Below are 51,426 nucleotides of genomic sequence, written 5' to 3' on the forward strand. Positions count from 1 at the left end.
TCTTACCAATTTTCTTCTCTTGGCGTTCTTCGATACGTTGCGTAATTGGGTGAATAGAGGCAGAAACATCGTTGATGTAGCTGATAGAACCATTTGGCGCTACAGCAAGGCGGTTTTGGTGGTAAAGTCCATCTGCTTTAACTTTATCACGAAGTTCAGCCCAGTCAGCAGCAGTAGGAATAAAGATATCTTTGAAGAGCTCTTTAACACGGTCTGATTTCGGAAGGAATTCGCCAGTTAAATACTTATCAAAGTAGCTTCCGTTAGCATAGTCTGATTTTTCAAAGTTGTGGAAGGTTACACCACGTTCACGTGCGATATTGTTTGACTCAACCAAGGTCCAGTAGTTCATAAGCATAAAGTAGATGCTTGTAAATTCAACAGACTCAGGTGATCCGTATTCGATCAATTGTTGAGCAAGATAGCTGTGAAGTCCCATAGCTCCAAGTCCAAATGTATGAGCTTGGCTGTTTCCGTGGTCGATAGTAGGAACAGCGACGATGTGTGAACTATCTGTAACAAAAGTAAGGGCACGAACCATAGCACGGATGGAGCGACCAAAGTCAGGTGAAGTCATCATGTTGACCACGTTTGTTGAACCAAGGTTACATGAGACATCAGTACCCATTTTTAGGAACTCCTGAGCATCATTGATAAGACTTGGTTCTTGGACTTGAAGAATCTCTGAACACAAGTTACTCATGATAATCTTACCATCGACAGGATTTGCACGGTTAGCAGTATCGATGTTTACTACATAAGGATAGCCAGATTCTTGTTGCAATTTAGAAATTTCAGTTTCCAAATCACGCGCTTTGATTTTTGTCTTACGGATGTTTGGATTTGCAACTAGCTCATCGTATTTTTCTGTGATATCGATGTAGTTAAATGGCACGCCGTATTCAAGCTCTACAGAGTAAGGACTGAAGAGGTACATTTCTTCATTTTTACGAGCCAATTCGTAGAATTTATCTGGAACCACAACACCAAGTGAAAGAGTCTTGACACGCACTTTTTCATCGGCGTTTTCCTTCTTAGTTGAAAGGAAGGCGATGATATCTGGGTGAAAGACATTGAGGTAAACAACCCCAGCACCTTGACGTTGACCGAGTTGGTTAGAGTAAGAGAAGCTGTCTTCGAAAAGCTTCATAACTGGTACGACACCAGAAGCAGCACCCTCATAGCCTTTAATAGGAGCTCCAGCTTCACGAAGGTTGCTGAGGGAAATTCCCACACCACCACCAATACGTGAAAGTTGAAGAGCAGAGTTGATAGAACGTCCGATAGAGTTCATATCATCTGTTACCTGAATCAAGAAGCAAGATACCAATTCACCACGACGTGCACGACCTGCATTCAAGAAAGAAGGAGTAGCAGGTTGATAACGTTGGTGGATGATTTCATTAGCGATATCAATAGCAATCGCTTCATCACCATCCGCGAAGTAAAGGGCATTAAAGAAGACACGGTCTTCCATGCTTTCAAGATAGTACTCTCCGTCATTAGTTTTCAGAGCATACTGATTATAGAATTTATAGGCAGCCATGAAAGACTTAAATTGGAAGTTCTGATCCTTGATAAATTGATGCAGTTCTTCCAAAAATTCTGGACGGTATTTCTTGATAAATGCTGTCTCAATGTAGTTATGCTCAATGAGGAAGTTGATTTTATCCGTTATTGAGTCAAAAACCATTGTGTTAGGTACAACATTTTCTTTAAAGAAGGCTTCTAAAGCTTCCTTGTCTTTGTGAAGCATAATTTGTCCATTAACAGGACGGTTAATTTCATTATTAAGACGGAAGTAAGTCACATCTTCAAGTTGTTTTAATCCCATAAAAAATCCTTTATCTAATTACAAAAGAAAGGCTTCTAAGGTAGACATAGAAGCTTTTGTCCTGGTTCTTAAGCAAGTTGTTTGAGTTTACCTGGTTGGAAACCAGAGAAAACTTCTGTTGGTGTCTGAATAATAGGAGCAGCACTAAAGCCGAGCTCTTTTACTTGATCAATGTATTCAGGTTGTTCATCAAGATTGATTTCTTTATATTCAACATTATTACTGTCTAAAAAACGTTTCGTCATTTTACATTGGACACAGTTGTTTTTAGAATATACGGTTACCATTTCTGTAACTCCTCTTTAAAAAATTATTACTTTCTTAGTATATCAGAAAAAAAAACTTTGTCAACTTTCTAAAACTAAATCTTGTGTACTTATTTTACTGATTTTACTAACAAACACAATATATAGTGTAGCATTAAAAAATAATTACAGAAAAAGCAATGATTTCATTATAGGTGTCTCGACAAAAACTACATACTGTGTTTTGCTAAATTTAATAGAAGATTTTCAGCAAGTTATCTGAAAGGAAATTGAAGAAAGTCCATAAAATACTTGAAAAATATCAATGAAGGTGATATAATACTAAATTGTAAGGGTTATCAGATATGTAACTCAACAAGAAAACTATTAAAGGAGAGTCAAACTATGGCTTCTAAAGATTTCCACGTAGTGGCAGAAACAGGTATTCACGCACGTCCAGCAACATTGTTGGTACAAACAGCTAGCAAATTTGCTTCAGATATCACTCTTGAGTACAAAGGTAAATCAGTTAACCTTAAATCTATCATGGGTGTAATGAGCCTTGGTGTTGGTCAAGGTGCTGACGTTACAATCACTGCTGAAGGTGCAGACGCTGATGACGCTATCGCTGCAATCTCAGAAACAATGGAAAAAGAAGGATTGGCATAAGGAAATGACAGAAATGCTTAAAGGAATCGCAGCATCTGACGGTGTTGCAGTTGCAAAAGCATATCTACTCGTTCAACCGGATTTATCATTCGAGACTGTTACAGTCGAAGATACAAATGCAGAAGAGGCTCGTTTGGATGTTGCTCTTGAAGCTTCTCAAAACGAGCTTTCTCTTATCCGCGAGAAGGCTGTAGGTACGCTTGGTGAAGAAGCGGCACAAGTATTTGACGCTCACTTGATGGTTCTTGCTGACCCTGAATTGATCGGTCAAATCAAAGAAACTATCCGTGCTAAGAAAGTGAATGCAGAAGCAGGTCTGAAAGAAGTTACAGACATGTTTATCACAATCTTTGAAGGCATGGAAGACAACCCATACATGCAAGAACGTGCAGCGGATATCCGCGACGTAACAAAACGTGTATTGGCTAACCTCCTTGGTAAAAAATTGCCAAACCCAGCTTCTATCAATGAAGAAGTAATCGTGATTGCTCACGACTTGACTCCATCTGATACAGCTCAATTGGACAAAAACTTTGTTAAAGCTTTTGTAACAAACATTGGTGGTCGTACAAGTCACTCAGCTATCATGGCTCGTACACTTGAAATCGCTGCAGTTTTGGGTACAAACAATATCACTGAAATCGTTAAAGATGGTGACCTACTTGCTGTTAATGGTATTACAGGTGAAGTGATTATCAACCCTACTGAAGAACAAGCAGCTGAATTTAAAGCAGCTGGTGAAGCTTACGCTCAACAAAAAGCTGAGTGGGCACTCTTGAAGGATGCTCAAACAGTTACTGCTGACGGTAAACACTTCGAATTGGCTGCAAACATTGGTACTCCAAAAGACGTTGAAGGTGTTAACGAAAACGGTGCAGAAGCTGTAGGTCTTTACCGTACAGAGTTCTTGTACATGGATTCTCAAGACTTCCCAACTGAAGACGAACAGTACGAAGCGTACAAGGCTGTTCTTGAAGGAATGAACGGTAAACCAGTTGTTGTCCGTACAATGGATATCGGTGGTGACAAGGAACTTCCTTACTTCGATATGCCACATGAAATGAACCCATTCCTTGGATTCCGTGCTCTTCGTATCTCTATCTCTGAAACAGGAGATGCAATGTTCCGCACTCAAATCCGTGCTCTTCTTCGTGCTTCTGTACACGGTCAATTGCGTATCATGTTCCCGATGGTTGCGCTTTTGAAAGAATTCCGTGCAGCTAAAGCAGTCTTCGATGAAGAAAAAGCTAACCTTCTTGCTGAAGGTGTTGCAGTTGCGGATGACATCCAAGTTGGTATCATGATCGAAATTCCTGCAGCAGCTATGCTTGCAGACCAATTTGCAAAAGAAGTTGATTTCTTCTCAATTGGTACAAACGACTTGATCCAATACACAATGGCGGCAGACCGTATGAACGAACAAGTTTCATACCTTTACCAACCATACAACCCATCAATCCTTCGTTTGATCAATAACGTTATCAAAGCAGCTCACGCTGAAGGTAAATGGGCTGGTATGTGTGGTGAAATGGCTGGTGACCAAACAGCTGTTCCACTTCTTGTCGGAATGGGCTTGGATGAGTTCTCTATGTCAGCAACATCTGTACTTCGTACACGTAGCTTGATGAAGAAACTCGACACTGCTAAAATGCAAGAATACGCTAACCGTGCTCTTACTGAATGTTCAACAATGGAAGAAGTTCTTGAACTTTCTAAAGAATACGTTAACTTCGATTAATCAATTACAAATCCTTGTAGCTTATAGCTATGAGGATTTTTTCTTCTATTTTGTAGAAAACTCCATCTGTAAAATTTATCAAAAATATGGTAAAATAGACAGGGGAAAAAACAAGGAGGCTACAATGCAAAATAGACCAATCATTATCGGAGTAACAGGTGGATCTGGAGGAGGAAAGACAAGCGTATCTAAAGCAATCTTGTCGCATTTTCCAAATGAAAAAATCTCTATGATTGAGCATGATTCCTACTATAAAGATCAATCTCATCTAACCTTTGAAGAGCGTATTAAGACCAACTATGACCATCCTTTTGCTTTTGATACTGATTTGATGATTGAGCAAATCAAAGAGTTGTTGGCAGGTCGTCCAGTTGATATTCCTACCTATGATTATGCTGCCCATACCAGAAGTTCTAAAACTTATCGTCAAGAACCTCAGGATGTCTTTATCGTAGAAGGAATCTTGGTTTTGGAGGACAAACGACTTCGTGATTTGATGGATATCAAGATTTTCGTAGATACAGATGATGATGTCCGTATCATTCGCCGTATTAAACGTGATATGGAAGAGCGTGGTCGTAGCCTGGATAGCGTTATTGACCAATACCTTGGTGTGGTGAAACCCATGTATCATCAATTTATCGAGCCAACAAAGCGTTATGCAGATATCGTTATTCCAGAAGGAGTGACCAATACAGTAGCTATTGATTTGCTGACAACAAAGATTGAAAAGATTTTAGAAGAAGCACGTCTTGCCCAATAATAAGCAGATAAAAGGCTGTGGGAAAGTAAAGATTTTATCAAGATTGAACCTTTTTCTCATATCCGTGAATCTTTACAATCATGCTTTTAGATAGTCTCGTCAAAGGGACTTTTAGAAGTCTGTAATCTTAATTAAATACAAAGTCAGTTACTTAGGGCAAATAAAAATCGAGGCCGGGATTTTCCCGACCTCTTATTTTTTGATTTTTTCAAGTCTCGGAACAATAACTAGGGTAAGTATTGCTGAGATTATGAGTTCTGCGATAGAATTTGTTGAGATAACAGTAGCTAATAGTTTTTGGATATTTCCATCAAAAACATTTCCAAAGAGGAAGAAGATTCCGCCTAGTACAAATACAGTATTTGTGAGGGAACCAAGTGCTCCCGCGAAGATAAGCCCTGCCTTGTTTTTGAGGAGTTTGTAGACAAAGTATGGAGTTAAACCAATAAGGATGCGTGGTACAATCGCAATAACTAGGGAGTAGATGTTACCGTTTGGTACAAATGGAGAGAAGAGGTAGCTAGTTGGGAGAATAGTGATCGTATTGACAGTCAAGCTAATCATTCCCATCAAGAAACCTAAGATAGCCCCAATCCGTGGTCCGTAGATGATACTAGCAATGATGACTGGGATATGGACAATGGTTGGTTTAATTGGAAATGGCAAGACATTAAAGACAATAGAGCTCAGCAAATGAATGACAATCATGCTGGCAAAAAAGATAGCAATAGGAGCAATATTAGAGCGTTTGTTCATGAAGTTTTTCCTTTATCTGTTGTAAAATAGTATCAAGATCAGCAAGAGCACCACGTCCTACATCGCCACAGGCCAGTAGGGACTCTTTTGGAGCAATAATTGTATAACCATAAGTTTCTAAAGTTTTTAAGTTTGTTTGAGTTGCTGGATGGTCATACATTTTGGTATTCATAGCAGGCGCCACTAGTTTTGGAACATAGTGGGGCAAGGCAAGAGCAGTAGAGGTTACCATATTATCTGCGAAACCGTGTGCTAGTTTTGCAATCGTATTAGCAGTAGCAGGGGCAAGGATAAACAAATCTGTTTCTTTGCCAAGTTCGATATGATTGACTTTGTCAGGATAAGGTTCCTGCATAACATCTAGATGTACCGTATTTTGAGATAGGACTTGAAGGGTTAAAGGTTGGATAAAGGCAGTCGCAGCCTGGGTCATAAGTACAGTTACAGAATGCCCCTGTTTCTTCAAGTTACTAACCAAATCAGCAGCCTTGTAAGAAGCAATAGAGCCTGTAACAGCGAGTGTAATACGAGCCATAATTTTCCTTTCTAACAGTCAAATCCTTGAATTTTTTCCACTAACAAGTCAGCAATTTCTTGCTTGCTAGTAGCAAGCTGATAATCTTTTTCTTCTACTAGATAAGCCAGGTGCTGATTTGCATTAATCTGAGTGAGATCATTAGCGATAATCAAGTCAGCTTGATTCTTTTCAAGACTTTCTCTAGCGATTTGAATCAGATGCTCCTTGGTAACATCGACAAGCAGTTTAAAGCCGATGAGATGAATACTTGGGTTCCATTCTTTGACAAGAGAAATAATTTTAGGATTTTTCTTGAGAAATAGGACTTGCACCTCATCCTTAGAGGAGATCTTTGTTTCCATATTTTTCTTATGCAAAAACTCACTTAAATCTTGGCTTGCTTGGACTTGGTCAAGACCAGTCATGTAAACAGGACTATAGTCAGAGACTGCCATGGAATGAATCAAAACTTGATAATCAGGAAGAATCCGTTTCATCTCTCGAAGTAAATCGGAAGTGTTTTTGATTTCAATGATGGATAAATTTGAGCGTGGTGCTGGTTTCAATGCTTGTTGTGTAGTAATCAGACAAACCTGATGCCCAGCCTTCAGTAAAGTCTCAGTTATAACTTTACCAAGTCTACCAGTAGAGTGGTTGGTAATGGAGCGAACTCTATCAATGGCTTCGCTTGTACCACCAGATGTAACTAAAATTTTCATAGAACTATTGTACAAAAAAATGAGCAGTAAGTAAAATGAAAGCGATAAAATATTATGTGAAATCCTAACTTTAAACTATAGTTAAAACCTATAAAGGCATATAAAAATTTAAATAGTAGACGATAAACCCTTTTGGGGCGCTATATTTACGAACGTTATCAAGCTTTATGTCTGTTAAAAATCTTGTTTTGTGTTATAATGAATTAACACATTTGAGGTAGAGGAGTTTGTTATGAAAACAGATATTGAAATTGCACAGAGTATTGAGTTAAAACCGATTGTTGATGTTGTTGAGAAACTTGGGATTTCTTACGATGATTTGGAGTTGTATGGAAAGTACAAGGCTAAACTAAGCTTTGATAAGATTCGTGAGGTTGAGGCAAATCCAGTTGGTAAATTGATTCTAGTTACTGCCATCAATCCAACCCCAGCTGGTGAAGGGAAGTCAACTATTACCATTGGTCTTGCTGATGCTTTGAATAAGATTGGTAAGAAAACTATGATTGCCATCCGCGAACCTTCTCTTGGTCCTGTCATGGGGATTAAAGGTGGGGCAGCAGGTGGTGGTTATGCTCAAGTATTACCAATGGAAGACATCAACCTTCACTTTACTGGAGATATGCATGCTATTACAACAGCAAACAATGCTCTCTCTGCCTTGATTGACAATCATTTGCACCAAGGAAATGAGCTAGGAATCGATCAACGTCGTATTCTCTGGAAACGTGTTGTAGACTTGAACGACCGTGCTCTTCGTCACGTAACTGTTGGACTCGGTGGACCTCTTAATGGTATTCCTCGCGAAGACGGATTTGATATCACTGTTGCTTCAGAGATCATGGCCATTCTTTGCTTGGCAACTGATATTGAAGATTTGAAACGCCGTTTGGCTAATATCGTCATCGGATACCGTTATGACCGTACTCCAGTTTCAGTTGGTGATTTACAGGTTGAAGGCGCCTTGGCACTGATTTTGAAAGATGCTATCAAACCAAACTTGGTTCAAACAATTTATGGTACACCTGCCTTTGTACATGGTGGTCCATTTGCTAATATCGCTCACGGATGTAACTCTGTATTGGCAACGAAAACAGCTCTTCGTTTAGCTGATTATACAGTAACTGAAGCTGGTTTTGGTGCAGACCTTGGTGCTGAGAAGTTCCTGGATATCAAGACACCTAACTTACCGACAGCTCCAAGTGCAGTAGTCATTGTCGCAACACTTCGTGCTCTTAAGATGAATGGTGGAGTGGCTAAGGATGCTCTGACAGAGGAAAATGTAGAAGCAGTACGAGCAGGATTTGCTAACTTGAAGCGTCACGTTGAGAATATCCGTAAGTTTGGTATTCCAGCAGTTGTTGCAATTAACGAATTTGTATCTGATACAGAAGCAGAAATCGCAGCCTTGAAAGAACTTTGTGCTTCAATCGATGTTCCAGTTGAATTGGCTAGCGTATGGGCTGATGGAGCAGAAGGTGGAGTAGCTCTAGCTGAAACTCTCGTCAAAACAATTGACGAAACCCCAGCTAACTATAAACGTCTCTATGACAATAACCTTTCAGTTCAAGAAAAGATTGAAAAAATTGTCACTGAAATCTATCGTGGAAGCAAAGTAAACTTCGAGAAGAAAGCTCAAACTCAAATCGCTCAAATCGTTCAAAATGGTTGGGACAAATTGCCAATCTGTATGGCTAAAACTCAATACAGTTTCTCAGATAATCCAAATGCACTTGGAGCACCTGAAAACTTTGAAATTACTATTCGTGAATTGGTACCAAAATTGGGTGCAGGCTTCATCGTTGCTCTTACTGGTGACGTAATGACCATGCCTGGACTTCCAAAACGACCAGCTGCTCTCAACATGGATGTTGAAAGTGATGGTACAGTTCTTGGATTATTCTAATTAAATAACAAAAGAGAGTGGGACAGAAATCGGTAATTCGTTAGAATTCGATTTGGTCGTCCCACCTCCGCACAGTTGAGTAGGGCTGTAAAAGCTGATGAAAGCAGCATAGTAGAGTCCACTCAACCACTGCGTCTTGCTCGACAATCCAAAGACAATTGAGAGGCTAGGACTTTTGTTGAACTGCACCCCAAAAGTTAGACAGAAAAAATCGGCTCTTTGTCAACTGTAGTGGGTTGAAGAAAAGCTAAGATCTGGAGAGGATGATTGATGTCCTCTCCATTTTTATATTCAGAGCGATAAAAATCCGTTTTTTGAAGTTTTCAAAGTTCCGAAAACCAAAGGCATTTCGTTTGATAAGTTTGATGAGATTATTGGTCGCTTCCAATTTGGCGTTAGAATAGGGTAATTGAAGAGCGTTGACAATCTTGTCTTTATCCTTTAGAAAGGTTTTAAAGACAGTCTGAAAAAGAGGATGAACCTGCTTGAGATTGTCCTCAATGAGTCCGAAGAATTTCTTCGACTCCTTATTCTGGAAGTGAAAAAGTAAGAGTTGATAAAGATTATAGTGGAGTTTCAAGTCTTCTGAATAGCTCAAAAGCTTGTCTAGAATCTCTTTATTGGTTAGGTGCATACGAAAAGTAGGGCGATAAAAACGTTTATCGCTGAGTTTACGACTATCCTGTTGTATGAGCTTCCAGTAACGTTTAATAGCCTTGTATTCATGAGATTTTCAATCAAATTGATTCATGATTTGAACACGCATACGACTCATAGCCCGGCTTAAGTGTTGGACAATATGGAAACGATCTTAGCATTCGGGAGTGAAACAGTCTGGGAGACTGTTTCAGCCTGAGCCTAGAAATCCGAAAGCGAAGCTGTTTAGCTAAGTCATAGTAAGGGCTAAACATATCCATAGTAATGATTTTCATGTGAGGAAGTTTAAGTATTTTAAAGAGTTTGACAATAAATATGGTAAAATAAAGGTATAAATTTTTAATAAGAAGCGAGGCTAGCCTCCATTGTTATATTCATAACAATGGAATCCTAAAAGTCTCTCTTTATGAGGATAAATATGGATAATAACAGACAAAAAGAACTTCTCGAACTATTAGCTCAGGCACAGGAAGAAGTCATGAACGGCAATGAGGTCTCTACGGAGTTTGCACGTGTACTCTTTCCCCCCGCACGAAAAGAATATGAATTAACCTACTACGGCAAAGAAGGTGAACAATCTATTATCAGTCAATCTTTTGCCGTGCCTTTGCAAGAAAATCGAAGATTTGGTGAATCTACTGAAAGTGATTGGTTAAATAAAATTATTTTCGGCGATAATTTACAAGTCTTAAAAACTCTTGTAGAGATGAAGCATAGAGGTGAACTGAAAAATGCGGATGGTACTGACGGCGTGCGCTTGGTTTATATTGATCCACCGTTTGCGACAAAACAAGATTTTTCGAATAAAGATTCTAAAGCTTATTCTGATAAATTAGCTGGTGCAGAATTTTTAGAATGGCTTAGAAAACGTCTTATCCTGCTACGAGAAGTGTTAGCTGATGACGGATCTATTTACGTACACTTGGATTGGCACAAGGCACATTACGTTAAAGTCTTGATGGATGAGATTTTTGGAGAGGGAAATTTTTGTAATGAGATAGTTTGGTATTATAGACGATGGAATATTGCAGGAAAATATTTTGCTCGAAATCATGATACTATATTTTGGTATACAAAAAATAAAGGAAATCATGTTTTTAACCAGATGTATATTCCTAAATCAGAAAAATCTTCTGCTCAGGGGAAGGCTTGGAAAAGCGTTATTGGAGAAGACGGCAAACGACGGTCAATTCAAACAGATGAAAAGACCAAGGGTGTTCCTATGCCTGATACTTGGGAAATTTCAATGATTAACCCAGTTGCCAAAGAGAGAATTGGATACCCTACTCAAAAACCAGAGAAATTGCTTGAACGAATTATTAAATCATCATCAAATAATGGAGATTTAATTCTCGATTGTTTTGGAGGTTCGGGAACTACTGCGGCAGTGGCAGAGAAGTTGGGTAGACGATGGATTACTGTAGATGCAGGGAAGTTATCTATTTATACTATTCAAAAAAGAATATTAGGAAATGAATCACATAAACCTTTTGCAGTTTATGATGCAGGTCTGTATGATAATGAAAAACTAAATGATTTTGATAGTACACAGTGGAAACAGTTTGCCATGGCTTTATACAATGTTCAACCTTCTTATCAGTCAATCAAAGGACTTTCTTTTGATGGGATGAAAGATGGTTCTCTAGTTAAAGTTTATTCCCTTAATGAATTAAATGGAATGGGAGCAAAAATATCAGAAGATACTTTGGAACAGATTTATTCTCGCTTAGGTTCAGCTGCCCCTAATGAGATATTCATTATTGCTCCTCAAGGGAAATTTACTTTTGCAGTAGATGAGTATGATAATGACGGTGAGTGGAATACAATATTTAATATTCTTCGTGTTCCATATTCAATGTACCAAAAATTTACTGAGAATTTCAAAGGTACTTTACAGGCAGACGATACTGACTCGGTAAATGCGGTTGTTGATGCTTACGGATTTGATTTTATGCGAAAACCCAAAGTTGATTTTGAAATTATTGGAGAAATACTAAGGGTTAATTCTTTTGAATCATTTTCTAGATTGAAAGGCAAAGAAAATATAAGTGGTTTTGAGGCGTTCTCAATGCTTTTAGTTGATTTAACGTATGATAATAGAGCCTTCAATGTGGATAAAGTATATTACCATAAAGATTTCGATGAAAATCAATCTATAACATTTGATGAAAGTCAAATTGATGGTCAAGCGATGTTTATATTTGTAGATAAATTTGGAAATGAGTTTGTAACAACGAGGGGAGAAATGGCATAATGGAATATAAAGATAGTGATTTAGTCCTAGAAGTTAGTAAAAACGTAAACCCTGTAGTTTGGGACGAAGGATTTTTTCAAAATTTCTTTGATATGCTATTTGGAAAAAGAAACTATCAGAAAGAAGCAGCTGAAACTGCTTTACGTTTTCTCAACTCTGGTGAATATAAAGATATAACAGCATTAGCAAAAGAAAATTTTGAAAAGAATCAAGTCATAAGAGCAAGATGGAACAATGATTTTAATTTGATGCAAGATGATTTAGATTTATCTGACAAGCTGTCAGCAACCTTAGATTTAGCTACAGGAACAGGGAAGTCATATGTTATGTTTGCGATAGCGCTTGTTATGCTTGCCACAAAAAAAGTTTCTCGAGTTCTGGTATTAGTTCCTAGCGTAACCATTGAAAATGAGCTGACTCAAAAATTTAAAAACCTTCTAGGAAATTTACAACTTCTTAAAACTCTAGGAGATAATTTTGTACCACCTCAAATTTTAAATGGCGATAGTACACTTGTGGAAAATTCCATTGCTGTTGAAAATCGAAATGCTATTTATAAAGCTCAAGCAACTAGAAATTCTATAGTTGATAGTTTAAAGGGAAATGGCGAAAATACACTTATATTGAATGATGAAGTTCACCATGTTTATTATTCTGAATCGAATGAGTGGAGAAGCTTTATTGAAGATGAAAGTAGTAATAATATCAATTTCAAATATGTTATTGGCGTAACAGGAACAGCCTATAAAGGAAAGAATAAAAGTGGGAATGACTACTTTTCAAATGTTATCTATCGTTTCTCTCTTCGTGATGCAATAGAACAGGGGTTTGTTAAGGATATAGAATACATTTCAAAAGAAGATATTCCAAAAGATAAGGACGAGAGATGGCAAGTAATTTTGAATTCTCATAACCAAATTGCATCGCAAGTTCCTGAAGAACTTGGTATTAAGCCCATTACAATTATTGTGACGTCCAAACAGAATCTTGCTGATAGTAAAGCGAAAGCTTTTAAAAAATTTTTACAAACACAAAGAAAGCTGACTGATGTAGAAGTTAATGACATAGTTCTTTCAGTTCATAGTGGACAGAAAGCAGCTATTGATAGAATGAAACTGTCTAAAGTTAATGAAAAAGGTAATCCAGTGGAATTTATCTTTAGTGTTTCAATGCTTACTGAAGGTTGGGATGTTAAGCGTGTATTTCAGATTGTTCCAGATGACGAAAGAGCATTTAACTCAAAACTTTTGATTGCTCAAGTTCTTGGAAGAGGTTTGCGTGTTCCAGAGGGGTGGGATACTAGCAAGTGGGGTGCCCCGACAGTGACAGTTTTTAACCATGAAAAATGGTCTGCCAATGTAGAGGCACTTGTAAATGAGGTTCTGGAGATTAGACAGCGAATCACTTTGTCTGTTAATAAAGAATCAAATTATAATTTCAGTTTGACGAATGTAAAATATTCTTCAAAAACTGACACTAAAGATTATCCTAAAATGGGTACATATAATTTATGGGAAAATGGTGTTAATTTACCAACAGATGATAAATTTGGGAAGAGTACTATTACCCTGACAGATATTAAGACAAAATCAGATAGAAACTTCCAAACAACTTACGAGCATGAGCAGATTACAGTAAAAGAAATGGCGAATATTTTGTATAGCCGATTCGAGGATTTGGAAGACAGTGAGTATGCACAAGAATATCAGAACTTATGGTCAGTTTCAAAAATAAAAGCCATGATTGAAGAATCGTTGAAAAAAAGTGGAAATACTCATATTACAAAAAGTCTTAAGAATAAATTTTTGTCGTCTATGAATGTTATTTTTAGGGATGGTTCAAAAGTAGTTAGTTACGACATTGAGCCGCAAGAATATTTTACCGTTTTAACTGTTAACTTACCTAAAAATACTTCTGAAATAAGTGGATTTAGAATGAATAAAGTTCTTTTTTACGGCTCAGATTTGGAATCTAGTCTTTCATCTGATAAAGCTAGTTTAGATACTTTCCGAGAACTAACAGACACAACAAATGGATATAAAGCGAAGAAAATTGAGAATAAATACAATTTTAAAACTCCTCAATTTGGGATTGTAACAACAGGTAATCCTGAGAAAGAATTTTTAACTAAGCTCACTACTGATGAAGAAGTTATCAAAAGTATTGATTCGTTCATAAAATCCGATGACATGAGTTTTTACAGTATTGACTATTCTTGGCAAAAAGGTACCCACCATAAGAATGGACAATTTAATCCAGACTGGTTTATTAAACAAGGTGATAATATTATTGCTGTAGAAATTAAAGATAATTCACAAATTTCTGAACCAGATTCAGAGAATATTGGGAAAAACAAAGCAGCGATTAAACATTTTAATTTTATAAATGAAAAGCATGAATCAGAAGGTAATTTGACTAGATATAAATTTACATTTTTGACACCTAAAGATTTTGATATATTCTTTAAGAAACTCTCTGAGAAAGATATAATGAATTTCAAGAGTCAATTAGATGTTAAATTAGTTGACTCTAAATAATTTTTTACTAAAAATCTATCTTTTTCGGAAACACATAAATGACAGTAGAAAATCTGCTGTCATTTTTTGCTGCCCAGAAACTAAAAAACTTCCCTTAGAATAGTCCAAGAGAAGCTGTAAGTCATTACAAGTTTTTACAACTATTTGTATAAGATGTGGTAAATTTTTGGTAAGTTTTGCCATTCACACTCATAAAACCTTGATATAACAACGTTTTTGAGCTGTCTTACTTCATTGTTGGGAAAAGAAGTACGTCACGGATAGTTGTTGTATCAGTGAGGAGCATGCAGAGACGGTCGATACCGATTCCCAAACCACCTGTTGGTGGCATACCATATTCAAGGGCCTCAATGTAGTCATAATCGATGCCTGTAGCTTCATCGTCACCAAGTTCTTTAGCTTTGGCTTGAGCTTCAAAACGGCTAAGCTGGTCGATTGGATCGTTCAACTCAGTAAAGGCATTTCCGTATTCTTTGGTCATGATGAAGAGCTCGAAACGATCAGTGAAGCGCTCGTCTTCAGGGTTCTTCTTAGCAAGTGGAGATACTGCCACTGGATGTCCATAGACAAAGGTTGGTTGGATCAAGGTTTCTTCAACATACTCTTCAAAGAAAGCATTGATAATGTGACCAACTTCAGTGTAATGTTTTTCAACTGGAACTTTCTTCTCAGCAGCGATAGCTTTAGCTTCTTCGAAGGTCATATCTTGCCAGAAATCGACACCTGTAATTTCTTTGATTGCATCCACCATGTGAATACGTTTGAATGGTTCGTTAATCTTGATTTCAGTTCCTTGGTAGTTGACTGGACCATCCCCTTTAACTGATTTAGCAGCGTGTTGGATAATGCCTTCAGTTAAGTTCATAATGTCTTGGAAGTCTGCATAAGCTTGGTAAACTTCGATAGAAGTGAACTCAGGGTTGTGGGTAGCATCCATTCCTTCGTTACGGAAGATACGGCCAATCTCATAAACACGTTCCATACCACCGACGATAAGGCGTTTCAAGTGAAGTTCAGTCGCGATACGAAGCACCATGTCAATGTTTTGAGCATTGTGGTGAGTGATGAATGGACGAGCAGCAGCACCTCCTGCTTCGTTGTGAAGAACAGGTGTTTCAACTTCAAGGAAACCTTTTTGATCAAGGTAACGACGGATTTCAGAGATGATTTTTGAGCGAGTAACAAAGCGTTCAAAGCTTTCACGGTTTGAAATCAAATCAAGGTAACGTTTACGGTAAATAGTTTCAACGTCTGTTAAACCGTGGAATTTCTCTGGAAGCGGACGAAGGGCTTTGGACAAGTGAGTGATATGTGTAGCCTTGATAGAGAGTTCTCCCATATCTGTACGCATAATTTCACCTTCGACCCCAAGGAAGTCTCCTAAGTCAGCCTTTTTAAAGATTTCGTAGTTTTCTTCACCGACAGCATCTTTACGAACGTAGATTTGGATTTGACCTTCGCGGTCTTGAAGGTGGGCAAATCCAACCTTACCTTTACCACGTTTTGTTACCAAACGTCCAGCGATAGTAGCAGTCTCGTTTAAATCGTGTAGTTGTTCTTTGTCAAGGTCAGCATATTTATCTTTTAATTCTTGTGAGTTAGCAGTGCGTTCAAAGCGTTTACCGAATGGATCGATTCCTTGTTCGCGGAGCGCAGCCATTTTTTCACGGCGAACGATCTGCTGGTCATTTAGTTCTTCCATATGTTCTGTTGACATGGTTTCCTCCTAGTTTTTACTCAATTCTTGATACGATGAGTCTTTTTTGCGATACTCCCATTTTATCATAAAAATCAAATAAATTCACGGATATTCTACAAAATCTAAAAAGAACTTAACAGCGATTGTTAAGTTCTTTTTAGATTTTGATAAGAAGTGTCGTTCCAGACTAAGAGGTTGAAGTTTTTAAAGTCTTCTGTTTCGACAATAGTAACACTAGCATTTGCTAGACCTCCTTCTTTTCTAAGTAGTGGAGTATCATAGCCTAAAAGAGTTCGAATACTGGCTGTGAGATTGGCTCCGTGACCGACAATCATGACATGTTCAAAAGGTTTGGACTCTAATGATTTGATAAACTGAATGGTCCGCTGAGTTGTTTGATAGACAGACTCTGCTCCAAACATAGTTGAATCAAACTTTGCTAGATTGGTACGAAAAGCTTTTAATTGCTCGGGATAGATGGCTTCCAAGGTTGCAAATTTTGCACCTTCAAGTTTTCCAAGTTGCCATTCTCTTAGTGAGGGTATCTCTTCTAATGGACAGCTGTTTTTCAGTTGACTTTGGATAATTTGAGCGGAAGTTTTAGCACGAGGAAGATCACTAGAATAAATCACATCAAATGAAGTTTCCTGAAGATATTGGCCTAATTTTTTTAAGGTTTCAATGGATTCCTCAAGAAGTGGAGAGTCCCCGCTTGCTCCTTGAAAACGTCCCTCAAGATTCCAAAGTGTTTTACCGTGACGAATAAAATAGAATTTCATGTGCTACTTGCCTCCAAGATATCAGCAAATTCAGCTTTAACAAAGGCTGCTAGATCTTGAGGGTTGATAATGATACTATGACCAACCTCCCCTGCGGAAACAATCATTTCATTCAGTTGAAGAGCACTTTGATCGATAAAGATAGGGTAGTTATGTTTTTGACGAATTCCAACTGGATTATTGGCGCCATGGATATAGCCTGTTGTTTTTTCTAGGTCTTTTTGTGGAATCATGCTGACTTTCTTATTACCAGAAATCTTAGCTAGTTTCTTTTCAGAAAGATGTTCAGTGATAGGAAGGATGCCGATAATGGGTCCAGTCTTATCTCCCAGAAGTGCTAGAGTCTTAAAAATCTGACTCTTTTCATAACCTTGAGGCATCTCACCTTCCAGGGCATTAATTTGAATACCTGTATGGTTTATTCCTGCCTTGGTTAAAATTTGTTGGACCAAGGTTTTTTTGACTTTTACTTTTTTAGCCATTATTTGTATTTATCCTCCAATTGACTCATCCAAATACCTAACCAAATACCTAGAGCGAAGAAAAAGGCAATGATGACATAAGACACAAGAGATAATCCACTATAGCTGATGCTTTCAGCATTACCAGCATTTGGAATGAGGATTAAGATTGTACTTGAAAGAACAATTCCGATGATAAAGTGGTAAACACGAGATTGATAGACACGGAGAGCGTAGTCCATAAATTTTGAAAAAATGACAAGAGTAGCAAGTGCTCCAATTCCTATTGGAAGAAAGGTTCCGAATAAATCAAAAGTCTTAAATCCTGTTAGCATTGGACTATAAAGACCAAGGATTAAAAGTAGATTAGAAGGGCTGAGTCCTGGCACTAAAATTCCAAGTGCCAGTAAGCATCCAGCAAGAGTAAAGTTAAGGAAACTAGCTGACAACGATCCGACGACAAAATTTAAGGCGTAGAGGGCAATACCTGAAAGGATAAAAGTTGCCCAAAACCAAATGAGATCAATCTTATCTCTCTCGGAATCACGGGTAGATTCTTTGACAAGACTTGGAATGGTACCGATGATGGCACCAGCAAAACTCCACAATACATACACTTGATAATTCTCTAAAAGATACTCGATTGGATAGGAGAAAAGTCCAATGCCCAGTAACATCCCAATACCAACAGGTAGGAAAAAGAGCACATCTTCTTTTAAATTCTTAAAAGGATGAGCAAGAAAACGAATCATTCTCTCATAAATTCCCAAGATAGCGGCAAGAACGCCACCAGAAATCCCTGGTAGAATGAAACCTAGGGCAATTACAATTCCCTTAATAATTTTTGATAACCATGATAACATAGAGGTCCTCCGAGATTCATATTCTATAAAGATAAAACAGTAATTTAATACTGAAAAATAAAGAAAAGCAAGCAGAAAGCAATGTCTGACTTGCTTATGGTGATAGTGATTAAGGATTTAAAAATAATTTTCTAAAGGTTTCTTCCTTGTTCTTTGATGAAGAAATAAGGTTCAAATCCAGATGATTTTCAAAGCCTCCAAGGCTTCCATGAGAGGTGTATTGGTGAAGTTCATAGTTAAGATCTGTTTTTGGAGCACTCTCGTAGTAACCCGAGTTGGTTCCATAGGACGGTATCCAGATTGCTGAGAAATTTTCCGTACTGATACTATGCTCCTCCATAAAGTAAACACCAACATAGATGCCAATATTTTTAGCTCCCAATGAAGCTAATTTAGCACGGAAGGCCTCAACACCCTGGTTCATGTCAGACATAGTCTTGTCTTCAACATCCAACCAATAGTAGCTAGGATTATAGGGAGAAGCAGCATTATAAAAAACTTCGGCAGCTTTTTCCATTTCTTCGACATTTTTACCAGCTACATAGGCATAAACAGCGACTGGAATATTCCGTTTTTGAAATTCTGTGATGTGTTCTTTATAAGCCTTATCAACCCCATTTTTAAATGAAGCATCGTTTTCAACAGAAGCTTGAGCTCCACTATGAACCCGAACGATTGCACCTGAAATATTTTGAGCTAAGGTGTCATAATTGATCTCTGATGGTCTTTGCCAGCCAGAAACATCAATAATCGGCTTGTTGATATTATGTAAAGCTTGAGTTTCTACTTGAACTGGATTTTGCTTTGTTTTGACTGGATGGTCTTCAAACTTGGGTCTATTGATGATTAAAATACCCACAAGAGTAGCTAATACAGTAAAAATAAAAACAGGATTTATTTTCTTTCTCATACTTTTATAGTGTATCGTAAATGGTGAAAAAAATCAAAAAAAATACTCGAAATCATCTAGAGAATGCGATGTTTTAAAGCATTTGCCCTCTTTTGTGTTTGAAAGAGCAAAAATATGATATAATTAAAAGGAATTTCTATAGAAAAGAGAAAAATATGGCAAATTATGCAGTTATTTTAGCAGCGGGTAAAGGTACTCGTATGAAGTCAGAACTACCAAAAGTCATGCACAAGGTTGCAGGAATTTCAATGCTTGAGCATGTTTTTCGTAGTGTAGGGGCCATCAATCCTGAAAAAACAGTAACGGTTGTGGGTCATAAGGCAGAACTTGTGGAGCAAGTTTTAGCTGGTCAAACTGATTTTGTAAGACAGTCTGAGCAATTAGGAACTGGTCATGCGGTTATGATGGCTGAGCCAATTCTTGAAGGACTTTCTGGACAAACATTGGTTATTGCTGGTGATACACCACTCATTACTGGTGAAAGTCTAAAGAACTTGATTGATTTCCACGTAAATCACAAAAATGTAGCGACAATCCTAACTGCAGAAGCTGATGATCCGTTTGGTTATGGGCGTATTGTTCGTAACGAGAATGCTGAAGTGCTTCGTATCGTGGAGCAGAAGGATGCGACTGATTTTGAAAAACAAATCAAGGAAATCAATACAGGAACCTATGTCTTTGATAATGCTCGTCTTTTTGAAGCTTTGAAGAATATCAACACTAACAATGCCCAAGGCGAATACTACATTACTGATGTCATCGGCATTTTCCGTGAAGCTGGAGAAAAAGTCGGAGCCTATACTCTGAAAGACTTTGATGAAAGTCTCGGAGTTAATGACCGTGTTGCCCTTGCGACAGCTGAAGGCATCATGCGTCGCCGTATTAACCAAGCGCATATGGTCAATGGAGTTAGCTTTGTGAATCCTGAAGCTACTTACATTGACATCGATGTTGAAATTGCTCCAGAAGTTCAAATAGAAGCAAATGTAACCCTCAAAGGTTCTAGTAAGATTGGTGCTGAAACTATCCTGACAAACGGAACTTATATCGTTGATAGTAGCATCGGAGCAGGAGCAGTAATCACCAATTCAATGATTGAGGAAAGCTCAGTTGCTGATGGTGTTACAGTTGGACCTTATGCTCATATCCGTCCAGGATCAAGTCTTGCAAAAGATGTACATATCGGGAACTTTGTTGAAGTCAAAGGTTCTAGCATTGGGGAGAATACTAAGGCAGGTCATTTGACTTATATTGGTAACTGTGAAGTTGGTAGTGATGTCAACTTCGGTGCAGGAACCATTACTGTAAATTACGATGGTCAACACAAGTTTAAGACAACTATTGGTAACAATGTTTTTGTTGGATCAAATTCAACCATCATTGCTCCAGTAGATCTTGGAGATAACTCTCTTGTTGGTGCAGGTTCAACCATTACTAAGGATGTTCCAGCTGATGCCATCGCTATTGGACGAGGTCGCCAAATTAATAAGGACGAATATGCAACTCGCCTCCCTCACCATCCTAACAATAAATAGGAGCTAACGATGGAATTTGAAGAAAAGACGCTTAGTCGTAAAGAAATTTATAAAGGACCTATTTTTCAGCTAGTTCAAGATCAGGTTGAACTACCTTCTGGGAAAGGTACTGCACAACGTGATTTGATTTTCCACAATGGGGCAGTTTGCGTTCTTGCAGTCACTCCAGAAAATAAGATTGTTCTTGTTAAACAATATCGCAAGGCGATTGAAAAAGTCTCTTATGAAATTCCTGCAGGTAAGCTGGAAATTGGGGAGAATGCAGATCCAGAAGCTGCAGCCCTTCGTGAATTAGAAGAAGAAGCAGCCTATACTGGTAAATTAAGCCTTCTCTATGATTTTTACTCTGCGATTGGATTTTGTAACGAGCGCTTAAAACTTTACTTGGCAAGTGATTTGACAAAAGTTGAAAATCCTCGTCCTCATGATGAAGATGAGACTTTGGAGTTACTTGAAGTCAGTCTTGACCAAGCTAAAGCACTGATCCAGTCAGGAGATATTTGTGATGCCAAGACTATCATGGCTATTCAGTACTGGGAATTACAAAAAAATAGTGGAGGAACCCATGGGTAAACCTTTATTAACAGATGAAATGATCGAACGTGCCAATCGAGGAGAGGACATCTCAGGTCCTCCCTTGCTAGATGATGAGGAAACTAAGATTTTACCGACTTCTTCTCAAAATTTTGGCTATTCGCGAACCAAAGATCATGGTTTTAGCCAGGATACACTGACCATCGAAGTTGAACCTTCTATTCACAAAAGTCGTCGGATTGAAAATACCAAGAGAAATGTCTTTAATTCTAAATTAAACAAGATTCTTTTTGCAGTTATTTTTCTCTTGATTTTGTTAATTCTAGCAATGAGATTTATTTAAGGGGTCTATCATGAAAATTGGAATTATAGCAGCTATGCCAGAAGAGCTAGTTTACTTGATTCAACACTTGGACAATGCCAGTGAAGAAAAGGTTCTGGGAAATAGCTATCATACTGGTAAGATTGGTTCTATTGAGCTTGTACTTGTAGAGAGTGGTATTGGTAAAGTCATGTCTGCGATGAGTGTCGCTATCTTAGCGGATCACTTTCAAGTCGATGCAGTGATTAATACTGGTTCTGCTGGTGCAGTGGCAAGTGGAATCGCAGTAGGGGATGTAGTGATTGCAGACAAGCTTGCCTACCACGATGTTGATGTGACTGCCTTTGGCTATGATTACGGTCAAATGGCTCAACAGCCTCTCTATTTTGAATCAGACAAAAAGTTTATCAGCTTGATTCAAGAGAGTTTGTCTAAACTGGACCAAACTTGGCATTTAGGTTTGATTGCGACAGGAGACAGTTTTGTTGCTGGAGAAGATAAAATCAAAGCGATAAAAGAACATTTCCCTCAAGTTCTTGCTGTAGAGATGGAAGGGGCAGCTATTGCTCAAGCAGCTCACGCTTTGAACCTACCTTTCTTAGTCATTCGTGCCATGAGTGACAATGCCAACCATGAAGCATCCCTCTCTTTCGATGAATTTATCGTAGAAGCAGGACGTCGTTCTGCCCAAGCCTTAATGACACTTTTGCAGTCTATAAAGGATTAATAGAAAAATTATTAAGAACACTCATCCAGTGTTCTTTTCTTGTCTAATCACCTAAAGTAATCAGAAGGCTCCTAAGAAAAGTTATTTTCAAACTTTTTTGATATAATAGAAATATTGACTTGAAGAATAAGGAAGAGAAAATGAACGAATTATTAAAGGGAATGAATGACCGTCAAGCCGAGGCCGTTCAAACCACAGAAGGACCCTTGCTGATCATGGCGGGGGCGGGATCTGGTAAGACTCGTGTTTTAACCCACCGTATTGCCTACTTAATTGATGAAAAGATGGTCAACCCATGGAATATCTTGGCCATTACCTTTACCAATAAAGCGGCGCGTGAAATGAAGGAGCGTGCTTATGGACTCAATCCAGCTACTCAGGATTGTTTGATTGCGACCTTTCACTCTATGTGCGTGCGTATCCTACGTCGCGATGCGGACCACATTGGCTATAATCGCAATTTCACGATTGTGGATCCTGGAGAGCAGCGAACGCTCATGAAACGCATTCTCAAGCAGTTGAACTTGGATCCTAAAAAATGGAATGAACGCACTATTTTGGGAACCATTTCCAATGCTAAGAATGATCTGATTGACGATGTAGCTTATGCTGCCCAGGCAGGAGATATGTACACGCAAATTGTAGCTAAGTGTTATACAGCCTATCAGAAAGAACTTCGTCAGTCAGAGTCAGTGGACTTTGACGACTTGATCATGTTGACTTTGAGGCTCTTTGACCAAAATCCCGATGTTTTGACTTATTACCAACAGAAGTTCCAGTACATCCATGTTGATGAGTATCAAGATACCAACCATGCTCAGTATCAACTCGTTAAACTCTTGGCTTCTCGTTTCCAAAATATCTGCGTAGTAGGGGATGCTGACCAGTCTATCTACGGTTGGCGTGGTGCTGATATGCAGAATATCTTGGATTTTGAGAAGGATTATCCTCAAACCAAGGTTGTTTTATTGGAGGAAAATTACCGTTCGACCAAGACCATCCTCCAAGCTGCTAATGACGTTATCAAAAACAATAAAAATCGTCGTCCTAAGAATCTCTGGACTCAAAATGCGGATGGGGAACAAATTGTCTACTATCGTGCTAATGATGAACAAGACGAGGCTGTCTTTGTCGCCAAAACCATTGATGAACTTGGTCGAAGTCAAAACTTCCTTCACAAGGACTTTGCAGTTCTTTACCGTACCAATGCCCAGTCTCGTACAATTGAAGAAGCTCTGCTCAAGTCTAATATTCCTTATACTATGGTCGGTGGAACTAAGTTCTATAGCCGTAAGGAAATCCGTGACGTTATTGCATATCTGAATCTCATCGCCAATTTGAGTGATAATATTAGTTTTGAGCGGATCATCAATGAACCTAAACGTGGCATTGGCCCTGGAACAGTAGAGAAAATTCGTGATTTTGCTAATATGCAAAACATGTCTATGCTAGATGCTTCAGCTAACATCATGTTATCAGGGATAAAAGGTAAGGCAGCTCAGTCGATCTGGGATTTTGCCAATATGATTCTTGATTTGCGGGAGCAACTGGATCAATTAAGCATTACTGAGTTAGTGGAAGCAGTCTTGGAAAAAACAGGCTACGTGGATATTCTCAATGCTCAAGCAACCTTAGAAAGTAAGGCTCGTGTTGAAAATATCGAAGAGTTCCTTTCTGTTACCAAGAACTTCGATGATAATCCAGATAATCAGGAAGAGGAAACTGGCTTGGATAAGCTCAGTCGCTTCTTGAACGATTTGGCCTTGATTGCAGATACAGACTCTGGCAGTCAGGAAACATCAGAAGTAACCTTGATGACGCTCCATGCGGCCAAGGGACTCGAGTTTCCAGTTGTATTCTTGATTGGGATGGAAGAAAATGTCTTTCCACTTAGTCGTGCAGCAGAAGATGTGGACGAACTAGAAGAAGAACGCCGTCTAGCCTATGTCGGTATCACGCGTGCAGAGAAAATTCTCTATCTGACTAATGCTAACTCACGCTTGCTGTTTGGTCGAACTAACTATAATCGTCCAACACGCTTTATCAATGAGATTAGTTCAGATTTGTTAACTTATCAAGGTTTGGCGCGTCCTGCTAATAGTAGCTTCAAAGCATCCTATAGTAGTGGAGGTGTCGCCTTTGGTCAAGGCATGAGCCTAGCACAAGCACTACAAGATCGTAAACGCAACGCAGCTCCAAGATCAATTGAATCAAAAGGACTACCTTTTGGACAATTTGCTGCTGGATCAAAATCGGCTTCTAGTGAGACAAGTTGGTCTATTGGTGATATTGCCCTTCATAAGAAATGGGGCGAAGGAACGGTTCTAGAAGTTTCAGGAAGTGGATCTACTCAGGAATTGAAAATCAATTTCCCAGAAGTCGGCCTCAAAAAACTCCTAGCCAGTGTAGCACCGATTGAGAAGAAGTAGTCAATAGTTTAAGTTTTTGAAGATAAATATGTTTTTCAATGACAACAGATTCATTTGATTCCACAGAGTTTAGTGGTATATAACTATGACAAAGAAGACGAATTTAACACCTTTACAGGTTATTGAAATTGGTAAAAACTTTCATTCTAATAATAAACTTGAGGGTGAATGTGTTTTAGATCCTAACCTTTTAAGATTAGAGCACTCTTATCCATATGAGTTTGAAAAGATGGATTACAAAGGTTCAACATTATGGTTTATGTTAGTTAAGTATCCGCCAAATAATTTTTTATTCGAAGACTATACATTAGTAATTTCAGATAAGGAGGCGAAGGTAGTTTTTTATTTGGATGTAAATGGTCATCCGAGATTTTTTAAATAATAATAGTATGATAAAACTGTTAGCCACCATACCTTTTCTAAAGATAAGAACAAAAAGTTATCTCTGATCACAATCTTGTGATAATTTACATTCTCTTAACAAAAAAGTTTTTTGCTTACACGATTAAAACAAATAGTGTATAATTGAAACTGTTTTTGAAAGACAAACTATAAGAAAAGTCAATAGTTTTATCTAAAATAATTCATGTTTCAATTTGATGATTTTAGAGCACGGCAAAAAGCCCTTGAAAAAGTCCATTTTTTCAAGGGTTATCTTGTATCAAATTCAGAAGTTAGATTACTTTTTGTTCGTCAAAGGGCAGCTTGTTTTTTAGGAGATAAAACAGCGTTCTGATAAGTTTTTTTGCAAGGTGAATGATAGCCACATTGTAATGTTTTCCTTGGTCTAACTTAGTCCTAAGATAGGCTTTAAAAGCAGGTGAAAAGCGAGCACACGCTTTGGCAGCTTGTATGAGTGCCCAACGCAGATGGGGTGAACCCCGTTTGACCATTTTCCCTGCTAAATCGATCTTCCCTGACTGGTAAATAGAAGGATCCAGTCCAGCGAAAGCTTGTAATTGAGCAGGATTATCAAAGGCATGAATATTTCGAATCTCGGCTAAGATGACGGCACCTAAACGATTCCCGATCCCAGTAACCGTCGTGATGACCGAGTTGATCTCAGCCATCAAGTCATTGGCTTGTTTTTCCGCCTTGTCAATGAGTCTGTTATAATGCTTGATGTTTTCAATGATTTCGATGAGTTCGAATTCATGAGCAGGAGATGTTGTTCCGATAGAGAGAGGTGCGACTGAGAGGATATCCTGAATTTTGGATGCAGTCAATCGTTTAATTTCTATCAGATTATCAAATCCTGCCTCAAGCATTTTCTGAGGGCTAGGGTAGCGTGTCAAGAGTTGGTAGGCATATTCTGAATTCTTTCCAACGATCTTATCCAACTCAGGAAAGATGATATCAAGACAGCGAGTGTATTGTACTTTCCAATCAGACTGTTTCTTCTTAAGGCGATGAATATGTCTAGTCAGGATCTTTAGTTCTTCTTTCCGATTATCGTGTTGAAATTGCTCACGATTTGGGTCAGAAAGAAGTTTAAGAGCGATGATACGAGCATCTTTCTTATCAGTTTTGGTCTTGCGAAGTGATAATGATTTAGCAAACTCCTTGATGAGCAAAGGATTGTAGGTATAAACTTTATATCCTTGTTCATGGAGGAATTTCAATAGATTAAAGGCATAATGTCCAGTATCTTCAAGAGCAATGAGGCAGTCTTGATTGAGCTGTCGAAGAGACAGATCTAAGAGTTCAAACCCAGCTCTGGTATTTGAAAAAGTGAGGGGTTTTAGAACAGTTTTTCCTTGAACATTCAAGGCTGTAACATCGTGTTTATTTTTAGCGACATCAATGCCAACATAAAGCATAGGAGTACCTCCAGATATAGTATTCAAGTCCACTTGGTTGTCCACGAACTTTTTGCCTTGTTACCTTACACGAGATAAAACGTCTATGCGTTATCAAACTCATTACCAATTGAAACAAAAAGCTGTGGTTAGAGCCTTTCAGAAATCGTCCAGCGATTGGAGGAAATGAACTAATCCACAGTGGCTTATTCCAAGTGTACCACTTGGGCTTTGGCAGTAGCTAACTGCACTAAATATAATATAAGGAGAAGAAAATGAGTGAAAAACAAATGAAAACATTAGGTTGGATTGCAACCTTTATGTCTGTTATGATGTATATCTCATATATTCCACAAATTATGAACAACCTTGCGGGTCAAAAAGGAAACTTTATCCAACCAGCAGTAGCTGCAATTAACTGCAGTCTTTGGGTATACTACGGACTCTTTAAAAAAGAACGAGATATTCCTTTGGCAGCAGCCAATGCACCAGGTATTGTTTTTGGGATTATTACCGCATTGACAGCTTTATTCTAAAACATAAAGTAAACTCTTCTTCGTATCTAGTTATGAGGGAGATTTTTTCTTTATCCAAAATTCCTAAAAAAACATGATATAATACTATTAGAAAGGTTGGTGTTTATGGCTAGAATACTTATCATTGAAGATAATAATGAGATTCAAGAAATTTTGAGAACTCTTCTTTCTGAGGAACATGAGGTGATTCAAGCTTTTTCTGGTACTGAAGGAATGATTCGTTTTGAGCAAGGCGGCATTGATCTAATCTTGTTAGATATTATGCTTCCTGGAAAAAATGGCGATCAGGTTTTAAAAGCCATTAGACAAGCTAGTTCAGTACCTGTCATCATGCTAACTGCCCTAAGCGATAAAAAGCTCATCAGTCAATATCTCTTAGATGGTGCTAATGATTATATTACGAAGCCTTTTGATTTGGATGAAGTTTTTGCTAGGGTTACGGTTCAATTACGTCAAAATAGTGATAAGCAATCAGCTGAAATCGAACATCCTGACAAGTTGATTCAACAGTTAAAAAATATTCAGTTTGATGCAGATAGTTTTGAAATCAAAAATAGCCAGGAAACTATTCGCCTAGCTAAGAAAGAATGTTTGATTCTCCAAACCTTACTGGGACATCCTAAGAAAATTTTCACGAAAGAAGAACTCTATGAATTGGTCTGGGAGGATACTTATTTACCAGGCGATAATACTCTCAACACTCATTTAAGTAATCTCCGTAAAAAATTAGGCCAACTGGATCCAGAGCAAGAGTATATTGAAACTATCTGGGGAGTTGGTGTTCGGTTAAAAGGAGATGAGCAATGATCTACATTTTACTATCTTTGCTAGTGCTGGTCATTATCCTATTGACGATATGGTTGATTCGCTATCATCTAGCACTCGTTAACTTGAGCCAACAGATTGAAGATAAGATTCTGACTGGAAGTATGAAGAGAATCGGAGTATCAACGTTCTCCAAGGATTTTTTACATCTTTACCAGCAAATCAATCATCTCTTTCAAGAAGTTGAGCAGTCACGCTTGATTATGAAACGTGAAAAGCAGACTTTGGACATGGCTATTAGCAATATTGCACATGATATTCGGACGCCTTTAACGATTGCGTCGGGTTATACTCAGCAATTGCTTAAAACAGAAAATCCTGAGTCTGAGAGTTTGAAAAAAATTTCCCACCATCTCAATCAAGTTTCAAAACGTCTAGAGGCTCTTTTGGACTATCGTCGGTTAATGGAAGGAGCAGTTAAACCTGACTTATCTGAGTTAGAAGTCTCGACATTTATGACGCAAAAATTACTAACCTATTATGATTCTTTTCAAACGGCAAAGATTGACCTTGATTTGCAAGTAGAATCTGGTTTGTATTTACTGACAGATTCGGATTTATTAGACCGTATGTTGCAAAATCTCATTGGCAATGTTTTAAAACATGGGAAGGATGAAGCGAGATTTTCTTTGAAGGAAGTGGATAATCACATTTGTTTGGAAATTTCAAATCTGGTCAAACAACCCATTCGCAAAATTGAAAATCTCAGTCAGCGATTTTACTCTGAAAATCTCTCAGATACAGAAGAATCCTCTGGTTTAGGTCTTTATATTACTGAAGAACTTTCCCATCTCCTTGGAGCAGAACTACAACTAAGTACAGATGGTGCTTGGTTTACAGTTAAGATTCTCTTTTAAAACAAAAAACCTCCTCTTTTTGAATAGAGGAGGTCATTTTTATAAGCTTTTCTTCTTGAATACAGCAAGTCCACTGATGGTAAAGAATAGAATAACAGTCACTGTAACGATAATGGTGTATAGAACAGCTTGACTATAGGCAGTCATGGCATAGGCAACATTTAAGGATAAATAGCGTAAAATCTCAATATCTGGGAATATAAGCATCGGCATTGAAAGCAAGATAGAACTGATTAAATAGCCAATGAAAACAGCCAGATAAGAATGAGTCACATAGAGAATGAAGGAAATAATGGAAAGCCAAGCAAGAAGGCAGAGGAATTGAAGACCAATCGTTAGAAGGAGATTGCCAATAAATCCTTCTGGCATGGTTCCTACTCCGTTTAGGATAGTTGCTGGTACGAAAGCAATAACTAGGCTAATAAGAATTTGCATTAGAGCGATACTGGCTAATACAACAGATTTGGCTAGAAAGAATTCTGTACGAGAAACCCCTACTGTCAAACTGTTTTTATAGAGTTTTCCGATAAGGTCAACTCCCAGAACGAGGCAAGCAAGGATAATACAGAGAAAAACGAGGTTTGAACCTTGACTCGATGCGTTAATCAGGGCTTGCACACCATTCCAACCTTGGGTTGGAATTTCTGATTCTGGGGGCGTTGTATTAACTGACATTAGATGTCCTGTAGCCCCAATAGTAGCTCCCATTAACATGAGTGCAAAGAGAACAATCTCTGTAATCCAAAAACCTTTGGAACGGAAAAGACGGTAAAAGTCTGCTTGAATTGTATGAATCATGATCTTCCTCCTATTTTACTAATTGTGTGAAGTATTCTTCAAGATTTTGACGAGCATAGTAAATCTCATCAACAGCGACATCTGCTAGAGTAAGTTCTTTGAGAATTCGTTTGACATCTTGTTCATGACTAAAAATATGAATCTCATTTTCTGAATTCACAACTTTAAACTCAAGACGCACTTTGTCTTTTAAGATTTGACTAGCTTTTTCTTTTTCACTTGTTTTCAGAACGATATAGTCTTCATTAAGTGTCTCAAATTCGGCCTTACTGATTTCTCGAATGATCTTCCCTTGGTCAAGGATTCCAAATCGATTGGCAACGAGATAGAGTTCTGACAAGATATGACTAGAGATGAGAATGGTCATTCCTAGTTCTTGATTCAGACGTTGAATCATTTGACGAAACTCTTTGATACCGATTGGGTCAAGTCCATTGATGGGTTCATCAAGGATGAGAAAGTCTGGTTTTGATAGGAGAGCAATAGCAATGCCCAGACGTTGTTTCATCCCAAGAGAGAAATCTCGAAAAACTTTTCTACCTGTATCTGATAACCCTACATATTTTAACGTTTCCTGAATGACTTGATCAGCATTTGGGATATGTCGAATAGTACAATAATATTTAAGATTTTGATAGGCTGTTAAATGATTGTGTGCTACTGGGGATTCAATGACTGAACCTACTCGGGATAGGGCTTTGGTGCATTCCTTATAACCTTGACTGGAAAAGAGGGAAATGGTTCCATAGTCAGCAGATAATAATTGGGTAATGATTTTAATCAGAGTAGTTTTACCAGCACCATTCTTTCCGATAAGCCCATAGATATCTCCTTCTTTTACTGAGAGATTAAGATCTTGTAGAATAGGTTGTTTGCCAAATTGTTTGGACAAGCCATGGATTTCGAGGACTGTTTTCATAGTTTTCTCCTTTAGCCTTTAAGATGTTTTATTTTTATAATTCTAGTATAAAGCATAGATATCAAAGAATCGTCAAGCATTTCTAAAGAGTTTCTAAAGTTTTTAAGTTTCTAAAAAATAAAAAGCCCAGTTGGCTAGAAATGCTAGTTGACTGGGCTTATTTTCTACAAAATATATTTCTCAATAGCGCGTGCAACACCGTCTTCTTCATTGCTAGCAGTTACGGCATCCGCGAGAGATTTGACATAGTCGCTAGCATTTCCCATGGCAATCCCAAGCCCTGCAAATTCTAACATCTCAATATCGTTGTTGGCATCACCCATGGCCATGATTTCAGAAGCTTGGATATCCAAAATCTCTGCCAAACGAGAAAGAGCAGAAGCTTTTGTGGTACCGAGTGGCATTGCTTCATAGATAACTGGTTGTGAACGAACTCCGCTAAATCTCTGACAAAGTTCATCAGCAAATCGTTGTTCAAAATCATCTGTTTGTTCTTTTGTACCTAAGAACATGCCTTGGAACATACGGTACTTACCACTAGTAGCTTCTTCCAGTGAGATTTCAGTCAGATCAGCAAAGACGAGTGTCGCATCGTATTTTACGACAGGATTTGGTTCGCCTCCGAGAACGAAGTAGTGTTCCTCGTCAAAGAGAGTCAATTGAACCTCACTTTTTTCTGCAAGTTCATTTAGGTATTCAATGTCTGATTTGCTAAGTTCTCGCCAGTCAACAAGGCCCCAGTCACTAGTTTGGTGGGTAGAACAACCATTGTTGACGATGACGTATTCATTCTGCAAATCTAGTCCTAGTTTCTTGTAGTAGGGAAGAACCCCAAAGAGAGGACGACCAGTACAGAGAACCAGTTTGACGCCTTTTTCGATAGCCTTATGAATGGCATCAATATGAGCCTGAGGAATTTCTTTGGCTTCGTTGAGCAGAGTTCCGTCCATATCAAGGGCAAGTAGTTTAATCATAGTAGTTCCTTTTCACGTGTTTTGTCTATATTATAGCATAATTTAGTGGAAATAAGGATTACTATGTCAATTTAGGACGTTTCAATTACAATTCATGATTGGAAGAAGCTTTTTGGCAAATATATGCTATACTAAATTTGCAATATACTGATAATGGATAAAAAAGCAGAGGACTTGGCATGAAAAAAAGAGTAGTACAGATTTTACTAGCCTTATTGGTAATCATTTATAGGAAGACTTGGTTTTGGTGGATTTTTAATCACTTTTCAGCTAGATTTGTAGTTGCTAGTCGAGAGTATTTCTTGATTCTTGCTTTTTTAGAGCTCATCGTTACTTTTATAGCTATTCTTTATTTACTAGTATTCGAAGGTAGGAAAATTCTTGAGTTGAAGTGGAAATGGAGATATCCAGTTTATTTGCTTCTTGCTTATGGAGTCAATCATCTTTCAGGTATTGTGTTTTCCTTTTTAACCCCAGCCACGTCCAATCAAATGGCTTTAAATGAAATGATTGAGATGACAGGGCGACAAGAGTTGCTGTATTTTTTGCTTATTACTTGTCTGCTAGGACCAATTTCAGAAGAATTGGTTTACCGAGGAGTTCTGATGAATACATTTTTTAAAGATTCACCTTGGTATGGAGATGTTTTACTATCAGCCTGTGTCTTTGGCTATGTGCATGTTGCTGATGGTATAACACCGCTCGCCTTTTTCACCTATGCAAGTGGAGGAGCAATTTTAGCTTTCCTCTACCGAAAAACTCATTCTCTCTATTATCCTATTTTGCTCCATATCATGATTAACATTGCTGCATTTTGGGAATTATGGATTCTCGTATTTTCATGAAGTTAGTGCTTATCAATCAATGCCGGAAATTTCTGGCATTTTTCTTTTCTTGAGATGTTAAAGAGCCCTCTATTTATAGGATTAGCAGTCAAAAAATGGTATAATGAAAGGTAATGAAAAAATCAAACGAGGCTGAGATGAAACTACTTTATACCGATATTCGGACTTCTTTAACAGAAATCCTAACCAAGGAGGCTCAGGGACTGGTTGCCCAAGGTAAACGAGTCTTTTATATCGCCCCTAACTCTCTTTCTTTTGAAAAGGAACGTGCCGTGCTGGAGTGCTTGAGTCAGCAGGCTTCTTTTGCGATCACAGTCACGCGCTTCGCTCAAATGGCTCGTTATCTGGTTTTAAACGATATACCAGCGAAGTCTAGTCTCGATGATATTGGTCTGGGCATGGTTTTCTATAAATGTTTGTCTGAGATAGACGCTAAGGATTTGCGAGTTTACGGGGCTATTAAGCAAGATCCGCAATTCATCCAACAACTGATTGAGATTTATCATGAAATGACAACTGCAAAGATGAGCTTTTTGGATTTAGAAAGTCTATCTGACGCTGATAAACGTTCTGATTTACTCTTGATTTTTGAAAAGGTAACAGCTTATCTGAATCAAGGTCAAGTTTCGCAAGGGAGTCAATTGTCATATCTGATCAATGCTATCGAAGAAAATAAAGTAAGTAGTGATTTTAGTAAGATTGCCCTAGTCATTGATGGTTTTACCCGATTTTCTGCAGAAGAAGAACACCTAGTGGATCTACTTTATCGTAAGGGTGTTGAAATTGTTATCGGGGCTTATGCGACTAAAAAAGCTTATACAAGTCCATTTAGTGAAGGTAACCTCTATCAAGCCAGTGTTGAGTTTTTGAGACATTTGGCCTTTAAATATCAGACTAAGGCAGAAAATACTTATCAAGAACATGAGAAACTTGATGCCTTTGCCAAAGCCTCAAAATTACTGGAAAGTGCTTATGATTATTCTGAAATTAGTTTAGATGTGAATGACGAAGATAGAAAGGACTTGCAAATCTGGTCTTGTCTGACACAAAAAGAAGAGCTGGAGTTAGTTGCTCGTAGTATTCGCCAGAAATTGCACCAAGAGCCAGAACTTAGCTATAAGAATTTTCGAATCCTACTTGGTGACGTAGAGTCCTATAAACTGTCCTTGCAGACAATTTTTAATCAATATCAAATTCCTTTTTATTTGGGCAAGAGTGAGTCTATGGCTCATCATCCTCTAACTCAATTTGTAGAATCCATCGGGCGTTTGAAACGATACAATTTCCGTCAAGAAGATTTGATTAATCTCTTACGCACTGGCTTGTATACTGACCTTAACCAAGAGGAAATTGATAGCTTTGAACAATATATCCGCTATTTGGGTATTGATGGACTTTCTAACTTTAAACAAGAATTTACGAAAAACCATCGTGAAAAATTTGATTTAGTCAAATTAAATGAGCTTCGTGTTCGTGTTCTAAGTCCACTAGAAACTCTATTATCCAGTCGTAAACAAAAGGCTGAAAATATCCTTACAAAATGGAATAACTTTTTGAAGGATGCATCTGTTACCAAGCAATTACAAGCCTTATCTGAAACAATGGATGCGGCAGAGCAAGAAAGACAAGAGGAGGTCTGGAAAGCATTTTGCCACGTAATGGAGCAATTTGCGACTGTATTTGAGGGGACTCAGGTTACTTTAGATGATTTCTTGGCTCTTCTTCATTCAGGTATGAGCTTGTCAAATTACCGTACAATTCCAGCAACGGTAGATACTGTCCTGGTGCAGAGTTATGATTTGATTGCACCCTTGACAGCTGATTACATCTATGCAATTGGTTTAACTCAAGATCATTTGCCCAAAATTGCTCAAAACACCAGTTTGTTGAGCGATGAAGAAAGAGAATCCTTGAATCAAATGACTCAAGAAGGTTCTCAATTACTGATTGCAAGTCAAGAAAACCTCAAGAAGAATCGCTATACTATGCTTTCTTTGGTAAACTCTGCTAGGAAGCAATTAGTCTTATCGGCGCCAAGTTTACTCAATGAAAATGAGAGTAAAGAGTCGGTATATCTGAAAGAATTACAAGACTTTGGTTTTAGCAAGATTGAAAAGAGAATTGACCGAAAAAATCTAACAAAGGATGATATTGGTTCTTATCACAGCCTTTTGTCTAGTCTGGTTGCCTATCATCAGCAAGGTGAGAGGGAGACAAGTGACCAAGACTTAACCTTTGTCAAGGTTTTAGCTCGTGTGATGGGTAAAAAGTTGGAAGACCAAGGTTTAGAAAATCCGGTTTTACCAACAAGTCCGAAAAGCAAGGCTTTAGCTAATGATACACTGGAAGCTTTATATCCGCAGGAACAAGATTTCTATCTATCTACTTCTGGTTTAACAGAATTTTACCGTAATGAATACAGTTACTATCTCCGTTATGTCTTAGGTTTGCAGGAAGAATTGCGTCTCCGTCCTGATGCACGAAGTCACGGGAATTTCTTGCACCGTATTTTTGAACGTGCAATGAAACTTCCTGCTGATACATCTTTTGATCGCCGTTTAGAACAGGCCATCTCTGAAACTAGTCAAGAAAGAGACTTTCAAGCTATTTATCAAGAAAGTTTAGAATCTCAATTTGCTAAGGAAGTTCTCTTAGATGTAGCACGCGCTACTGGACATATTCTTCGTCACAATGCTGATGTCGAAACGGTTCAAGAGGAGGCTGTTTTTGGTGGCAAGGAACAAGCTTTTGTACAGTTAGATAACGGTCGTAATATTTATGTCCGTGGGAAGGTCGATCGTATTGACCGTTTGAAAACGTCAGATGCTATTGGTGTTGTAGACTACAAATCTTCTCTAACTCAGTTTAACTTTCCTCTCTTTTTTAACGGTTTAAACTCACAATTGCCAACATACTTGGCTGCTCTTAAGAAAGAAGGATATAAAGACTTCTTTGGTGCTATGTACCTAGAAATGGCTGAACCAATTCAGTCATTACAAACTGCAAAAACTCTTTCTAAAGCAGTAGCAGAAACGAATAAGACTATGAAATACCAAGGCCTCTTTCTTGAAAAAGAGATAAAAAACCTTGGAGAGTTTTACAATAAAAACAAAACCTATCAGTTGTCTGATGAGGAATTTCAGTTATTGCTGGACTATAACGCCCTTATCTATAAAAAGGCGGCAGAGAAGATTTTATCTGGTGAATTTGCGATCAACCCTTATACAGAAAACGGTAGAAGCATTGCACCCTATGTTCAACAATATCAAGCTATTACAGGTTTTGAAGCCAATTATCATTTAGGTCAGGCGAGATTTTTAGAGAAAGTTGCCAAGAGCAATGCCAAGGAAGCTTGGTTTAATAAAATCAGAGAGGAGTTGGAGCGATGAAATTTTTATCTCAAGAAGAGATTGCAGCCTTGCAAGTAGCAGAAGCTAAATCTGACAAGAAACCAAAGAAAACTACTGAGCAAATTCAAGCTATTTATAGCTCTGGTCAAAATATTCTAGTCTCAGCTTCTGCTGGTTCAGGGAAAACCTTTGTCATGGCTGAACGAATTCTTGACCAACTAGCGCGTGGTGTTGAGATTCGCCAACTCTTTATCTCAACCTTTACGGTAAAGGCAGCAACCGAGTTAAAAGAACGCTTGGAAAAGAAAATTAGCCAACAAATTCAAGAAACGCAAGATCTTGAACTAAAAAAACACCTCGGCAGACAATTAGCTGATTTACCCAACGCTGCTATTGGAACCATGGACTCTTTTACCCAGAAATTCTTGACCAAGCATGGTTATCTCCTTGACCTCTCTCCAAACTTTCGTATCCTTCAAAATGAAAGTGAGCAGCTTCTCTTAAAAAATGAGGTTTTTCGTCAAGTTTTTGAAAGTCACTACCAAGGTAAAGAACAAGGCAAGTTTAGTCAGCTGGTTAAGAACTTTGCAGGAAGAAGCAAGGATGCGCGTGGACTGCGTAAACAGGTCTATATGATTTATGACTTTTTGCAATCTACCAGCAATCCTCAGGCTTGGCTAGAAGATTCCTTTCTAAAAGGCTTTGAAGAGGCTGATTTTACCGTTGCTAAAGAAAACCTTGAAGAGGATATAAAAGAAAGACTTTGGGATTTAGAAAGCTTTTTCCGTTACCATTTGGATAATGATGCCAAGGAATTTGGCAAAGCAGCTTATTTAGAATCTGTCCAACAAGTTCTTGATGAGATCGGTTCTTTAAGCCATGAATCTACTTTTGAGCAATATCTAGAAGTTTTAGACCGAGTTGTTAGTATCTCTAAGGATAAGGGAGGTCGTGCTCTTACAAATGCTAGTCGTAAGGTCGAACTGCAAGACTTGAAAGAAGCATACAACCAAGAGAGAAAAGCAAAGTTTGAAAAGCTGATCTCACTAAATGATCAAATAACTTTACTAAAATTCCAAGAAGATTATCATCAAGATTCCTGGGACTTGGCAAAGACTTTCCAAGTCTTCATGAGGGATTTTGTTGATGCCTATCGACAACGGAAGCGCGAAGAAAATGCCTTTGAATTTGCTGATATTAGCCACTATACCATTGAGATTTTAGAAAACTTCCCTCAGGTTCGACAAGAGTATCAGGAACGCTTCCATGAAGTCATGGTCGATGAGTACCAGGATACCAACCACATCCAGGAAAGAATGCTAGAACTCCTCTCAAATGGTCATAATCGTTTTATGGTAGGAGATATTAAGCAGTCTATTTATCGATTTAGACAGGCAGATCCCCAAATCTTCAACGAAAAATTTCATAGCTTTGCTCATGATGGCAAAGAAGGTCAGTTAATTCTGCTTAAGGAAAATTTCCGGAGCAGTTCAGAAGTTCTAGATGCTACGAATGATGTCTTTAAACATCTTATGGACGAGGAAGTTGGAGAGATATCTTATGACGGTATGCATCAACTTGTTTTTGGAAATACTGATATTCAAGTAAATCCTGAAAACAAGGCAGAAGTTCTCTTATATGATAAGGATGATAGCGATTCTGATGATGAGGAGGAATTAGTAACCAATAAACTGACTGGTGAGATGCGCATGGTGCTTAAGGAGATAATTCACCTTCATAATGATAAGGGTGTACCTTTCAAGGACATGGCTCTCTTAACTGCCAGCAGAAGTCGTAATGACCAGGTCCTACTTGCCTTGTCTGAGTATGGTATTCCAGTCAAGACAGATGGTGCTCAAAGCAATTATTTGCAATCTTTAGAAGTGCAGGTTATGTTGGATATTCTTCGTGTCATCCATAATCCTCTCCAAGACTTCGCTTTAGTAGCTCTCATGAAGTCTCCTATGTTTAGCTTTGATGAAGATGAATTGGCTCGATTAGCCCTTCAGAAATCCGAGGATAAGGTTCAAGAAAACTTTTATGAGAAACTAGTCAATGCTCAGGAGAAAATTGGTCTTCAAAAGGATTTAATCAAAGCTGAATTACAAAAGAAACTAAACTTCTTCATGGAAACTGTCCAGTCTTGGCGTTTGTATTCTAAAACGCACTCACTTTATGGTCTCATTTGGAAAATCTATAGCGACCGTTTTTACTATGACTATGTCGGTGCTTTGCCAAATGGTCAAGCTAGACAGGCAAATCTCTATGCCCTTGCTTTAAGAGCAGATCAGTTTGAAAAGAGTAATTTCAAGGGATTATCTCGCTTTATTCGAATGATAGATCAGGTCTTGGAAGCCCAACATGATCTTGCCAATGTGGCTGTAGCACCACCTAAGGATGCTGTAGAACTTATGAGTATTCATAAAAGTAAGGGCCTTGAGTTTCCTTATGTCTTTATCCTCAACATTGATCAGCAATTCAACAAGCAAGATTCTATGTCTGAGGTCATCCTAAGTCGAAGAAATGGCCTTGGTCTCAAGTATGTTGCTAGAGTTGCTACAGATGCCAAAGAGGAATACGTTCCATCTACGATTAAATTATCTATCCCTAGCTTGACCTATACGCAAAACGAAGAAGAACTTCAGTTAGCAAGTTATTCTGAACTCATGCGTTTACTTTATGTAGCCATGACACGTGCTGAGAAAAAATTATATTTAGTTGGAAAAGGATCTCGTGAAAAATTAGAAGCAAAAGAATATCCGACAAATGGGCAAGGTCTTTTGACTCGAGAAACTAGATTAGACGCTACTAATTTCCAAGATTGGATTTGGGCCATTTATCAAGCATTTTCTAAGGAGGATTTGCATTTCACTGTGCGCTTTGAAGGTGAAGAAGACCTAACCAAAGAAGCTATCGGAGAATTGGAAAATAAAAGCCAGCTCCAAGACCAATCCCAAGCAGATAATCGCCAGTCAGAAACCATCAAAAATGCGTTGGAAATGCTGAAAGAAGTGGAAGTCTATAATCAAGTCCACCGAGCAGCAATTAATCTTCCAAGTGTTCAAACGCCAAGTCAGATTAAAAAGTTCTATGAACCAGTCATGGATATGGAAGGAGTAGTAGTAGCTGGTCAAAGTCAACTAAAAGAAAGTACGGTTCAATTCAACCTTCCTGATTTCTCTAAAACTAAGAAAGTTACTGGTGCTGAAATTGGTAGTGCTACCCATGAACTCATGCAGAGAATTAATCTAGCTAAGAAACCAACTTTAGAGACTTTAACAGATGCTTTAGAGCAAGTTCAAGTAAGTTCAGCTGTCAAATCCAAAATCAATCTAGGAAAAATTTTGTCCTTCTTTGATACAGCTCTAGGTCAAGAGATTCTTGCAAATCAAGATAAACTCTATCGAGAACAACCTTTCTCAATGTTGAAAAGAGATGCTAAGAGTCAGGAAGATTTTGTTGTCCGTGGAATCTTAGATGGATATCTCCTCTACAATGATAAGATTGCTCTCTTTGACTACAAGACAGATCGTTATGAGCATGCTAGTCAACTTGTTGAACGTTATCGTGGTCAATTAGAACTCTATGCAGAGGCTCTATCTCGTTCATATCAGATAGAAACCGTTGAAAAATATTTGATTCTACTTGGTAAAGACCAAGTAGAAGTCGTTAAACTTTAAAAAGAAAGGAGACATCATGTCCATTCCTGTTAGAAAAAACTTATATGATGCAGTTTTAGAGGCCTCTAAAGCCGATACTTGGGAACAAGCTACCAAAGAATGGAGTGAAGTTTCCTTGATTTTTAATGGAATCGGTCGAAGCAATTGTGTCTGCGGTAATGCTATTAAGTATGCTTATGAACTTTTTAACGGAGTTACTGGCAAACGCCTCTTCCCCATTGGGAGTGACTGTGTGCGTCATTTCCAAAGAATTAGCCTAGATCAACAGCTAGAAGAGGAAGAAAAACTTCTCAGAAAGCTTGAAAATCTAACCAGAAAGGCCCAGAAAAAAGAAGTCATTCGAGTTAATAAAACGGATTTTGATGAGCGACTAATCAACTGGCTATGGGAAAAGGGAGCTTTCAAGTCAAATCGTGGCAATCAATTCTCACCAGAAAAGGATTATCAACTCTTTTTGGAAGTTTTTCAAGGTGGAAGTTGGAGTAGGGCAGAGCCTTTGAAGAAAGCTCGTATGGAGGAAGTCCTTGAAAAATTTATCAAACCCTTTCTACTTGGAAAATCTGACGATCAGCTCTATCTTGTTAAACTAGGAAAAGAAAAAATTGACTATGAGCAGGAACTTCGCATCAAGGCTGAAAAGGAGCGAAAGAAGCGAGACAAGATTGCTAAACAATATGCGGATAACCTGGTTCTAGCAATGGGACCAGCTGAACGTGCCTATCAGGATTACTTTGGACTGAGCGAAACACTGACACTAGAAGAGCGCCAGTGGGAAAAGATTCTCTTCGGTAAAAATCGGACAGAACGTTCTATAAAATCAAAACAGTACCAAAGAGAACTCGAAAAGGATCAACGCATTGCTAGTCAAGATCCTCTTGAAAGAAAACAAAAGCAAGTCTGGTTGCTTAACTCGTATTTTAAGGATATACCCGAAGAAAAAGCTCGATTTTCCCGACTTCTAATCATGTATCGAAAAACTGGAGAAATTCCATTTTCAACTGACTATCTCTCTAACACTTTGCTTGACTTTTTCTACAAAATGAAGGCTTTTGAATTTGAAATAGCACCTGATCAGGTACGTGATTTTCTAAAGGAATGTTTAGATGAAGAAAACCTATCATCCGCTCAAAAATCTTGGATAGAAGGCATTTTAACCAACTGCATCAAACCTTTTTTAGAAAGAATGATAGTATAGCGGTAGTTTTCGTCCTGCATGGAGAGACTCATTATTGTTAAAATTATGTCTCTAAAACATTTGACATAATTTTATTTATGTATTAACTTGAAATTTTTGTATCAACATTAAAAATTAGAAAGAAACTATGTCAAAAGAAATCGATATCGAATATTATCACCAACTAGCCTTGCAAAAACAAAAAGAGCATCGTAAGTTTTTAGGAAATCTAAAGAAGAAAGCGCCTAAAAATTTAGATAAAATTGCGCTTGAAATCCATCAAGAAGTTTTTACTGAAATTGATTGTACAGCCTGCGCTAACTGCTGTAAGAGTCTTGGTCCAGACTTCAAAGAAGCAGATATCACACGTATTGCCAAGTATTTTAAAATGAAATTGCCAGCCTTTGAAGCTGAGTTTTTGCAAGTAGATGAAGATGGAGATAAGGTCTTCAAATCGATGCCCTGTCCATTTTTAGGAGGCGATAATCTCTGTTCCATCTACGATGTTCGTCCCAAAGCCTGTCGTGAATTTCCACATACTGACCGTAAGAAGATTTACCAAATCAATAATCTTACTATTAAAAATACCCTAACCTGCCCCGCAGCCTATCTCTTTGTTGAAAAGTTAAGAGAGAAAATAGACTAAGTACTCTCATTGTATGATAAGAATCATCCTCAAATACAGTCGCTATTTGAGGATTTTTGTATATTTATTTTTATCTGAAAATTCAAACTAAATATCTTATTGAGTGATAAGTCCTTTTTTAAGCTTAAAGTTTTTTAAACTTTTTCTTAAAGAAAACTGATATAAGGTATCTTTAAGCGATTTTCTGTATAGTTATACCGTCATCAAAGAAAGAGGTATCGATATGAACTACATAGTCATTCCAGCTTATCAACCAGATAATAACCTTATCAAACTCATCGAAAAAATTCACGAAAAGAGTGATTTTCATATCTTAGTCATAGACGACGGCAGTTCATCAGAGTGCCAAAAAATCTTTGATAAAGCAAAACAATTTGCTACTGTCATTCGTCACCAAGTGAACCAAGGTAAAGGGCAGGCTCTAAAAACAGCCTTTACTTATATCCAAGAACAAAACATTTATGGTACGGTTGTCACAGCAGATGCGGATGGACAGCACAAGGTATGGGATATTTTCCGCACGGCTAATAAAGCTTCCGAAAATCCAAACAAGCTAATCTTGGGTGTACGTGCCTTTTCTGGAAAAGTTCCCCTTCGTAGCCGTTTTGGTAACAGCTTAACCAAAGCTCTCTTTAAACTTCAAACAGGAGTAGGAGTAACAGATACGCAGACAGGTCTTCGTGCTTTTACGACAAACTTGATTCCTTTTATGTTAAAAATAGAAGGCCAACGTTATGAATATGAAATGAATATGTTGCTCGAAGCAACGAAAGAATACGAGATTCTAGAAGTGCCTATTGAAACTGTCTATATCAATGATAATGAGGCTTCACACTTCCGCCCAATCCAAGACGGGCTCATGATTTATAAAAATATCTTTAAATTTGCCTTATCATCTCTCAGTAGCTTTGTTGTAGACTATGTCGTTTACGCCCTAGCAATCTTGATTTTGCCGACAGTTCCGACGAGTCTACGAATTTTTCTAGCAAACGGAGTAGCTCGTGTAACTAGCTCAATTTTTAACTATTCTACAAATAAAAAACTAGTATTTAAAAATGACGATAGCCTTGTAAAAACAGGGATGGGGTACTTTGGTCTAGCAGTCGGACTCTTTGTCTTAGACACGCTACTGATTCGTCTCTTCTTTACAGTCTTCGGAATCAACCTTCTGATTGCCAAAGTTATCGTCGGCATCCTTCTCTTCGCTGTCTCTTGGACAGTGCAGAAGAAATTCATCTTTAAGGAAAGGACATCAACTGTATTATGAAATTTTTAAAGAAACGCTATGCTTACGCCTCAGTTCTTGGCCTACTCTTGACAGGATCCTTTAGTTACTCAATGCTAAAGACCTTTGTCCTCGCTGAGACAATATCAACAGTCGCTACAACTAGCACAAGTTCCAATGCTGCAGCAGCAAGTCAAGCTGCTAAGACAGCTACTGTCACTGACTCTAGTTATAAAGATGACAATATTTCCGTCAATTTGTCTGAAACGACGGTCAATAATACACAAGTCTACGTTGCTGATATTACTCTGAGCTCATCAGATTATCTGAAAACTGCCTTTGCTCAAAATGCCTATGGAACTAACGTAACTGCTAAAACCTCTGTAACCGCAGCTGACAACAATGCCATTTTAGCGGTAAACGGGGACTACTATGGTGCTAACTCAACAGGTTATGTTATCCGTAATGGAGTAGTTTATCGTGATACTGTTCGTGAAGATTCTAGTAATGGTGACTTAGCTATTTATAAAGACGGCTCTTTCAAGGTTATTTACGAAGATCAGATCTCAGCTGAGCAACTAGTAAATGATGGTGTCGTCAATCTCTTGGCTTTTGGACCAGCCTTGGTCGAAAATGGTGAAATTGCAGTTGATACCAATACAGAAGTAGGACAGGCCATGGCTTCAAATCCTCGTACAGCTATTGGTATTATCGATGAAAACCACTATATCATCGTGGTTTCAGATGGACGTACCTCTGAAAGTGAAGGTCTCTCTCTTTATCAGCTCGCTGAGGTCATGAAATCTTATGGAGCAAAAACAGCCTACAACCTTGATGGTGGTGGATCATCTACACTTTACTTCAACGGTCAGGTTATCAATAAACCAACGACTGGAGGAAACAAAATTTCAGAAAGGGCGGTGAGTGACATTGTCTACATTGGTTACTAATTTTAGCAAAAAACGATTTAAAAAAACGGTCATTTCTTATACACTAATCACTATTTTCTTCTTTGCATTTTCTCGAATTTACGAAGCTTTTAGTTTTGGAGAAACTTCTGTCCATATGCACTATTTGTTTGCAGTACCTCTTGTCGGGGGAATTCTACTTGCAATCTTTCTCAAAGTTCTTCCACATTTCTCTCGTATTAGTCTAAATCTATGGAATTCGGCAGTAGCGATTATTATAGCGGGTACACTTTTCCGTGGGATTGTCAACCTTTCAGGACGCTCAACAACCTTGGATGCACCCTACTGGTATGTTGGGATTGGTTTTGCAATACTAGCGATCGTCACTATTTTCATCAATCCAAACCTTTGGAAGAATTCTGCTAAAGCAACCAAAACGAATCGCAAAGAAGTCTATAGTCAGGTATAATTTTATAAAAAAGTAGTCGTTCAACTTATGTTCGACTACTTTTTATTGACTTTTATTTCTAAAATATTTTAAAAATATTACAAGTTCTTTTCTTCTGAAAGATACTACTTTTATATTTAACAGAATATTGTATAATATAGTGGATAAATACTGTTTTTTACACAATATATAGAAACATAAAATACAATATCTAGGTATTTGTAAGGAGAAAAGAATGAAAAAAATATTGCTGGCAAGTACAGTTGCCCTCTCTATGGCAGGTTTTGCAAAAACGACCGTCTATGCCGAGGATTCTCAAGCTACCAATAATATTCAATCATCAGAAAGAGCTTCTTCGAATACAGTAAGCAATGAGAAGAAAAACCAAAGCGAAGCTGAAAAAGCAACCTCTAAAACTCCTGATACCCAGGAACAATCGTCAAAAGAAGCAATAGTAGAGGTAGTTAACAAAGAAGGTTGGCAAATAGAAAATAACCAATGGCGTTATTATGAAAATAATCAGCCTGTTTCAAATTGGAAAAAAATAGCAGGAGTCTGGTACTATTTCAATCAAGATGGCATCATGCTTAGTAATATTATCTTTAATGATTACCTATTGAATAGTAGTGGTGCTATGGCAGAAAATGCTTGGGTAAAAATTGATGACCAATGGTATTATGCTACTGAGGACGGGAAAGTTACTCGTAATACTTGGAAAAAGATAGCTGGTGTTTGGTACCGATTTGATGAATCTGGCACAATGTTAAGCAATACTATTTATAATGATTATCTTCTCAAGACTAGTGGTGCTATGGCAGAAAATTCTTGGGTAAAAATTGCTGATAAATGGTATTATGCCACTGAGGACGGGAAAGTTACTCGTAATACTTGGAAAAAGATAGCTGGTGTTTGGTACCGATTTGATGAATCTGGCACAATGTTAAGCAATACTATTTATAATGATTATCTTCTCAAAAGTAGTGGTGCTATGGCGGAAAATTCCTGGTTAAAACTTGAGGATAAGTGGTATTATGCTACAGAATCAGGAAAAATTATTCGCGACAAGTGGGAAAAAATCAGCGGTACATGGTACTATTTTAATAAAGATGGTGACATGCTAAGTAGCCAATGGAAATCGAAATACTATCTAAAAGATAGTGGAGCCATGGCTGAGAATGAATGGATCTTTGATAAGAAATATAATAGCTGGTTCTACCTCAAGTCGGACGGTGCTTATGCTGAAAATCAATGGCAGGGTGCTTACTATCTAAAATCTGGTGGCTATATGGCTAAGAATGAATGGATTTTTGATAAGGACTATGATGCTTGGTATTACCTCAAAGAGGATGGGGTATATGTAACAGGGACTTTCAAAATCAAAGGTAAAGACTATTCCTTCCAAAGCAATGGAAAATGGATTTCTGATCCATCATCCTATTATAAAGTAACACCAATTACAGCTTATGTATACAGTGCTTCTGGTGATAGGCTCAGCTATATCTCACAAGGTAGCATTGTTTCGGTTACTGGGGCTGAAGTTCAAGGTGGTCGACTTCCAGTCAAAATTTCAGGTCTTTCAGGATATATGAACAAGAATGATCTAGTAGCGGTCAGCTCAGATAGTGAATTCATTCCTCACTATACTACGGATGGTCGTTATCTCTACCATGAGTTATCACCTTACGCAAGTATTCGTGTAGCACCACATAGTTCATCAATGACTATTGGTAAAAAGTATTATTCGGCTGATGGTATTAACTTTGAAAACTTTACAGTTGAAAATCCTTTCTTATTTAGAGATTTAAGAAAACCAAGCAATTACACGGCTCAGGAATTAGATAAAGTCTATTCTCTTATGAATATCAAGGGAAGTCGTCTGGCAGGTAAGGGGGCAATCTTTAAAGAAGCTGAAGAACGCTATCAGATCAACGCTCTCTATCTAATCGCCCATAGCGCCCTCGAAAGTTCATGGGGACGTAGCCAAATTGCTAAGGATAAAAATAATTTCTTCGGTATCGCAGCTTACGATACAACACCATATGATTCAGCTAAAAGCTTCGACGATGTTGACAAGGGTATCTTAGGTGCAGCTAAGTGGATTCGCGAAAATTACATCGATAATGGCAGAACATACCTAGGAAATAAATCATCAGGTATGAATGTTCTTTATGCTTCAGATCCATACTGGGGAGAAAAAATTGCAAGTATCATGATGAGAATCAATAGTCAACTAGGCGAAAAAGATTAAAAATCATTAAAATCGATAACGACTGTATGGTGGTTATCGATTTTGCTTATCAAGAGAAACTTGAGGAATTAACTTTATGAAACAGAATATTGAGAATAGAAATAAAAGAGGAATTGATCTACGTGACTTAGGGATTGATGCATACGCTTATGATTATTCAGCAATCCCAGACTTACTTGCTATTGTCCAAGCAAACAATCTGACAATATTAGGTGGAGATGTGTTTTGCTACAAGAATGGCCAACTGACACATACTTATGATAATTGGTATTACGAGAAACAAGATCCAACTATTGATAGCAGTAAATCCATTTTTCAAACAGAAAAGTATATCAGCAACTATGTTAAAAATTATGGTGAACACTATTATTTTTCAATCGTTTTAGACAATGAGGAATTTCATTTGTGACTGATTTACTTAGAAAACATTTTACAATCGGCATTGAATCAAGCGTCAAATACGAGAAATCATGTTATAATAAAAGATAGTGATTTATTTTAGAAAAAGGATATCTATTTAATTTTTGAAACTGGAAAAATAAATACAAATCCAATAAGAGAAAGGAATTTTACAGAATGGCAACTATTCAATGGTTTCCTGGACATATGTCTAAGGCGCGTCGTCAGGTTCAGGAAAATTTAAAATTCGTTGATTTTGTGACAGTTTTAGTAGATGCACGTTTGCCCTTGTCAAGTCAAAATCCGATGCTGACTAAAATCATCGGAGATAAACCAAGACTATTGATTTTGAACAAGGCAGACCTAGCAGACCCAGCATTAACAAAAGAATGGCGTCAGCATTTTGAATCACAAGGCATTCAAACACTGGCAATCAATTCTAAAGAGCAAATTACGGTAAAAGTTGTAACGGACGCTGCTAAGAAACTCATGGCAGATAAGATAGCTCGTCAAAAGGAACGTGGGATTCAAATCGAAACCTTACGTACCATGATAATCGGTATTCCAAACGCTGGTAAATCGACGCTAATGAACCGTTTGGCTGGTAAGAAAATTGCTGTAGTTGGTAATAAGCCAGGTGTGACAAAGGGTCAGCAATGGCTCAAAACAAATAAGGATTTGGAAATCTTGGATACTCCAGGGATTCTCTGGCCAAAATTTGAAGATGAAACTGTTGCTCTTAAACTTGCCCTTACAGGAGCAATAAAGGATCAATTGCTTCCAATGGATGAAGTGACTATTTTCGGTCTCAATTACTTTAAAACCCATTATCCTGATAAGCTTCAAGAACGTTTTAAACAAATGAATCTGGACGATGAAGCTCCTGAAATCATCATGGACATGACTCGTATCCTTGGTTTCCGTAATGATTACGATCGTTTTTACAACCTTTTCGTCAAGGAAGTTCGTGATGGAAAACTAGGCAACTATACATTAGATACATTGGAAGACCTCAATGGCAACGATTAAAGAAATAAAAGAAGAATTAGCAAAGATAATTGAACTTAATAGCACCTTGTTTAAAGAATTTGAAAAAGATTCTCGTTCAGGTGTCCAAAAAGAAATTGAAAAGCGCAAAAAAGCTATTCAAGCTGAAATTGATGAAAATCTCCGCTTAGAAGGCATGTTATCTTATGAAAAAGAGCTTTACGCTCAAGGTATTAGCTTAATTGCAGGTGTAGATGAAGTTGGACGTGGGCCTTTAGCTGGTCCTGTTGTTGCTGCAGCAGTCATTCTGCCCCAAAATTGTAAGATTAAAGGCTTAAATGACAGTAAAAAGATCCCTAAGAAAAAACACGAGGAGATTTTTCAAGCCGTTAAGGACAATGCTCTAGCAATTGGTATTGGCATTATGGACAATCAAGTCATTGATCAAGTCAATATCTATGAAGCAACTAAACTAGCTATGAAAGAAGCTATCTCTCAGCTTGACCCTCAACCAGAACACCTTTTGATTGATGCTATGAAGTTGGATTTACCGATTTCTCAGACATCCATCATCAAAGGAGATGCGAATTCCCTATCCATTGCAGCTGCATCCATCATTGCTAAGGTTACCAGAGATAAGATCATGGCTAACTATGACCAAGAATTTCCAGGCTATGATTTTGCTCAAAATGCTGGCTATGGAACTGCTAAGCATCTAGAAGGAATTGAAAAACACGGTGTCACACCTATTCATCGCACCAGTTTTGAACCGATTAAAACGATCGTTTCAGAAACTAGTAAAAGATAATTAAAGGAGAGAATTATGGGGGAACAGTCGGAAATACTCAGCTCCAAGAAAGAATTTGCCTTCACATCCAGTACGATCTTAGCTCAAGTAGGGCGAGGTATTATTGTCGGATTAGTCGTAGGAATTATTGTAGGATCATTTCGATTTTTGATCGAAAAAGGCTTTCATATCGTTCAAGGATTTTATCAAGACCAAGAGAATCTGATACGGAATCTATTGATTATTTTATTGTTTTATATCCTCATTTGGTTACTTAGTGCCAAATTAACACGTTCAGAAAAAGATATCAAAGGTTCTGGTATTCCTCAAGTTGAAGCGGAGTTAAAAGGTCTCATGTCTCTCAACTGGTGGAGTGTCCTCTGGAAGAAATACATTCTAGGTATCTTGGCCATTGCGAGTGGGCTCATGCTCGGTCGTGAAGGTCCCAGTATTCAGCTAGGTGCCGTTGGAGGAAAAGGAATTGCTAAATGGCTCAAGTCTAGCCCTGTTGAGGAGCGTTCTTTGATTGCTAGCGGAGCTGCTGCTGGACTTGCTGCAGCCTTTAATGCACCGATTGCGGGGTTATTATTTGTAGTAGAAGAAGTCTATCACCATTTTTCACGATTCTTCTGGGTTTCTACCTTGGCAGCCAGTCTGGTAGCAAACTTCGTCTCTCTTCTCATCTTCGGCTTAACACCTGTTTTGGATATGCCGGATGATATCCCTCTTATGAGTCTTAGTCAATATTGGATTTATCTGGTGATGGGAATTTTTCTTGGGCTCTCAGGTTTTCTTTATGAAAAAACCGTTCTGAATGTCGGAAAAGTTTATGATTGGATTGGCCAAAAGGTTCATATTGATAAAGCTTATCATCCGATTTTTGCTTTTATCCTGATTATTCCAGTTGGAATATTTCTACCTCAAATACTTGGTGGAGGCAATCAGGTTGTCTTATCCTTAACAGAACAAGATTATAGCTTCCAAATTCTCTTACTTTACTTTATCATTCGCTTTATCTGGAGCATGATTAGTTACGGAAGTGGACTGCCAGGAGGTATTTTCTTACCTATTTTAGCTTTAGGTTCTTTACTTGGTGCCCTAGTAGGTGTTATTTGTGTCAATCTTGGACTTATTAGTCAGCAGCAATTTCCTATCTTTGTTATCCTTGGAATGAGTGGTTATTTTGGGGCTATCTCAAAAGCACCTTTGACAGCTATGATACTTGTGACAGAAATGGTTGGTGACATCCGCAATCTCATGCCTTTAGGTATGGTGACACTAGTTGCCTACATCGTCATGGATTTGCTCAAAGGGGCACCTGTCTATGAAGCCATGTTGGAGAAAATGCTACCTGAATCAGCAACTGATGATGGAGAAGTTACTCTAATAGAAATCCCAGTATCAGATAAAATAGCTGGTAAACAAGTACACGAACTCAATTTACCACACAATGTGCTTATCACAACCCAAGTACATAATGGTAAAAGTAAAACAGTTAATGGATCTACAAGAATGTATCTAGGTGATATGATTCATCTCGTGATTCCAAAAAGTGAAATTGGAAAAGTAAAAGATTTGCTATTATAGAAGCCTTTGTTTACATAATTTATCTTACGTAACTCAATAATTAAATAAAAAGATTTTGCAGTTAAATTTATAGATTCTAAGAAATTGAAATGATTTTAAACAAAACTCGGTCTCTAGATGATGAGATCGAGTTTTTATATTATATTCGAATAGACTGAAGAAGATTAGAAATTTTAAAACTATAAGTTCAATGAAGCAATGAATTACCAAATTTTAAGCGGTTTTTCCATTATATAGCTTACTAAGACAATCCTATATGTCCCCTACAACATCTTTCCGAAAAACTATAATTTTCTTGAAAAATATAACTAGCTATGCTATACTACTAGTATAGAATATTTGGAGAAAAACATGAAACGCGAGACTTTATTAGAACGGATTGATAGACTTAAACAAGTCATGCCTTGGTACGTCTTAGAATATTACCAATCAAAACTGGCCGTTCCATATAGTTTTACGACCTTGTACGAATACTTAAAGGAATACGATCGATTTTTTACCTGGGTCCTGGAATCTGGTATATCAGATGCTGACACCATGGCCAATATTCCCTTAGAAGTTCTGGAGCACATGACCAAGAAAGACATGGAATCCTTTATTCTTTACTTACGTGAACGTCCTTTGCTTAATGCTAATACAACTAAAAATGGTGTCTCCCAAACAACCATTAACCGTACTTTATCAGCTCTTTCTAGTCTTTATAAGTATTTAACTGAGGAAGTTGAAAACGAGCAAGGGGAACCTTATTTCTACCGTAACGTCATGAAGAAGGTTGCTACTAAGAAAAAGAAAGAAACCTTGGCGGCCAGAGCTGAAAATATCAAACAAAAGCTCTTTTTAGGGGATGAAACGGAAGGTTTTCTTAACTACATCGACCAGGAGTACCCGCAAACACTCTCAAATCGCGCCTTATCTTCCTTTAATAAGAATAAAGAGCGAGATTTAGCCATCATTGCACTGCTTCTTGCCTCTGGTGTCCGTCTCTCTGAGGCGGTTAACCTGGATCTTCGTGATCTCAACCTCAAAATGATGGTGATTGATGTTACTCGTAAGGGTGGAAAACGCGACTCGGTCAATGTTGCTGCCTTTGCTAAGCCTTATTTGGAGCAATATCTTGCTATTCGCGACAAACGCTATAAGACAGAAAAGAATGATACAGCTCTCTTTCTAACTATGTATAGAGGTGTTCCAAACCGCATCGATGCTTCTAGTGTTGAAAAAATGGTAGCCAAGTATTCAGAAGACTTCAAAGTCCGCGTGACGCCCCATAAATTACGCCACACTCTTGCGACTCGCCTCTATGATGCAACCAAATCCCAAGTTTTGGTCAGCCACCAGCTAGGACATGCTAGCACACAAGTTACCGATTTGTATACCCATATCGTTAATGAAGAGCAAAAGAATGCCTTAGATAGTTTGTAACATAATATAAATTATGTTACAATTGAAAAAGAAGGGCTCTATAATATTTGTAGTGGGTAAATCCCCTATAGATATTATGGAGCCTATTTTGTTGTAGAAAAAAAGTCCCATATGACCTATAATGAAAAGCGACAAAACAACTCATTAGAAAGATTCATATG

Annotated in this window: 43 protein-coding genes and 1 pseudogene (1 of these 44 cut by a window edge); 29 read left to right on the forward strand and 15 right to left on the reverse strand. The window is 37.9% G+C overall.

Annotated features, from left to right (window positions below; all coding sequences use genetic code 11):
• Both nrdE and nrdH read right to left on the reverse strand, forming a co-directional pair.
• Window positions 1-1,834: the 5' portion of a class 1b ribonucleoside-diphosphate reductase subunit alpha gene (nrdE, locus tag QM867_RS03315; protein WP_153225716.1), read on the reverse strand. It extends 326 nt beyond the left edge of the window; 1,834 of the gene's 2,160 nt are visible here — the first part of the coding sequence; the start codon lies at window positions 1,832-1,834; the stop codon falls past the left edge of the window.
• Window positions 1,835-1,902: 68 nt separating this feature from the next.
• On the reverse strand, window positions 1,903-2,121 hold the full coding sequence (gene nrdH / locus QM867_RS03320; protein ID WP_000259242.1) for a glutaredoxin-like protein NrdH: 219 nt from the start codon (window positions 2,119-2,121) through the stop codon (window positions 1,903-1,905).
• 363 nt (window positions 2,122-2,484) lie between these two features.
• Here nrdH and QM867_RS03325 point away from each other — a divergent pair, with 363 nt between their 5' ends.
• The 3 genes from QM867_RS03325 to udk all read left to right on the forward strand — a co-directional run bounded on the left by QM867_RS03325 (window position 2,485) and on the right by udk (window position 5,249).
• The gene (locus QM867_RS03325) at window positions 2,485-2,748 is read left to right on the forward strand and encodes a phosphocarrier protein HPr (RefSeq protein WP_000146952.1); all 264 of its coding nucleotides are present in this window, start codon (window positions 2,485-2,487) and stop codon (window positions 2,746-2,748) included.
• A 4-nt stretch (window positions 2,749-2,752) separates the two neighbouring features.
• Entirely contained in the window at window positions 2,753-4,486 is a 1,734-nt protein-coding gene (gene ptsP, locus QM867_RS03330) for a phosphoenolpyruvate--protein phosphotransferase (RefSeq protein WP_153225717.1), read from the forward strand.
• Between the two features lie 124 nt (window positions 4,487-4,610).
• On the forward strand, window positions 4,611-5,249 hold the full coding sequence (gene udk, locus QM867_RS03335) for a uridine kinase (protein ID WP_007555045.1): 639 nt from the start codon (window positions 4,611-4,613) through the stop codon (window positions 5,247-5,249).
• A 192-nt stretch (window positions 5,250-5,441) separates the two neighbouring features.
• Here the strand turns inward: udk and QM867_RS03340 are convergent, their stop codons facing one another.
• Genes QM867_RS03340 through QM867_RS03350 form a run of 3 tightly spaced genes read right to left on the reverse strand, consistent with a single transcriptional unit; the run spans window position 5,442 to window position 7,241 of the window.
• On the reverse strand, window positions 5,442-6,005 hold the full coding sequence (locus QM867_RS03340) for an ECF transporter S component (protein WP_001042711.1): 564 nt from the start codon (window positions 6,003-6,005) through the stop codon (window positions 5,442-5,444).
• Complete coding sequence (gene coaC / locus QM867_RS03345) at window positions 5,989-6,540, reverse strand: phosphopantothenoylcysteine decarboxylase (RefSeq protein ID WP_311522323.1); 552 nt, start codon at window positions 6,538-6,540, stop codon at window positions 5,989-5,991. The genes QM867_RS03340 and coaC overlap by 17 nt, the downstream gene beginning before the upstream one ends.
• An 11-nt stretch (window positions 6,541-6,551) precedes the next feature.
• On the reverse strand, window positions 6,552-7,241 hold the full coding sequence (locus QM867_RS03350) for a phosphopantothenate--cysteine ligase (RefSeq protein ID WP_414315170.1): 690 nt from the start codon (window positions 7,239-7,241) through the stop codon (window positions 6,552-6,554).
• Between the two features lie 232 nt (window positions 7,242-7,473).
• Here QM867_RS03350 and QM867_RS03355 point away from each other — a divergent pair, with 232 nt between their 5' ends.
• Entirely contained in the window at window positions 7,474-9,144 is a 1,671-nt protein-coding gene (locus QM867_RS03355) for a formate--tetrahydrofolate ligase (protein WP_414315171.1), read from the forward strand.
• Window positions 9,145-9,391: 247 nt separating this feature from the next.
• Here QM867_RS03355 and QM867_RS03360 read toward each other — a convergent pair.
• A pseudogene (locus QM867_RS03360) lies at window positions 9,392-10,076 on the reverse strand (transposase); the annotation flags it as partial.
• A gap of 143 nt (window positions 10,077-10,219) precedes the next feature.
• On the opposite strand from QM867_RS03360, the gene QM867_RS03365 reads away from it, so the two are divergent.
• Window positions 10,220-12,055, forward strand: a complete 1,836-nt coding sequence (locus QM867_RS03365) for a site-specific DNA-methyltransferase (protein WP_414315172.1) — start codon at window positions 10,220-10,222, stop codon at window positions 12,053-12,055.
• On the forward strand, window positions 12,055-14,592 hold the full coding sequence (locus tag QM867_RS03370) for a DEAD/DEAH box helicase (RefSeq protein WP_414315173.1): 2,538 nt from the start codon (window positions 12,055-12,057) through the stop codon (window positions 14,590-14,592). Before QM867_RS03365 ends, QM867_RS03370 begins: the two co-directional genes overlap by 1 nt.
• 226 nt (window positions 14,593-14,818) lie before the next feature.
• Here the strand turns inward: QM867_RS03370 and lysS are convergent, their stop codons facing one another.
• The 5 genes from lysS to QM867_RS03395 form a co-directional block, all read right to left on the reverse strand.
• Window positions 14,819-16,309: a lysine--tRNA ligase gene (gene lysS, locus QM867_RS03375; protein ID WP_414315174.1), complete on the reverse strand. Its 1,491-nt coding sequence runs from the start codon at window positions 16,307-16,309 to the stop codon at window positions 14,819-14,821.
• A 128-nt stretch (window positions 16,310-16,437) separates the two neighbouring features.
• Window positions 16,438-17,070 (reverse strand): histidine phosphatase family protein, encoded by a 633-nt coding sequence (locus QM867_RS03380; RefSeq protein ID WP_371607714.1) that lies wholly within the window; start codon window positions 17,068-17,070, stop codon window positions 16,438-16,440.
• Window positions 17,067-17,552 (reverse strand): aminoacyl-tRNA deacylase, encoded by a 486-nt coding sequence (locus tag QM867_RS03385; RefSeq protein WP_414315175.1) that lies wholly within the window; start codon window positions 17,550-17,552, stop codon window positions 17,067-17,069. The genes QM867_RS03380 and QM867_RS03385 overlap by 4 nt, the downstream gene beginning before the upstream one ends.
• A complete protein-coding gene (locus QM867_RS03390; protein WP_414315176.1) occupies window positions 17,552-18,394 on the reverse strand; it encodes a DUF368 domain-containing protein in 843 nt (280 codons plus the stop codon). The genes QM867_RS03385 and QM867_RS03390 overlap by 1 nt, the downstream gene beginning before the upstream one ends.
• A 109-nt stretch (window positions 18,395-18,503) precedes the next feature.
• A complete protein-coding gene (locus tag QM867_RS03395; protein ID WP_414273415.1) occupies window positions 18,504-19,304 on the reverse strand; it encodes a glycoside hydrolase family 25 protein in 801 nt (266 codons plus the stop codon).
• A 155-nt stretch (window positions 19,305-19,459) separates the two neighbouring features.
• Here QM867_RS03395 and glmU point away from each other — a divergent pair, with 155 nt between their 5' ends.
• From glmU to QM867_RS03425, 6 genes are all read left to right on the forward strand, one after another.
• Window positions 19,460-20,839: a bifunctional UDP-N-acetylglucosamine diphosphorylase/glucosamine-1-phosphate N-acetyltransferase GlmU gene (gene glmU, locus QM867_RS03400; protein ID WP_414315177.1), complete on the forward strand. Its 1,380-nt coding sequence runs from the start codon at window positions 19,460-19,462 to the stop codon at window positions 20,837-20,839.
• A gap of 9 nt (window positions 20,840-20,848) precedes the next feature.
• Window positions 20,849-21,412 (forward strand): NUDIX hydrolase, encoded by a 564-nt coding sequence (locus QM867_RS03405; protein WP_414315178.1) that lies wholly within the window; start codon window positions 20,849-20,851, stop codon window positions 21,410-21,412.
• Window positions 21,405-21,716, forward strand: coding sequence for a cell wall synthase accessory phosphoprotein MacP (macP, locus tag QM867_RS03410; protein ID WP_000517859.1), 312 nt, complete (start codon window positions 21,405-21,407; stop codon window positions 21,714-21,716). Before QM867_RS03405 ends, macP begins: the two co-directional genes overlap by 8 nt.
• A gap of 10 nt (window positions 21,717-21,726) precedes the next feature.
• On the forward strand, window positions 21,727-22,422 hold the full coding sequence (locus QM867_RS03415; protein WP_414315179.1) for a 5'-methylthioadenosine/adenosylhomocysteine nucleosidase: 696 nt from the start codon (window positions 21,727-21,729) through the stop codon (window positions 22,420-22,422).
• 140 nt (window positions 22,423-22,562) lie between these two features.
• A complete protein-coding gene (gene pcrA / locus QM867_RS03420; protein WP_414315180.1) occupies window positions 22,563-24,851 on the forward strand; it encodes a DNA helicase PcrA in 2,289 nt (762 codons plus the stop codon).
• 85 nt (window positions 24,852-24,936) lie between these two features.
• Complete coding sequence (locus tag QM867_RS03425) at window positions 24,937-25,233, forward strand: hypothetical protein (RefSeq protein WP_248034226.1); 297 nt, start codon at window positions 24,937-24,939, stop codon at window positions 25,231-25,233.
• Between the two features lie 292 nt (window positions 25,234-25,525).
• On the opposite strand, the gene QM867_RS03430 is transcribed toward QM867_RS03425, so the two are convergent.
• A complete protein-coding gene (locus tag QM867_RS03430) occupies window positions 25,526-26,671 on the reverse strand; it encodes an IS110 family transposase (RefSeq protein ID WP_414315181.1) in 1,146 nt (381 codons plus the stop codon).
• Window positions 26,672-26,925: 254 nt separating this feature from the next.
• On the opposite strand from QM867_RS03430, the gene QM867_RS03435 reads away from it, so the two are divergent.
• The 3 genes from QM867_RS03435 to QM867_RS03445 all read left to right on the forward strand — a co-directional run bounded on the left by QM867_RS03435 (window position 26,926) and on the right by QM867_RS03445 (window position 28,868).
• The gene (locus tag QM867_RS03435; protein ID WP_045614887.1) at window positions 26,926-27,186 is read left to right on the forward strand and encodes a SemiSWEET family transporter; all 261 of its coding nucleotides are present in this window, start codon (window positions 26,926-26,928) and stop codon (window positions 27,184-27,186) included.
• A 105-nt stretch (window positions 27,187-27,291) separates the two neighbouring features.
• Window positions 27,292-27,993 (forward strand): response regulator transcription factor, encoded by a 702-nt coding sequence (locus tag QM867_RS03440; protein ID WP_049548950.1) that lies wholly within the window; start codon window positions 27,292-27,294, stop codon window positions 27,991-27,993.
• Entirely contained in the window at window positions 27,990-28,868 is an 879-nt protein-coding gene (locus QM867_RS03445) for a sensor histidine kinase (protein WP_371607722.1), read from the forward strand. The genes QM867_RS03440 and QM867_RS03445 overlap by 4 nt, the downstream gene beginning before the upstream one ends.
• Window positions 28,869-28,907: 39 nt before the next feature.
• On the opposite strand, the gene QM867_RS03450 is transcribed toward QM867_RS03445, so the two are convergent.
• The 3 genes from QM867_RS03450 to QM867_RS03460 form a co-directional block, all read right to left on the reverse strand.
• Window positions 28,908-29,666: an ABC transporter permease gene (locus QM867_RS03450; RefSeq protein ID WP_371607723.1), complete on the reverse strand. Its 759-nt coding sequence runs from the start codon at window positions 29,664-29,666 to the stop codon at window positions 28,908-28,910.
• Window positions 29,667-29,676: 10 nt separating this feature from the next.
• A complete protein-coding gene (locus tag QM867_RS03455; protein WP_414294491.1) occupies window positions 29,677-30,585 on the reverse strand; it encodes an ATP-binding cassette domain-containing protein in 909 nt (302 codons plus the stop codon).
• A gap of 164 nt (window positions 30,586-30,749) precedes the next feature.
• A complete protein-coding gene (locus QM867_RS03460; RefSeq protein WP_281334938.1) occupies window positions 30,750-31,559 on the reverse strand; it encodes a Cof-type HAD-IIB family hydrolase in 810 nt (269 codons plus the stop codon).
• Window positions 31,560-31,738: 179 nt separating this feature from the next.
• On the opposite strand from QM867_RS03460, the gene QM867_RS03465 reads away from it, so the two are divergent.
• The 14 genes from QM867_RS03465 to xerS all read left to right on the forward strand — a co-directional run bounded on the left by QM867_RS03465 (window position 31,739) and on the right by xerS (window position 51,265).
• Window positions 31,739-32,404, forward strand: a complete 666-nt coding sequence (locus tag QM867_RS03465; protein WP_414273409.1) for a lysostaphin resistance A-like protein — start codon at window positions 31,739-31,741, stop codon at window positions 32,402-32,404.
• Window positions 32,405-32,541: 137 nt separating this feature from the next.
• Window positions 32,542-35,793 carry an ATP-dependent nuclease subunit B gene (rexB, locus tag QM867_RS03470; protein WP_414315182.1) on the forward strand — a complete coding sequence of 1,084 codons (3,252 nt, stop codon included), beginning with the start codon at window positions 32,542-32,544 and terminating at the stop codon, window positions 35,791-35,793.
• Complete coding sequence (addA, locus tag QM867_RS03475) at window positions 35,790-39,434, forward strand: helicase-exonuclease AddAB subunit AddA (RefSeq protein ID WP_414315183.1); 3,645 nt, start codon at window positions 35,790-35,792, stop codon at window positions 39,432-39,434. Before rexB ends, addA begins: the two co-directional genes overlap by 4 nt.
• A gap of 16 nt (window positions 39,435-39,450) precedes the next feature.
• Window positions 39,451-40,629, forward strand: coding sequence for a hypothetical protein (locus QM867_RS03480; RefSeq protein WP_248034231.1), 1,179 nt, complete (start codon window positions 39,451-39,453; stop codon window positions 40,627-40,629).
• Window positions 40,630-40,756: 127 nt separating this feature from the next.
• Complete coding sequence (locus tag QM867_RS03485) at window positions 40,757-41,254, forward strand: YkgJ family cysteine cluster protein (RefSeq protein WP_414294495.1); 498 nt, start codon at window positions 40,757-40,759, stop codon at window positions 41,252-41,254.
• Window positions 41,255-41,477: 223 nt separating this feature from the next.
• Window positions 41,478-42,521 carry a bifunctional glycosyltransferase family 2/GtrA family protein gene (locus tag QM867_RS03490; protein WP_075231336.1) on the forward strand — a complete coding sequence of 348 codons (1,044 nt, stop codon included), beginning with the start codon at window positions 41,478-41,480 and terminating at the stop codon, window positions 42,519-42,521.
• Window positions 42,518-43,429: a phosphodiester glycosidase family protein gene (locus QM867_RS03495; protein WP_049526308.1), complete on the forward strand. Its 912-nt coding sequence runs from the start codon at window positions 42,518-42,520 to the stop codon at window positions 43,427-43,429. The genes QM867_RS03490 and QM867_RS03495 overlap by 4 nt, the downstream gene beginning before the upstream one ends.
• A complete protein-coding gene (locus QM867_RS03500; RefSeq protein ID WP_414315184.1) occupies window positions 43,410-43,856 on the forward strand; it encodes a hypothetical protein in 447 nt (148 codons plus the stop codon). The genes QM867_RS03495 and QM867_RS03500 overlap by 20 nt, the downstream gene beginning before the upstream one ends.
• A 214-nt stretch (window positions 43,857-44,070) precedes the next feature.
• Window positions 44,071-46,083, forward strand: coding sequence for a glucosaminidase domain-containing protein (locus tag QM867_RS03505; RefSeq protein WP_414315185.1), 2,013 nt, complete (start codon window positions 44,071-44,073; stop codon window positions 46,081-46,083).
• A 76-nt stretch (window positions 46,084-46,159) separates the two neighbouring features.
• Window positions 46,160-46,492, forward strand: coding sequence for an Imm40 family immunity protein (imm40, locus tag QM867_RS03510; RefSeq protein ID WP_371607733.1), 333 nt, complete (start codon window positions 46,160-46,162; stop codon window positions 46,490-46,492).
• Window positions 46,493-46,659: 167 nt separating this feature from the next.
• Entirely contained in the window at window positions 46,660-47,511 is an 852-nt protein-coding gene (gene ylqF, locus QM867_RS03515; protein WP_371607734.1) for a ribosome biogenesis GTPase YlqF, read from the forward strand.
• A complete protein-coding gene (locus tag QM867_RS03520) occupies window positions 47,498-48,277 on the forward strand; it encodes a ribonuclease HII (protein WP_414315186.1) in 780 nt (259 codons plus the stop codon). The genes ylqF and QM867_RS03520 overlap by 14 nt, the downstream gene beginning before the upstream one ends.
• Window positions 48,278-48,292: 15 nt before the next feature.
• The gene (locus tag QM867_RS03525; protein ID WP_414315187.1) at window positions 48,293-49,843 is read left to right on the forward strand and encodes a chloride channel protein; all 1,551 of its coding nucleotides are present in this window, start codon (window positions 48,293-48,295) and stop codon (window positions 49,841-49,843) included.
• Window positions 49,844-50,194: 351 nt separating this feature from the next.
• Entirely contained in the window at window positions 50,195-51,265 is a 1,071-nt protein-coding gene (gene xerS, locus QM867_RS03530) for a tyrosine recombinase XerS (protein WP_414315188.1), read from the forward strand.
• Window positions 51,266-51,426: the final 161 nt, after the last annotated feature.

Origin of the sequence: Streptococcus infantis (genome assembly GCF_047463635.1) — a bacterium.
GTDB lineage: Bacteria > Bacillota > Bacilli > Lactobacillales > Streptococcaceae > Streptococcus > Streptococcus infantis_W.

Excerpts from the sequence above, each read along its gene's own strand:
- nrdH (WP_000259242.1), bottom strand. The coding sequence starts at position 2,121 with ATGGTAACCGTATATTCTAAAAACAACTGTGTCCAATGTAAAATGACG.
- QM867_RS03325 (WP_000146952.1), top strand. The coding sequence starts at position 2,485 with ATGGCTTCTAAAGATTTCCACGTAGTGGCAGAAACAGGTATTCACGCA.
- ptsP (WP_153225717.1), top strand. The coding sequence starts at position 2,753 with ATGACAGAAATGCTTAAAGGAATCGCAGCATCTGACGGTGTTGCAGTT.
- udk (WP_007555045.1), top strand. The coding sequence starts at position 4,611 with ATGCAAAATAGACCAATCATTATCGGAGTAACAGGTGGATCTGGAGGA.
- QM867_RS03340 (WP_001042711.1), bottom strand. The coding sequence starts at position 6,005 with ATGAACAAACGCTCTAATATTGCTCCTATTGCTATCTTTTTTGCCAGC.
- coaC (WP_311522323.1), bottom strand. The coding sequence starts at position 6,540 with ATGGCTCGTATTACACTCGCTGTTACAGGCTCTATTGCTTCTTACAAG.
- QM867_RS03350 (WP_414315170.1), bottom strand. The coding sequence starts at position 7,241 with ATGAAAATTTTAGTTACATCTGGTGGTACAAGCGAAGCCATTGATAGA.
- QM867_RS03355 (WP_414315171.1), top strand. The coding sequence starts at position 7,474 with ATGAAAACAGATATTGAAATTGCACAGAGTATTGAGTTAAAACCGATT.
- QM867_RS03365 (WP_414315172.1), top strand. The coding sequence starts at position 10,220 with ATGGATAATAACAGACAAAAAGAACTTCTCGAACTATTAGCTCAGGCA.
- QM867_RS03370 (WP_414315173.1), top strand. The coding sequence starts at position 12,055 with ATGGAATATAAAGATAGTGATTTAGTCCTAGAAGTTAGTAAAAACGTA.
- lysS (WP_414315174.1), bottom strand. The coding sequence starts at position 16,309 with ATGTCAACAGAACATATGGAAGAACTAAATGACCAGCAGATCGTTCGC.
- QM867_RS03380 (WP_371607714.1), bottom strand. The coding sequence starts at position 17,070 with ATGAAATTCTATTTTATTCGTCACGGTAAAACACTTTGGAATCTTGAG.
- QM867_RS03385 (WP_414315175.1), bottom strand. The coding sequence starts at position 17,552 with ATGGCTAAAAAAGTAAAAGTCAAAAAAACCTTGGTCCAACAAATTTTA.
- QM867_RS03390 (WP_414315176.1), bottom strand. The coding sequence starts at position 18,394 with ATGTTATCATGGTTATCAAAAATTATTAAGGGAATTGTAATTGCCCTA.
- QM867_RS03395 (WP_414273415.1), bottom strand. The coding sequence starts at position 19,304 with ATGAGAAAGAAAATAAATCCTGTTTTTATTTTTACTGTATTAGCTACT.
- glmU (WP_414315177.1), top strand. The coding sequence starts at position 19,460 with ATGGCAAATTATGCAGTTATTTTAGCAGCGGGTAAAGGTACTCGTATG.
- QM867_RS03405 (WP_414315178.1), top strand. The coding sequence starts at position 20,849 with ATGGAATTTGAAGAAAAGACGCTTAGTCGTAAAGAAATTTATAAAGGA.
- macP (WP_000517859.1), top strand. The coding sequence starts at position 21,405 with ATGGGTAAACCTTTATTAACAGATGAAATGATCGAACGTGCCAATCGA.
- QM867_RS03415 (WP_414315179.1), top strand. The coding sequence starts at position 21,727 with ATGAAAATTGGAATTATAGCAGCTATGCCAGAAGAGCTAGTTTACTTG.
- pcrA (WP_414315180.1), top strand. The coding sequence starts at position 22,563 with ATGAACGAATTATTAAAGGGAATGAATGACCGTCAAGCCGAGGCCGTT.
- QM867_RS03425 (WP_248034226.1), top strand. The coding sequence starts at position 24,937 with ATGACAAAGAAGACGAATTTAACACCTTTACAGGTTATTGAAATTGGT.
- QM867_RS03430 (WP_414315181.1), bottom strand. The coding sequence starts at position 26,671 with ATGCTTTATGTTGGCATTGATGTCGCTAAAAATAAACACGATGTTACA.
- QM867_RS03435 (WP_045614887.1), top strand. The coding sequence starts at position 26,926 with ATGAGTGAAAAACAAATGAAAACATTAGGTTGGATTGCAACCTTTATG.
- QM867_RS03440 (WP_049548950.1), top strand. The coding sequence starts at position 27,292 with ATGGCTAGAATACTTATCATTGAAGATAATAATGAGATTCAAGAAATT.
- QM867_RS03445 (WP_371607722.1), top strand. The coding sequence starts at position 27,990 with ATGATCTACATTTTACTATCTTTGCTAGTGCTGGTCATTATCCTATTG.
- QM867_RS03450 (WP_371607723.1), bottom strand. The coding sequence starts at position 29,666 with ATGATTCATACAATTCAAGCAGACTTTTACCGTCTTTTCCGTTCCAAA.
- QM867_RS03455 (WP_414294491.1), bottom strand. The coding sequence starts at position 30,585 with ATGAAAACAGTCCTCGAAATCCATGGCTTGTCCAAACAATTTGGCAAA.
- QM867_RS03460 (WP_281334938.1), bottom strand. The coding sequence starts at position 31,559 with ATGATTAAACTACTTGCCCTTGATATGGACGGAACTCTGCTCAACGAA.
- QM867_RS03465 (WP_414273409.1), top strand. The coding sequence starts at position 31,739 with ATGAAAAAAAGAGTAGTACAGATTTTACTAGCCTTATTGGTAATCATT.
- rexB (WP_414315182.1), top strand. The coding sequence starts at position 32,542 with ATGAAACTACTTTATACCGATATTCGGACTTCTTTAACAGAAATCCTA.
- addA (WP_414315183.1), top strand. The coding sequence starts at position 35,790 with ATGAAATTTTTATCTCAAGAAGAGATTGCAGCCTTGCAAGTAGCAGAA.
- QM867_RS03480 (WP_248034231.1), top strand. The coding sequence starts at position 39,451 with ATGTCCATTCCTGTTAGAAAAAACTTATATGATGCAGTTTTAGAGGCC.
- QM867_RS03485 (WP_414294495.1), top strand. The coding sequence starts at position 40,757 with ATGTCAAAAGAAATCGATATCGAATATTATCACCAACTAGCCTTGCAA.
- QM867_RS03490 (WP_075231336.1), top strand. The coding sequence starts at position 41,478 with ATGAACTACATAGTCATTCCAGCTTATCAACCAGATAATAACCTTATC.
- QM867_RS03495 (WP_049526308.1), top strand. The coding sequence starts at position 42,518 with ATGAAATTTTTAAAGAAACGCTATGCTTACGCCTCAGTTCTTGGCCTA.
- QM867_RS03505 (WP_414315185.1), top strand. The coding sequence starts at position 44,071 with ATGAAAAAAATATTGCTGGCAAGTACAGTTGCCCTCTCTATGGCAGGT.
- imm40 (WP_371607733.1), top strand. The coding sequence starts at position 46,160 with ATGAAACAGAATATTGAGAATAGAAATAAAAGAGGAATTGATCTACGT.
- ylqF (WP_371607734.1), top strand. The coding sequence starts at position 46,660 with ATGGCAACTATTCAATGGTTTCCTGGACATATGTCTAAGGCGCGTCGT.
- QM867_RS03520 (WP_414315186.1), top strand. The coding sequence starts at position 47,498 with ATGGCAACGATTAAAGAAATAAAAGAAGAATTAGCAAAGATAATTGAA.
- QM867_RS03525 (WP_414315187.1), top strand. The coding sequence starts at position 48,293 with ATGGGGGAACAGTCGGAAATACTCAGCTCCAAGAAAGAATTTGCCTTC.
- xerS (WP_414315188.1), top strand. The coding sequence starts at position 50,195 with ATGAAACGCGAGACTTTATTAGAACGGATTGATAGACTTAAACAAGTC.